The organism is Deltaproteobacteria bacterium (assembly GCA_020848905.1).
Lineage (GTDB): Bacteria > Myxococcota_A > Polyangia.
On record JADLHG010000055.1, the window covers coordinates 1 to 42782 of the forward strand.

The 42782-nt window shown below is 71.6% G+C and carries 36 protein-coding genes and 4 pseudogenes; 23 read left to right on the top strand and 17 right to left on the bottom strand.

Annotated elements, in window-relative coordinates; translation table 11 throughout:
• The 3 genes from IT371_23355 to IT371_23365 form a co-directional block, all read left to right on the top strand.
• On the top strand, window positions 1–656 hold a 656-nt coding region (locus IT371_23355), incomplete at its 5' end, for a hypothetical protein (GenBank protein MCC6750618.1).
• A 110-nt stretch (window positions 657–766) separates the two neighbouring features.
• The gene (locus IT371_23360) at window positions 767–2233 is read left to right on the top strand and encodes a HAMP domain-containing protein (protein ID MCC6750619.1); all 1467 of its coding nucleotides are present in this window, start codon (window positions 767–769) and stop codon (window positions 2231–2233) included.
• Window positions 2230–3612, top strand: coding sequence for a sigma-54-dependent Fis family transcriptional regulator (locus IT371_23365; GenBank protein ID MCC6750620.1), 1383 nt, complete (start codon window positions 2230–2232; stop codon window positions 3610–3612). The genes IT371_23360 and IT371_23365 overlap by 4 nt, the downstream gene beginning before the upstream one ends.
• 52 nt (window positions 3613–3664) lie before the next feature.
• On the opposite strand, the gene IT371_23370 is transcribed toward IT371_23365, so the two are convergent.
• Complete coding sequence (locus tag IT371_23370) at window positions 3665–4117, bottom strand: hypothetical protein (GenBank protein MCC6750621.1); 453 nt, start codon at window positions 4115–4117, stop codon at window positions 3665–3667.
• Window positions 4118–4273: 156 nt separating this feature from the next.
• Between IT371_23370 and IT371_23375 the strand changes: the two genes are divergently transcribed.
• From IT371_23375 to hypF, 7 genes are read left to right on the top strand one after another with little or no spacing between them, the layout of a single operon-like run.
• Window positions 4274–5416 (top strand): 4Fe-4S dicluster domain-containing protein, encoded by a 1143-nt coding sequence (locus tag IT371_23375; GenBank protein ID MCC6750622.1) that lies wholly within the window; start codon window positions 4274–4276, stop codon window positions 5414–5416.
• Between the two features lie 4 nt (window positions 5417–5420).
• Window positions 5421–5876, top strand: coding sequence for a cyclic nucleotide-binding domain-containing protein (locus IT371_23380; GenBank protein MCC6750623.1), 456 nt, complete (start codon window positions 5421–5423; stop codon window positions 5874–5876).
• The gene (locus IT371_23385) at window positions 5873–6745 is read left to right on the top strand and encodes an FAD/NAD(P)-binding protein (protein MCC6750624.1); all 873 of its coding nucleotides are present in this window, start codon (window positions 5873–5875) and stop codon (window positions 6743–6745) included. The genes IT371_23380 and IT371_23385 overlap by 4 nt, the downstream gene beginning before the upstream one ends.
• Window positions 6742–7545, top strand: coding sequence for an oxidoreductase (locus tag IT371_23390; GenBank protein ID MCC6750625.1), 804 nt, complete (start codon window positions 6742–6744; stop codon window positions 7543–7545). Before IT371_23385 ends, IT371_23390 begins: the two co-directional genes overlap by 4 nt.
• Entirely contained in the window at window positions 7538–8833 is a 1296-nt protein-coding gene (locus tag IT371_23395; protein ID MCC6750626.1) for a Ni/Fe hydrogenase subunit alpha, read from the top strand. Before IT371_23390 ends, IT371_23395 begins: the two co-directional genes overlap by 8 nt.
• On the top strand, window positions 8830–9336 hold the full coding sequence (locus tag IT371_23400; GenBank protein MCC6750627.1) for a hydrogenase maturation protease: 507 nt from the start codon (window positions 8830–8832) through the stop codon (window positions 9334–9336). Before IT371_23395 ends, IT371_23400 begins: the two co-directional genes overlap by 4 nt.
• Window positions 9333–11672, top strand: coding sequence for a carbamoyltransferase HypF (gene hypF, locus IT371_23405; protein MCC6750628.1), 2340 nt, complete (start codon window positions 9333–9335; stop codon window positions 11670–11672). The genes IT371_23400 and hypF overlap by 4 nt, the downstream gene beginning before the upstream one ends.
• Here the strand turns inward: hypF and IT371_23410 are convergent.
• Window positions 11636–12307: an HD domain-containing protein gene (locus IT371_23410; GenBank protein MCC6750629.1), complete on the bottom strand. Its 672-nt coding sequence runs from the start codon at window positions 12305–12307 to the stop codon at window positions 11636–11638. The two genes, hypF and IT371_23410, sit on opposite strands and share 37 nt — an antisense overlap.
• Window positions 12308–12661: 354 nt before the next feature.
• Between IT371_23410 and IT371_23415 the strand changes: the two are divergent.
• From IT371_23415 to IT371_23440, 6 genes and pseudogenes are all read left to right on the top strand, one after another.
• Window positions 12662–13030, top strand: a pseudogene (locus IT371_23415) (hypothetical protein).
• A pseudogene (locus IT371_23420) lies at window positions 13004–13273 on the top strand (hypothetical protein). Before IT371_23415 ends, IT371_23420 begins: the two co-directional pseudogenes overlap by 27 nt.
• Window positions 13274–13540: pseudogene (locus IT371_23425) on the top strand (hypothetical protein).
• A 39-nt stretch (window positions 13541–13579) separates the two neighbouring features.
• Window positions 13580–13753: pseudogene (locus IT371_23430) on the top strand (hypothetical protein).
• A 33-nt stretch (window positions 13754–13786) separates the two neighbouring features.
• Window positions 13787–14290 carry a hypothetical protein gene (locus IT371_23435; GenBank protein ID MCC6750630.1) on the top strand — a complete coding sequence of 168 codons (504 nt, stop codon included), beginning with the start codon at window positions 13787–13789 and terminating at the stop codon, window positions 14288–14290.
• Window positions 14291–14477: 187 nt separating this feature from the next.
• A complete protein-coding gene (locus IT371_23440; protein ID MCC6750631.1) occupies window positions 14478–15209 on the top strand; it encodes a M23 family metallopeptidase in 732 nt (243 codons plus the stop codon).
• Window positions 15210–15231: 22 nt separating this feature from the next.
• On the opposite strand, the gene IT371_23445 is transcribed toward IT371_23440, so the two are convergent.
• The gene (locus tag IT371_23445) at window positions 15232–16803 is read right to left on the bottom strand and encodes a fibronectin type III domain-containing protein (GenBank protein MCC6750632.1); all 1572 of its coding nucleotides are present in this window, start codon (window positions 16801–16803) and stop codon (window positions 15232–15234) included.
• Window positions 16804–16972: 169 nt separating this feature from the next.
• Between IT371_23445 and IT371_23450 the strand changes: the two genes are divergently transcribed.
• Window positions 16973–18196, top strand: a complete 1224-nt coding sequence (locus tag IT371_23450) for a CoA transferase (protein ID MCC6750633.1) — start codon at window positions 16973–16975, stop codon at window positions 18194–18196.
• Here the strand turns inward: IT371_23450 and IT371_23455 are convergent.
• The gene (locus tag IT371_23455) at window positions 18164–19009 is read right to left on the bottom strand and encodes an HD domain-containing protein (protein ID MCC6750634.1); all 846 of its coding nucleotides are present in this window, start codon (window positions 19007–19009) and stop codon (window positions 18164–18166) included. The two genes, IT371_23450 and IT371_23455, sit on opposite strands and share 33 nt — an antisense overlap.
• Before the next feature lie 225 nt (window positions 19010–19234).
• On the opposite strand from IT371_23455, the gene IT371_23460 reads away from it, so the two are divergent.
• Both IT371_23460 and IT371_23465 read left to right on the top strand, forming a co-directional pair.
• Window positions 19235–19978, top strand: a complete 744-nt coding sequence (locus IT371_23460) for a DUF4253 domain-containing protein (GenBank protein MCC6750635.1) — start codon at window positions 19235–19237, stop codon at window positions 19976–19978.
• Window positions 19979–19991: 13 nt separating this feature from the next.
• Entirely contained in the window at window positions 19992–20588 is a 597-nt protein-coding gene (locus IT371_23465; GenBank protein ID MCC6750636.1) for a TIGR00730 family Rossman fold protein, read from the top strand.
• A 16-nt stretch (window positions 20589–20604) separates the two neighbouring features.
• Here the strand turns inward: IT371_23465 and IT371_23470 are convergent, their stop codons facing one another.
• A complete protein-coding gene (locus tag IT371_23470; protein MCC6750637.1) occupies window positions 20605–21837 on the bottom strand; it encodes a hypothetical protein in 1233 nt (410 codons plus the stop codon).
• Window positions 21838–21953: 116 nt separating this feature from the next.
• Between IT371_23470 and IT371_23475 the strand changes: the two genes are divergently transcribed.
• Window positions 21954–23588, top strand: coding sequence for a DUF2961 domain-containing protein (locus tag IT371_23475; protein ID MCC6750638.1), 1635 nt, complete (start codon window positions 21954–21956; stop codon window positions 23586–23588).
• A gap of 46 nt (window positions 23589–23634) precedes the next feature.
• On the opposite strand, the gene IT371_23480 is transcribed toward IT371_23475, so the two are convergent.
• Window positions 23635–25005, bottom strand: a complete 1371-nt coding sequence (locus IT371_23480) for a TrpB-like pyridoxal phosphate-dependent enzyme (protein ID MCC6750639.1) — start codon at window positions 25003–25005, stop codon at window positions 23635–23637.
• Window positions 25006–25147: 142 nt separating this feature from the next.
• On the opposite strand from IT371_23480, the gene IT371_23485 reads away from it, so the two are divergent.
• Window positions 25148–25984 (top strand): hypothetical protein, encoded by an 837-nt coding sequence (locus tag IT371_23485; protein ID MCC6750640.1) that lies wholly within the window; start codon window positions 25148–25150, stop codon window positions 25982–25984.
• Between the two features lies 1 nt (window position 25985).
• Here IT371_23485 and IT371_23490 read toward each other — a convergent pair whose 3' ends face one another.
• The gene (locus IT371_23490) at window positions 25986–27686 is read right to left on the bottom strand and encodes a hypothetical protein (protein MCC6750641.1); all 1701 of its coding nucleotides are present in this window, start codon (window positions 27684–27686) and stop codon (window positions 25986–25988) included.
• 164 nt (window positions 27687–27850) lie between these two features.
• Here IT371_23490 and IT371_23495 point away from each other — a divergent pair, with 164 nt between their 5' ends.
• Entirely contained in the window at window positions 27851–28408 is a 558-nt protein-coding gene (locus IT371_23495; GenBank protein MCC6750642.1) for a DUF523 domain-containing protein, read from the top strand.
• A 41-nt stretch (window positions 28409–28449) separates the two neighbouring features.
• Here the strand turns inward: IT371_23495 and IT371_23500 are convergent, their stop codons facing one another.
• The 7 genes from IT371_23500 to IT371_23530 all read right to left on the bottom strand — a co-directional run bounded on the left by IT371_23500 (window position 28450) and on the right by IT371_23530 (window position 37049).
• Window positions 28450–29136, bottom strand: a complete 687-nt coding sequence (locus IT371_23500; GenBank protein ID MCC6750643.1) for a hypothetical protein — start codon at window positions 29134–29136, stop codon at window positions 28450–28452.
• A 72-nt stretch (window positions 29137–29208) separates the two neighbouring features.
• Window positions 29209–30744, bottom strand: a complete 1536-nt coding sequence (locus tag IT371_23505) for a hypothetical protein (protein ID MCC6750644.1) — start codon at window positions 30742–30744, stop codon at window positions 29209–29211.
• 11 nt (window positions 30745–30755) lie between these two features.
• Window positions 30756–31550, bottom strand: a complete 795-nt coding sequence (locus tag IT371_23510; protein MCC6750645.1) for a hypothetical protein — start codon at window positions 31548–31550, stop codon at window positions 30756–30758.
• A gap of 15 nt (window positions 31551–31565) precedes the next feature.
• Complete coding sequence (locus IT371_23515; GenBank protein MCC6750646.1) at window positions 31566–32279, bottom strand: hypothetical protein; 714 nt, start codon at window positions 32277–32279, stop codon at window positions 31566–31568.
• The gene (locus tag IT371_23520; protein ID MCC6750647.1) at window positions 32272–33231 is read right to left on the bottom strand and encodes a serine/threonine protein kinase; all 960 of its coding nucleotides are present in this window, start codon (window positions 33229–33231) and stop codon (window positions 32272–32274) included. The genes IT371_23515 and IT371_23520 overlap by 8 nt, the downstream gene beginning before the upstream one ends.
• Window positions 33232–33234: 3 nt before the next feature.
• Window positions 33235–35745 (bottom strand): serine/threonine protein kinase, encoded by a 2511-nt coding sequence (locus tag IT371_23525; GenBank protein MCC6750648.1) that lies wholly within the window; start codon window positions 35743–35745, stop codon window positions 33235–33237.
• A complete protein-coding gene (locus IT371_23530) occupies window positions 35742–37049 on the bottom strand; it encodes a sigma 54-interacting transcriptional regulator (protein ID MCC6750649.1) in 1308 nt (435 codons plus the stop codon). Before IT371_23530 ends, IT371_23525 begins: the two co-directional genes overlap by 4 nt.
• A 155-nt stretch (window positions 37050–37204) precedes the next feature.
• Between IT371_23530 and IT371_23535 the strand changes: the two genes are divergently transcribed.
• On the top strand, window positions 37205–38608 hold the full coding sequence (locus tag IT371_23535) for a diguanylate cyclase (protein MCC6750650.1): 1404 nt from the start codon (window positions 37205–37207) through the stop codon (window positions 38606–38608).
• On the opposite strand, the gene IT371_23540 is transcribed toward IT371_23535, so the two are convergent.
• The 3 genes from IT371_23540 to IT371_23550 all read right to left on the bottom strand — a co-directional run.
• Window positions 38595–40031, bottom strand: coding sequence for an adenylate/guanylate cyclase domain-containing protein (locus IT371_23540; protein MCC6750651.1), 1437 nt, complete (start codon window positions 40029–40031; stop codon window positions 38595–38597). The genes IT371_23535 and IT371_23540 overlap by 14 nt on opposite strands.
• Window positions 40024–40260 (bottom strand): hypothetical protein, encoded by a 237-nt coding sequence (locus IT371_23545; GenBank protein MCC6750652.1) that lies wholly within the window; start codon window positions 40258–40260, stop codon window positions 40024–40026. Before IT371_23545 ends, IT371_23540 begins: the two co-directional genes overlap by 8 nt.
• A gap of 1329 nt (window positions 40261–41589) precedes the next feature.
• Window positions 41590–42782 (bottom strand): zinc ribbon domain-containing protein (locus IT371_23550; GenBank protein MCC6750653.1); only part of this gene is annotated, 1193 nt, incomplete at its 5' end.

The following is a 42782-nucleotide window of genomic DNA, read 5'->3' on the forward strand; positions in this document are numbered from 1 at the left end:
CGCTGCAGCCGATGGGCCGGGACGCGGTCCGCGTCACGATTCCCTACCAATATTTCAAGTACGCGGCGCTGGGTCAGGAGTCCCGCACGCGGCCGCTCAGCTTCATCGTGCCCGTCGGAGTGGCGGAGAAGCTGGCCAAGGCAGCCACCAGCGGGCTCAAGCTCTTCACCGCGCACGACCTGTGGATGGGTCCGCAGCTCCGCATCGTGGCCGGCCGCGGCAAGAGCGCGGTGGTCGTGGACCGCACCTCCACGGGCGGCGAGAACGGCCAGGCCGGCTACGGCGTGGTTCGAGTCCAGCTCGGCCTCGGCCAGAGCGCGAAGGCCTTCTTCGTCGGGCGCACCCGCGACGGCAAGAACCTGGGCCGCGGCACCTTCACCTACGGCAGCGGGGACTGGCTGCTCACGCACGGGGTCGCGTCCATCATCGACCCCGTCAGCCTCGCCGTGAACACCGGCGCCGCACTGAACGGCCGCGACCTGCAGTGGTATCAGAAGGTGACCACGCGCAAGCTCACCACCAACCGCGCCAAGGCGCTCGAAGCGGGGGGCCTCGAGGGCACGCCCGGGCACTTCATCCACGGCGGTACCGTCCTGACCAACGCCGCGGCCGAGCTGAAGGTCGCCGCGCCGCTCGCCGCTCGCTTCGGGCTCTAGTCCGCACTCTCCCCGGGGGCCCCTCTCCCGGCGTACAATGCGCGGCGGAACCGAGCCGTGCATCCTTAGATAGATAGGCAGACGGCGCCTCCAACGGTCGCCCGGCGTCCATGAAGCTGGCCCGCAAGCTCACCCTGGCCCTCGTCCTCGGCATGTGCGCCGTGCTCGCCGTGCACAGCTACCTCCGCGTGCAGCGCGAGGTGGACTACTTCCAGGAGGACATGAAGCGCGACCACCTCGCGATCGGCCACGCCTTCGGCGCCGCCGTGGCGGAGGCCTGGCGCAACAGCGGCGAGGACCGGGCCCTCGAGATCGTCGAGTACGCGGGCAAGCAAGAGATCCGCGTCAAGGTGCGCTGGGTCCGTCTCGACGCGCCGGCCGGGGACCCGCAGCAACCCGCGCTCCCCCGGGCCCAGGTGCAGCGGCTCTCGCGAGGGATGGACCTGCAGCTCGTGCAGGACACGAGCCCCGACCCCTCGATGCTCTACACGTACATCCCCGTGGTCCCGTACGGCATGCCCGTCGGCGCCCTCGAGCTCACCGAGTCGCTCGAGAAGGTCTACGGGTACGTCCGCACGACGATCTGGACCACGCTGCTCACCACGCTCATCGTGGCGGCCGTCTGCGGCCTCATGGCCTGGGGTCTCGGGCTCTGGCTCGTCGGGCGCCCGATGAACGCGCTCATCGGCAAGGCCCGTCGCGTCGGCGCCGGCGACCTCTCGGGCCCGCTCGAGCTCCGCCAGCGCGACGAGCTGGCCGAGCTGGCCGGCGAGATGAACGCCATGTGCGACCAGCTCGCCGGAGCGCAGGAGCGCCTCGCCGATGAGACCGCCTCGCGCATCGTGGCCCTCGACCAGCTCCGCCACGCCGACCGGCTGAACGCGGTGGGCAAGCTCGCCTCCGGCATCGCCCACGAGCTCGGCACGCCGCTCAACGTCGTCGCCGGCCGCGCGAAGATGATCGCCACGAAGGAGGTCGTCGGGGACGAGGCGCTCGACAACGCGAAGATCATCGTCGAGCAGTCCGAACGCATGGCCGGCATCATCCGCCAGCTCCTCGACTTCGCCCGGCGCCGCGGGCCCCAGCGCGTCCTCGAGGACCTGCGTCCCGTCGTGGACCAGACCCTCTCGCTCGTGACCCCGCTCGCGCAGAAGCAGCGCGTGGAGCTCGAGGTGAAGTGCCACGGCACCGCCACCGTCGTGAAGGCCGACCTCGGCCAGCTCCAGCAGGCCCTCACGAACCTGGTCGTGAACGGCATCCAGGCCATGCCGCAGGGGGGAAAGCTCTCGGTGGACGTGCAGAGCGCGCGCGTCCGCCCCCCCGACAGCCTCGGCGGCCCAGACCGCGACTGCGTCTGCGTCTCCGTGCGCGACGAGGGAGCCGGCATCCCGCCCAACGTGCTGCAGCACATCTTCGACCCCTTCTTCACCACCAAGGGGGTCGGGCAGGGGACCGGGCTCGGCCTCTCGGTCTCCGAGGGGATCATCCGCGAGCACGGCGGCTGGATCGGCGTGGAGAGCGAAATGGGCAAGGGGAGCTGCTTCACCATCTACCTTCCTGCCGGAGATCACGCATGACGGCCCACCCGCGAGTCCTCATCGTCGACGACGAACGCGCCATGTGCGACCTGCTCGCCTCCGGCCTCTCGCGTCGCGGCTTCGCCGCCACCGCCTGCTCCGGCGCCGACGAGGGCTTCGCGACCCTCGAGCAGTCCGAGTTCGACGTCGTGCTCACGGACCTCAACCTGCGCGGCGGCACGAGCGGCATCGAGCTCTGCGAGCGCATCGTCGCGAACCGGCCCGACGTGCCCGTGGTGGTGCTCACCGCCTTCGGCAGCCTCGAGACCGCGGTGGCCGCGATTCGCGCCGGGGCCTACGACTTCATCACCAAGCCGGTCGAGATCGACGCCCTGGTGATCACGCTCCAGCGCGCGGTGCAGCACCGTTCGCTCCGCGCGGAGGTGAAGCGGCTGCGCAAGGTCGTGGACCAGTCCCAGAGCTTCGAACGGATCCTGGGCCAGAGCCCGGCCATGAAGCGCGTCTTCGACCTGCTCGACCGCGTGGCCGACTCGGAGGCCTCGGTGCTCGTCACCGGCGAGACGGGGACGGGCAAGGAGCTCGTGGCCTCCGCGCTGCACCAGCGCAGCCGCCGACGCCAGGGACCGTTCGTGGCGATCAACTGCGCCGCGATGCCCGAGACGCTCCTCGAGAGCCAGCTCTTCGGCCACGCGAAGGGCGCCTTCACCGACGCGCGCCAGGCGCAAGTAGGGCTCTTCGTTCAGGCCAGCGGGGGAACGCTCTTTCTCGACGAGATCGGGGACATGCCGGTGGGGCTGCAACCGAAGATCCTGCGCGCGCTGCAGGAGCGCACGGTGCGGCCGCTCGGCGGCGAGGCGGAGATCCCCTTCGACGCGCGCATCGTCGCCGCGACGAACCGCGACCTCGAGACGGCCGTGGCCGACGGACGCTTTCGGGAGGACCTCTACTTCCGCATCAACGTGATCCACGTCGAGCTGCCGCCGCTTCGCGCGCGCGGGAGCGACGTCCTGGTCCTGGCGCAGCACTTCGTCGAGCACTTCGCGGCGGTGGCCGACAAGCCCGTCGTCGGTCTCTCGAGCGCCGCGGCGGAGAAGCTCCTCGCCTACGCGTGGCCCGGCAACGTGCGCGAGCTGCAGAACTGCGTCGAGCGGGCGGTCGCGCTCGCGCGGTACGACCAGGTCGCGGTGGAAGACCTGCCGGAGAAGATCCGGAGCTACCGCCGCTCGCACGTGATCGTGGCCAGCGAGGACCCGTCGGAGCTCGTACCGATGGAGGAGGTCGAGCGCCGCTACATCCTGCGCGTGCTCGACAGCGTGGGCGGCAACAAGACCCTCGCCGCGCAGGTCCTGGGCTTCGACCGCAAGACCCTCTACCGCAAGCTTGAGCGCTACGAGGCGATGGCCGCGCGAGGGAAGTAAGTCGACCTCGACCGGCGACGCCGACCCTCGGGGTCGGGGTCACCGCACGCGGTTACTCCGCGCCCATCCCCGAGTCGTCCATCCCCATGTCGTCCATCATCCCGCCGTCCATCCCCGGCATCCCGCCGCCATCCGTGCCCCCCGGCACGCACGTCCCCCTCGCGGCAAGCTGCTGCGAGCAGGCCATCCCCACCGACATCGGGTCGATCTTGTTGTCGGCACCGCACTTCTCGTTCTTGCGAAGGCACTCGATCGCCGCCTGGACGAACGAACCGCAGCGCGTGGCCATGGTGTTCTTGCAGTCGGCCACCTCGTCCGCGGTGGGCGCATCCTGGGCCGAACACTTGCTCTTGAGCTGGTCGCAGACCGCGGGGCTGCCCGTTCCGCCGCCGTCCACCTTGGCCGTGGCGCCATCCTTGCCGCTGCCCCCGCCTCCGTCCGTCTTGGCCGTGGACTTGTTGCCGCAGCCGACGAAAACGAGCGCCAGGGCTCCTGCCAGTGCCATCCCTCGTAAGCCGGTGTAGTTCATCGTTCGAGGTGCCTCCCATGCTTTAGGTAAGTCCCCAAGCCTACCATGGCCTCTCGTCGGGCCAAGAAACGGCCTGGGGCCCACCCACGTGCGACGCTTGACCGGCTCGCCGCACGGCACGACACTGACCCGATGTCGGTTCGTCCTCAGGGGGCGCCGACCGTCGACTCGGTAATCCTGTCCGTCGACGGCCTCGGCCAGCTGCTCTCGCGGCTCCGGACAGAGGGACGCACGCTCGTGGGACCCACGGTGCGCGACGGGGCGATCGTGCAGGCCGAGCTCGAGGGGCTCGCCGACCTGCCCGCCGGTCTGACCGAGGTGCAAGAGCCCGGACGCTACCGGCTCGAGCGACGTGGCGACGTCGCGCTCTTCGGCTTCTCCACGGCGGTGCACTCTTTCAAACAGCTCTTCTTCGCCCCGCGACAGCGCCTCTTCAGCGCGCGCCGCACGGAGGAGGGCTTCGCGGTCACCCCCGAGCCGGCGGAGACCAGACCGCTCGCCCTGATCGGCGCGCGCGCCTGCGACCTGGCGGCGATCGCGGTCCAGGACCGGGTCTTCGCCGAGGGCCCCCACGCCGACCCCCACTACGTCGCCCGCCGCGCCGACGTCTTCGTCGTCGCGCTCTCGTGCGGCGTGGCCGGCGGCACCTGCTTCTGCGTCTCGATGGGCACGGGCCCCCGCGCCACCCGCGGCTTCGACCTCGCACTCACCGAGCTCCTCGAGGGAGAGCATCGCTTCCTCGTTCAGGCGGGCACCGAGCGCGGCGCGGCGCACCTCGCGCATCTGCCGACGCGGCCCGCCTCGGCCGACGACCTGGGCCAGGCCGAGGCCCTGCTCACGCGCACGGCGGCGCAGATGGGGCGCACGCTCGAGACGGATGGCCTCAAGGAGCTGCTCTACCGTCACGCCGAATCGCCCCGCTGGGAGAGCGTAGCGAGGCGCTGCCTGAGCTGCGCGAACTGCACTCTGGCCTGCCCGACCTGCTTCTGCGGCACCGTCGAAGAGGTCTCCGACCTGACCGGCCAGACGGCCGAGCGGGTGCGCCGCTGGGACTCGTGCTTTACCTTCGAACACTCGCACGTGCACGGGGGCCCGGTGCGGCAGGCCGCGGCCTCCCGCTACCGCCAATGGATGACCCATAAGCTCGCGAGCTGGATCGATCAGTTCGGGACTTCGGGCTGCGTCGGCTGCGGCCGTTGCATCACCTGGTGCCCCGTGGGCATCGACATCACCGAGGAGGCGGCGGCCTTCCGCGCCGCCGAAGGAGGGAGGTGACCGCATGGCCACGACGACTGCCGAGCTGATCAAACACCCGTTCCTGCACGGCCTGACCGAGGCGCAGGTGGAGAGCCTGAAGGCGCAAGCCCAGCGTTTCGAGCCGGGGGCCTTCCTCACGCGCGAGGGCGAGGAGGCCCGGACCCTCTACTTGCTCGTGCACGGCCGCGTCTCGCTCGAGCTGCACGTGCCGGGACGGGGCGTCACGCAGGTGGAGACGATCGGCGCCGGCGACATCATCGGGCTCTCGTGGAACTTTCCCCCTTACCGCTGGCACCTCGACGCCCGCGCGAGCGAGCCGGTGGAGGCCTTCGCCATCGACGCCCCGCACCTTCGCGGCCGCATCGAGGACGACCCGGAGATCTTCCGCGTGCTGACGATCCGCCTGATGCACCTGATGTACGAGCGCATCGAACGGCTGCGCATGCACCGCCTCGACGTCTACGGGGCCGGACGATGAACGCCCTGCGACCGGGCCCGGCGGCGCCCGACGCGGCGAGCGCGCTCCACCCCATGCTCCCCGAGCCGATGCGCATCACGAAGGTCACCGCCGAGACCCGCGACACCTTCACGCTGCGGCTGGACCCCGGAGCGCAGGGAGATGGATTTCCCTTCGCCCCGGGCCAGTTCAACATGCTCTATCACTTCGGCGCGGGCGAGGTGGCGATCTCGATCAGCGGCGACCCGGGCGCCCCCGAGGAGCTCGTGCACACCATCCGCGCCGTCGGCTCGGTCACGGGGCTGATGGCCGGGCTCAAGGCGGGCGATGTCGTCGGCGTGCGCGGCCCCTACGGTACGCCGTGGCCCATGGAGGCGATGCGCGGCCACGACGTGATGATCCTCGCCGGCGGCCTCGGCCTCGCCCCGCTCCGGCCGGCGATCTACCACCTGCTCCGGCATCGCGCGGACTACGGCCAGGTGGCGCTCCTCGTCGGCGCGCGGAGCCCCGAGGACCTCCCCTTTCGCAAGGAGCTCGAGCGCTGGCAGCGCCGCAAGGAGCTGCAGACCCTCGTCACCGTCGACCACGCGGGACCGGGCTGGACCGGCCCGGTGGGCGTCGTCCCGAGCCTCATCGCCCGCGCCCGCGTGGCCCCCGAGAGGGCCGTCGCGCTCGTCTGCGGACCCGAGGTCATGATGAAGTTCAGCGTGCGCGATCTCGAACGGCAGGGGATGACCGACGATCGCATCTTCGTCTCGATGGAGCGCAACATGAAGTGCGCCGTCGCGCAGTGCGGTCATTGCCAGTACGGCCCGCACTTCCTCTGCAAGGATGGGCCGGTGCTCCCCTTCGCACGCGTGCGCAGCATCTTCTCGGTGCGGGAGATCTGACGGTGCGGCGCGGTACGCGAAGGCCCACCCTCGCGGTCTGGAAGTTCGCCTCGTGCGACGGCTGCCAGCTCTCGCTGCTGGACCTCGAGGACGAACTCCTGGCGCTCGCCGGCGTCGTCGAGCTGGCGTACTTCCCCGAGGCCACGAGCACGGCGCTCAAGGGCCCCTACGACCTGTCGCTCGTGGAGGGCTCGATCACCACCGCGCACGACCTGGAACGCCTTCACGAGGTGCGGCGGCTCTCGCGCAAGCTCGTGACCATCGGCGCGTGCGCCACGGCGGGGGGAGTGCAAGCCCTCCGCAACGTCGCCGACGTGGCCGCGTACCGGAGCGTCGTCTACGCCCGGCCCGAGTACATCGCGACGCTCGCGACCTCCACGGCCATCGCCACCCACGTCCCGGTGGACTTCGAGCTGCGCGGCTGTCCGGTGAACAAGCGCCAGCTCCTCGACGTCGTCGCGGCCTTCGCGAGGGGGCGCACGCCCAGCATCCCCGCTCACGCGGTGTGCGTGGAGTGCAAGCTGCGCGGCAATGTGTGCGTGATGGTGACCGGCACCCCCTGCCTCGGGCCCGTGACCCACGCCGGCTGCGGGGCGCTCTGTCCGAGCTACTCGCGCGGCTGCTACGGCTGTTTCGGCCCCATGGAGGCCCCGAACGCGGCGGCGCTCACCGCGGGGCTCATGGGCCTGGGCTGCACCGCGCTCGACGTCACGCGCCTCTTCCGGACCTTCAACGCGGACGCGCCGGCCTTCAAGGAGGCCGCCGCGGCGGCCGAGCGCGAGGGAGAGCGCCGTGGCTGAGCGGACCCGCACGATCAAGGTCGACTACCTGCCGCGCGTCGAGGGCGAGGGGTCGCTCTTCATCCGGCTGCGCCAGGGGAAGGAGCCGGAGGTCCGCCTCTCCATCTTCGAGCCGCCGCGCTTCTTCGAGGCCTTTCTGCGCGGCCGCGGCTACAGCGAGGCCCCCGACCTGACGGCCCGCATCTGCGGCATCTGCCCCGTGGCGTACCTGATGAGCGCCTGCCACGCGATGGAGGACGCGCTCGGGATCCGCGTCGAGGGGCAGCTCCGGGCTCTGCGGCGGCTCCTCTACTGCGGCGAATGGATCGAGAGCCACACGCTGCACACCTTCATGCTGCACGCCCCCGACTTCCTCGGCTATCCCGACGCCCTGACCATGGCCAAGTTCCACGGACCGAAGGTGGAGCTCGGTCTGCGCCTCAAGCGGGCGGGCAACGCCATCGTCGAGCTGCTCGGCGGGCGCGAGATCCACCCCATCAACGTGCGCGTCGGCGGCTTCTACCGCGTCCCGACGCGCGCCGAGCTCGACTCGCTGCTGCCGGAGCTCCGCTGGGGCAAGGAGGCCGCCGCCGAGGCCGCGCGGTGGATGGCGACCCTCTCCTTCCCCGAGCTCGAGCGGGACTACGAGTTCGTCGCGCTCCGCCATCCGGACGAGTACCCCTTCTGCGAGGGACGCATTAGCTCGTCGAAGGGGATCGATGTTCCCGTCCGCGAGTTCGGCGAGCACTTCGCCGAGGAGCACGTCACGCACACCCACGCGCTGCACGCGCGCGTGAAGGAGCGGGGGGCGTACCTCTGCGGGCCCCTCGCGCGCTTCAACCTGAACTTCGACCGCCTCTATCCGGAGGTCCAGGCGCTCGCACGCGAGGTCGGTCTCTCCGTGCCGTGCCTGAACCCGTTCAAGATGCTCCTCGTGCGGATGGTCGAGGTGGCGCAGGCCTTCACCGACGCGCTCCGGATCGTCGAGGCCTACGCGCCGCCGAAGGAGGCCTTCGTACCCGCCACGCCGCGCGCGGGCGAGGGCCACGGCGGGACGGAGGCGCCGCGCGGGATGCTCTACCATCGCTATCGCCTCGATGACAGCGGCACCATTCTCGAGGCGCAGATCGTGCCGCCCACCTCGCAGAACCAGGCCTCGATCGAGGAGGACCTGCGGCAGATGGCCGGCGAGCTCGTCGCGCTGCCGCTCGCGGACGCGACGCACCGGGCCGAGCAGGCGGTGCGCAACCACGACCCGTGCATCTCGTGCGCCACGCACTTTCTGACGCTGAAGGTCGACGAGGAATGAAGCCGCACCCTGCGCCCGGCGCGGCGGAACTCGCGGCGCGGCGCACGCGCGTCATCGCCCTGGGCCAACGCTTCGCCGGCGACGACGGCGTCGGACTCGTCGTGCTCGAGGCGCTGCGCGAGGCGCTGCGTGGGGCGCGCCTCCCCGAGGGTGTGGAGCTCGTCGAGGCGCCGGACGCGAGCCGTCTGGTCGAGCTGGTGCGGTTCGACGGGGAGGTCGTGATCGTGGACGCGCTCCTGGCCGACCCCCCGGGGCGAGTCCTGCTCCTCGACGAGCCGGCGCTCGCCCGTCTTGGACCGGGACGGCTCTCGAGCCACGGGCTCGGCGTGGCGCAGGCGATAGGCCTCGCCCGCGCGCTCGCCCCCGCGCTCATCGCGCGGCGCCTTCAGCTGGTCGGCGTCACCATCGCCCCCCCACGGCGCGGGGAGAGTAGCCTCTCCGACGAGGTGGCCCGCGCCCTCCCCGAGGCTGTCGCGCGGGTCCGCACCCTCATCGGGGCATGATCCGCATCGGGCTCGCGCTCCGCGGTGTGGTGCAGGGGGTGGGCTTTCGCCCCTTCGTCTTTCGCCTCGCTGAGCGAGAGGGGCTGACCGGCCTCGTGCAGAACCTGGGGAGCGAGGTACGGATCGAGGTGCAGGGACTCGCGCCTCGCGTGGCGCGCTTCGAGCACGCGCTCGGGAGCGAGCTCCCCGCGGCGGCCCGCATCGTATCGGTCGCGCGGACTGCGCTCCCGCTGTGCGATGAACCGGGTTTCGCGATCCGCCCGAGCGAGCGCGCGCCGCACGTGCGTCCGGCCCTGCCGACGGACCTCGCGACCTGCCCCGCCTGTCGCGCGGAGGTGCTCTCGCCCGCCGAGAGGCGGCACGGTTACCCCTTCGCGAGCTGCACGGCCTGCGGCCCTCGGTACACCATCGTCGAGGCCCTCCCCTACGATCGCGCCTCGACCAGCATGCGCGGCTTTTCGCTCTGCGCCGCCTGTCGGCGCGAGTTCGACGACCCGCGGGATCGGCGCTTTCACGCTCAGCCGATCGCCTGCCCGATCTGCGGGCCCGCGCTCCGGCTGCTCGATTCGCGCGGGGTAGAGCTCGTGCGGGGTGCTCCCGCGCTCACGGCCGCGGTGCGACTCCTCGGGCGGGGCGAGATTCTGGCCGCCAAGAGCCTCGGCGGCTATCAGCTGCTCGTGGACGCCACCGACCCCGGGGCCGTCGCGCGGCTCCGCGCGGGCAAGGGACGCGACGATAAGCCCTTCGCCGTGATGTTCTCGGCGCCGGAGGCCATGACACCCTGGTGCGACCTCTCGGCCGACGAGCGGGCGGCGCTCTCGTCTCCCGCGGCGCCGATCCTCCTCGCACGGCGTCGAGAGCTTCCCGACCCATTGCCTCGGACGGCCGGTGGCCTGGCTCTGGAGGCGCTGGCCCCGGGAAACCGCGACCTCGGGGTGATGCTCCCGTCCACGCCGCTCTACCTCCTTCTGCTCGAAGAGCTCGGGCGGCCGGTGGTCTGCACGAGCGGCAATTTGGCCGAGGAGCCGATGTGCACCGACGAGCCGGAGGCGCTCGCTCGCCTCGGAAAGCTCGCCGACGCCTTTCTGGTCCACGACCGTCCGATCGTGCGCCCCGTGGACGACTCGGTCGTGCGCGTGACCGGCGCCGGTCCGCAGCTCGTGCGGCGCGCCCGCGGCTACGCCCCGCTCCCTCTGCCTCTCGCGCGGGCGGGACGCGAGGCGTGCGTCCTGGCCCTCGGGGCGGAGCTGAAGAGCACCGTGGCGCTCCTCCTCGGGGAGGAGGCCGTGGTGAGCCAGCACCTCGGCGACCTGCGCTCCGCTGGCGGGGCGCGGCTCCTCGCGCGCACGGTGGACGACCTGCTCGGCTTCTTCGCCGCGCGCCCCGAGCTCCTCGTCTGCGACCTCCACCCGGACTACGCCTCGAGCCGCCTGGCCGAGAAGCTCGCGACCGCGCACGGCGTGCCGCTCCTCCGCGCGCAGCACCACCACGCCCACGTCGCGGCCGTGATGGCCGAGCACGCGCTCGAAGGACCGGTGCTCGGGCTGGCCTGGGACGGAGCGGGCCTCGGCTCCGACGGCACCCTGTGGGGGGGAGAGGCCCTGGTCGTGGAGCGCGCGGGCTTTTCGCGCGTCGCGCACCTCGAGCCCTTTCCGCTCCCCGGTGGCGAGCGTGCCTTTCGCGAGCCGTGGCGCGCGGCGCTGGGGCTGCTCTTCGCACACGCCCCCGAGCTGGCCTCGTCGTTCGCGGCCGAGGTCCTCCCGGCTCCCGAGGCTGCGCTGCTCCTCGAGACGCTCCGGAGCGGGGTCGCCTCTCCCCGCACGAGCAGCGTCGGGCGGCTCTTCGACGCGGTGGCCGCGCTCGCCGGTCTTCGCACGGGCCCGAGCTACGAAGGTCAGGCCGCGCTGCTCCTCGAGCAGGCAGCCCGCGAGGTGGGCCCGGTCGAGCCTTACCCGCTCCCCCTCGGAGACGGGCCACCCATGGTGGCCTCGCTCGGTCCGTTCGTCGACGCGCTCCTCGCCGAGCGGCGCCGCCACGCTGCCCCCTCGGTGCTCGCCGCGCGCCTGCACGAGACGCTGGCCGCCCTCGCCGAGGCCATCGCCGCCCGCGTCGGGCTCGAGCCGGTGGTCCTCGCGGGGGGCTGCTTCCTGAACGAGCGACTCACCGCGCGCACGCGCGAACGGCTGCTCGCGCGAGGACACCAGGTCTACCTGTCACGCGATTTCCCCCCCGGGGACGGCGCCATCTCGCTCGGTCAGGCGCGCCTCGGGGACTGGTCGCTCGACGGAGCGCGGGCCGTCTACGTCGAAACCTCGCGCACGAGCTCGTCGAGGTAGGCGCGCAGCGCGGTGTGGCGGCGCGCGGCCTCCTTGCGGGCCGACGGGTAGTGCATCCCCTCGGCGAGCTTGAGGAGCTTGAGCTGGAAGTGGTCCGCGGCCTGTCGCAGGTCGTCGAGCGGACGATCGAGCAGCGCCCCCGGGTCCGTCGGATGATAGAGGCGCACGGCCTTCCCGGCCGAGGCCATGCGCTGGGCCGTGGCGAAGACCCGCGCCACGCCCACCGCGCCGATCGCATCCAGGCGATCCGCGTCCTGCAGCACGGTGCCGAGCTCCGAGGTGGCCGCCCGACCGCGCGACCAGCTGCAGGTGCGCACGGCCTCGACCACCGCCGCGACCTCGCGGTCGCTGTAGCCGACGAGCCGCAGGAGCGCCCGCGCCTCCTCGGCGGACCGCTCCGACGCGTACGGTCGATCCTTCTCGTGCTTCGGCACGTCCACGAGGTCGTGCACCAGCGCCGCGGCCCCGGCCAGATCGGGGTCCACGCCCGCCTCAGGGGCGAGGCGCGTGGCCCACTGGTGGACCCGCAAAAGGTGATAGACATCGTGCGCCACGTCGTCACGCGGTGAACGGGGCGCCACGAGTTCCCACAACCGGCGATGACGTTCGTGGCTCTGCGGTAATGGCTCGGGCATCGGACGGGCTCCACCAGACGTTGGCGAGGCGGAGCATTCCCCCAAGTCGGCCCGCGTTGCAAGGGGTGCCTCAGTTTTCCATGGGCCCCGGGATCCGGGCGTCACGTTTCCCGCCGGGGGTGCCCCGAGACCCCGGTCTAACCCGGCACACAGATTTCAGGCCCCGCGTCCGGCCATCTGGCATGCTGGTTGCTCTCTCTATAATGATCGACCGTGACGCACTCCGTGGAGGTCTCGATGCGCACCCGTGATCGACGTCGGCTCCTGATCGCCCTGCCGCTGGCCCTCGGCCTCTCGGCCTGCGGTCGCGCCCCTCTCCCCGCGCTCTGCGAGGATCCGAGCCCCGTCTGCGGCGTGGACGGGCAGACCTACTACTCGCGCTGCGAGGCCGAGCTCGCCGGGGTGACCCTGGCGCACAAGGGCGCCTGCCCCTCGAACGGCCCGGACGGCGGCGTCACCGACGGGAGCTCGTCGGACGCCGACGCCGGGCCCCTGCCCGACGGTCGCACAGGCTGCCGCAGCAGCGCGGACTGCGACCCCTCGAACAACGAGTACTGTCGGTTCGAGGTCAACTGCGGCAAGACCGGCGGCGGCATCTGCGTGCAGCGGGCCCGCGCCTGTCCCGCGATCTACTCCCCCGTCTGCGGCTGCGACGGCAAGACCTACGGCAACGACTGTGAGGCCCGCGGCGCCGGCATGAACGTGTCCCGCAAGGGAGCCTGCGAAGATCCGCCGCCGCCCCCGCCGCCCCCGCCGCCCCCGCCGCCCCCGCCGCCCCCGCCGCCCCCCGGCTGCTGGTCGAACAAGGAATGCGGCGCCACGGCCGGCCAGTTCTGCCTGCTCGACGCGAGCTGCGGCGCGATGAACCCGGGCAAGTGCGTCGCACGTCCGAAGGGCTGCGCCGCGATCTACGACCCGGTCTGCGGCTGCGACGGCAAGGACTACGGCAACGAGTGCGCCGCGCAGATGAGCGGGGTCTCCGTCCGCTCGAGAGGCCGCTGCAACCAGCCGTCGGTCTGCAAGAGCAGCATGGAGTGCGGCCCGAACCAGTTCTGCGCCCAGGATTCGAGCTGCGGCATGAACGGTCCCGGCAAGTGCGCACCCCGGCCGCAGGGCTGTCCCGAGTACTACGCCCCCGTCTGCGGCTGCGACGGCAGGACCTACGGCAACGACTGCGAGGCCAACAGCGCCGGCACCTCGGTGGCGCGCAAGGGGGCGTGCAACACCCCTTCGAGCTGCAAGAGTAACGCGGACTGCGGCTACGGCGCGCCGATGTACTGCAACCTGGATGGTCACTGCGGCAAGATGGGGCCCGGCACCTGCGCGCCTCGCACCGGGAACTGCCCCAAGATCCTCGCCCAGGTCTGCGGCTGCGACGGCAAGACCTACGACAACGACTGCCTCGCGCACGCCGCCGGCACCTCCATCGCGCAGAAGGGCCCCTGCGGCCCGCCGCCCTGCAAGGACAACGTGGAGTGCATGCACCTCAAGAACGGGTACTGCCACTCCGACTTCGGCTGCGGCGCGCAGGGCGGAGGAGTGTGCAAGACCCGCCCCTCGAGCTGCACGGGGGAGTACCTGCCGGTCTGCGGCTGCGACAACGTCACGTACAGCAATCCCTGCGGCGCCAACGCGAACGGGGTCTCGGTGGCCAGCCGCGGGGCGTGCTCGCCGACGACCACCAGCTGCGACCAGCTCAGCGCCGCGTACCAGGTGGCCGTGAAGCAGGGCAAGAGCTGCAACGCCGCCCTTTCGAGCCCGCAGTGCACCGTGATGGTTCCGGACAGCCTGCAGTGCGGCTGCATGACCATGGTGGACTCGCGCAACACGCTCGCCGTGCAGGCCATCACCTACGTGCAGCAGCTCTGGAAGCAGCAGGGGTGCCTCTCGGTCCCCTGCACCAAGCCCTGCCGGCCGGTTCAGGCGGGGATCTGCGTGGCCGGGTCGTCGGGAACCGCGGGGACCTGCCAGGACCGGCCGTAGCGCCCGTTTGCGCAGCCACCGGAGGCAAGATCCTCCGAGCACCAGGTAACCGGCGGCGCAACCGATTCTCCGCATTTCGTGGCCGACGCGGTGGTCAGCAGGCGGGGTCTTCAAGCCCCGGGATCGTGAAACAATGGTGGATTCTTGCGCCCTCGGGCGCGGCACGCCAGTTGCTCTCACCTCATGCATGAGGCTAGCGGTACCCTCGCGGCGCCCCGGGCGGTCCTGGCTCGTCGTGGGCCTGCTTTGCGGAGGCCTCGCCTCGGCCCCGGGCTGCTCCGGCACCCTGCGCGGAGGCCTGCTGGGCGAGGAAGGTGCCTCCGACGGAGGGCCGGGGTCCATCGGCGTCGCGGACGGACGGACCACCGGGCGCGCTGACCTGAGAGCACCGGCCGACCTCGCGGCCCGCGACGGCTCCCCACGCCGCAACCCCTCCGACGCCGCGCCGGCCAAGCGGCGGCTCACGGTGACGGAGATCGTGGGCGGCGCCTACTCCGTCGTGCAGCCCTACGGCTACACGACCTTCAACGGCGGCTACGAGTACTGCCAGGGGTACGGGCACTGGGACGCGAGCCGCATCGTGCACTGCGGGAGCGACATCACCCTGGCGCGTGGAACCAAGCTCTACGCGATGGAGGACGCGACGGTCACCGAGTCGGGCGGCACGGGCTACTTCGCCGACAGCCAGAACGCCGCCGCAGGCGAGCTCAGGATGCGCCTCTCCGACGGGACGGAGGTCATCTACGGGCACTGCTCCAGGATCCTCGTGACCACGGGCGCGCGCGTGACGCTCGGCCAGGAGGTCGCCGAGAGCGGCACCCAGAACGGACCGCACCTGCACCTCGAGGTCCGCCGGCCCGACAAGACCTGCACGTACAAGGCCTGTACCGTAGACCCGATCACCTTCTTCGGACCCTGAGGGCGGGCTAGGGCTAGCTGGTTCAGGGCGCGAGGAGCTGCCAGCTCTCGTAGTAGTGCACCGCCACGCCGGCCATCGCCACGTTGCCGACGTAGGCCTGTCGTGTCGCGCCGAGCGCCGCGTTCATCGCCCCCTCGCCCTCCTCGCAGAAGGTGAGCTGGTCGCCCAGGTTGCACTGCGTCTCCACCCCCACCACGGCCTGCTTGCAGACCGCCTCGGCGTACCCCAGCTCGCTCGCGGCGAGGTCGATAAGCCCCCCGCCGCCCGTGGCGAAGTCGCGGTAGTCCATGATGACCACCCGGTCCACGAGGTCGAGCACCCACTTGTGGAGCGGGCGCGTCGCGCCAGCGCGCGTGACCTGCACCGTGTCGTACCAGAAGGGAACGTCCACCGCGAGCGCGAGGCCGCTGCCCGCCACGGCCTGGGCAAGCCCCTCGAGCAGGTCCAGGTACTGGTTGGCGATGCCGTTGCGGTCGGTATTCCACTCGGGGAGGAGGTACGGCTCGACGTCGAAGTGCACGGCGGTGGGCTTCGCGCCCGACAGCGACTGCACGTAGCTCACCGACGCCCGCGCGAGCGCCAGAGCCTGCTCGTGGCTGGCGGCCCGCGCCCAGCTCGGCGCGCCGAAGAGGAGTTCGACCTTAAGGTTCTGGGCCGCGGCGCTCTGGACTAGGTCCGTCAGCGTGGCCGGCTGCGCCGCGACGAGGGCCTCGCTCTCCACGTAGATCGCACTCACGGACCTGCCCGCGGCGAAGGCCAGCAGCCCCGGCTTGGTCGCCTGGTCGTAGCTCCAGACCCAGAGACCGCGACCGTCGGCGTCCGCGGGAGCCCCGCAGGTCGTCGTCGTCGTCGAGGCCGCGTTCGACGCCGGGCCCGCGCCGCAGGCGTTGTAGGGGCGCACGCGATAGGTGACCGCCGTGCCCTGCGCGAGTCCGGCGTCCGTGTAGGTCGTGACGTCCGCCCCCACGCTGGCCACCTCGACGAACGTCGCCCCGTCGGCGCTGCGCTCGATCTTGAAGCCCGACTCGCTCGCCGAGTCGTCGCTCCAGCTCAGATCGGCCTGCGTAGCGTAGGTCCGCTGGATCGCCAGCGTCGGCGCCGCGAGGGCCGGCAGCGTGGTCGTCGGGCTCGCGGTCTGCGCATACGCCGAATAGAGCGTCGGAGAGCCCTTGACGTAGGCTCGCACGCGGTAGAAGTAGGCCGCTCCCGCCGTCAGGCCCCTGCTCGTATAGCGCGTCACGTTCGCCCCCACGGACGCGATCTGAGTAAAGCTCACGCCGTCGACGCTGCGCTCGACGCGAAAGCCCGTCTCGTCGTTCGCGTTGTCAGTCCAGGTGAGCTCGATCGCGCACTGCGAGCGGGCCGACGCCGCGAGGTCCGTGGGAGCCGCGGGGGGCGCGCTCACCCGGTAGGTCACCCGCCCCGTCGACTCCTCGTCGAAGGCGCTCTCCACGCCCCCGCACCCTCCGACGAGCGCCACGACCGCCACGCTCGCCCAACCAGCACCCGCCTTCCACAGCCCACGCGCCCGTCGCAGCTTCATCTCGGGTGTGATGCCTCCCTGCAGCGTCTGCCGTAGCTCCGAGGTATGCATCCCTCGCACCAGCCGCGCGGCGGAGAGGGCGTGCCACCTTTCGGTCGGTTACCGTCCGCAACGCCCGAAATACGACAGGAACACCCCCCGGAGCTGGGGTGTCGAGACTCCAGGCTCCTCGGCCACGACGCCTCTTGCCCCCGCCCCGCGCCTCGCTGATGCTCCCGCCATGCAACCCCTCGCCACCCCCGGCCCGCTCTCCGGCGTGCGCGTGCTCGACCTGACGCGCGCCATGTCCGGCCCCTACTGCACCCTCCTGCTCGGCGACCTCGGCGCCGACGTGGTGAAGGTCGAACGCCCCGGCGCCGGCGACGACACGCGCGCCTGGGGGCCGCCCTTCCTCGCCGCGCGCGACGGCACGCGGCAGTCGGCCTACTTCCTCTCGGTCAACCGCAACAAGCGCTCGGTGGCGCTCGACCTGAAACAGCCCGACGGCCGCGCCGTGATCGAGCGGCTGCTCGCGCGCGCCGACGTGCTCGTCGAGAACTTCTCCCCGGGGACCATGGCGCGACTCGGGCTCGCCCCCGAGGCGCTCCTCGCCGCGCACCCGCGGCTCGTCGTCTGCTCGATCTCGGGCTTCGGCCAGAGCGGCCCGGGCAGCCACCGCACGGCCTACGATCTGATCCTGCAGGGGATGGGCGGGCTGATGAGCGTCACCGGCCCCGAAGACGATCCGACCCGCCTCGGCGTCCCCATCGCCGATATGGCGAGTGGGATGTTCGCGGCGCACGCCGTGCTCGCCGCGCTCTTTCACCGGGAGCGCACCGGCGCGGGGCAGCTCGTCGACGCGTCGATGCTCGGCAGCCAGGTGGCTCTGCTCACCTACCAGGCCGCGGCCTACTTCGCGACCGGTCGCGCCCCGACGACCACGGGGAACGCGCACAGCATGATCGCCCCCTACCAGACCTTCGCCACGCGCGACGGTCACGTGAACGTGGCGGTGGGCAACGACGAGCAGTGGCGCCGATTCACCGACGCGCTCGGCCTCGCGCACCTGCGAGAGGACCCACGCTTCACCCACAACGAAGGCCGCGTGGTCCACGTGCGCGAGCTGGCGCGTCTCATCGAGGAGCGCTTCGTCGCGCTCGGCACGGCCGAGATCGTGACCACCCTCGACCGCGCGCAGGTGCCGTGCGGGCCGATCTATCGCGTGGACGAGGTCTTCGACGATCCGCAGGCGCGGCACCAGGAGCTGCGCCGCGAGGTCGAGCACCCGACGCTGGGCACGATCGCGAGCACGGGCTTTCCGTTTCGGCTCTCCGCCAGCCCGGCTGCGATCCGTCGCCCGCCGCCGCTGCTCGGCGAGCACACGGTCGAGGTGCTGCGCGAGCTCGGCTACTCTGAGGCCGAGGCCGCCGCGCTACAAACCCGGATGGCCGAGGCGCAAGCGTGAGTGCGAGCCGCCCTGGCCGTGCGACGAGCTCGCCACGCGGCGACGATGCTGCACCAGCTCCCCGCTTCCCCCGCGCCGCTTCCCTCCGAGCGCGTGCGAGATCTTGCGGGGCGTCGGCGTGATGCGCGGCGAGCCGCCCCCGAGGCGCCGCATCATTGACCGATGCCCCTCGAGGAGCGCGACCGCCGCCTCGACGACGTCGGGCGCGAAGTGCGTCCCCGACCCCTCCCGCAGCGCGGCCACGATGCGCGCCCTATCCCACGGCTCCTTGTAAGGGCGGCGCTCGGCCACGGCGGCAACGAAGTCCGCCACCGCGACGATCTGCGCCTCGCGCGTCATCGGCGTGCCAGGCTCGCGCGCGGGATAGCCCCCACCGTCGACCCACTGATGGTGTCCACGAACGCCTTGCGCCAGGTAGTGACGAAGCGTCGTGCGATGGCCGCCCCCGCGCTCCAGCAGCTGCGCCCCGAGGTCGGGATGCTGCTTCATCACCGCCCATTCCTCGTCGGTGAGCGGCCCGGCCTTCTCGAGAATGGACCAAGGCACGCGCCCCTTGCCGAGGTCGTGCAGACGCGCCACCTGCCGGACGAGCCTCTGCTCGCGCGCGGTGAGCTCGAGCCGCCGGGCCAGCATCGCGGCCACCCACTCGACGGCGTCGCTGTGTCGCGCCGTCTGGCGGTGGCGATGCGAAAGAGAGGAAAACAGGTTTTGCGTCCAGTCCGCGCGCGCGGACGTCGGACGCGCGACGGCGCACGCGGCGAGGAGCGCGAAGGCCAGGCACTGTCTCAAGAGGTGCGAGCTCGTTCGATCCATGCGTGCCGGGGGCCCTAACGAGCAAGATGCACGCCAGGCGTTTCGTGAGATCTCCTAATGATTACGACCCTCGGACCGTCGCCGCTGGCCGCTGGCCTAGCCGCTCGGTGGCGCCCCGGACCCTGCTCCGCGCCCACACGGTCGACCCGCCCCGATACCGAGACCGCGCGCCCGACGCTCGAGAAGGTAGCCTTGCGCCCCGCCGGTGGGATACTTATACGCACTATGGAGCGCCTACGACGTAAGCTCGCGCAGCACGGCATCGACGGCTCGACGGTTTCCCCGTTCCTCGAGCTCGACGACGGCAACATCCATCGCCTCGTCGCCCCGGCCGAGGAGGCGTTTCGCCTCTGGGGTCAGCTCCGGGAGCTCGTCCCCCGCACCGGGCTCTGGCCGGTAGTGGTGGGAGACGAGCAGAGCGTGCGCCTGATGGTGAATCAGGTGACGAGCGACGATTTCCCTCCCGCGGCCCAGCTCATCGAGGACGGCCTGGCCATCGACACCGGCCTCTGGTTCACGGCGATGGAGGAGGAGAACCCGGACTTCTTCGAGCGGGACCTCTCCGGCTGGCAGGAGCCGGGCCCCCTGCGCCCGACCTTCGAATCCCTGATGGCGAGCGAGGAGGGCGAGCGCCGCGACCTGTCGGTGGCGCTGATCCCGAGCCCCGTGAGCTGGCACGCGCCCGGACACCTGCGAATCGGCGGCTGGGACACCTGCCCCATCGCAGAGGTCCACGTCGCGCTGCTGAAGCGATGGCACGAGCGCTACGGCGCCGACGCGATGGCCATCTCGTACGACACGATCGAGCTGCACGTCGCCCGCCCGCCGAAAGATCGCGCCGAGTGCGAGGCCCTCGCCTGGGAGCACTACGTCTACTGCCCGCCGCTGGTCCTGCAGACCGAGGGCGGCCTGGGAGGCCTCGCCGCCTCGCTCCTCGGTTCGCGTCGCTGGCTCTTCTCCTGGGACTGAGCGCGAGGCGAGCGTGGCCGCGAGCACCCTCAAGCGCATCTGCGTCTTCTGCGGCTCGAGCGCCGGGGCCCGCCCCGCGTACGCCGACGCCGCGCGCGCCCTGGGCGGCGAGCTGGCCCGACGGGGCCTCGAGCTCGTCTACGGGGGCGGCAACGTCGGCCTGATGGGGATCGTCGCCGACGCGACGCTGGCGGCCGGAGGGCGCGTGACGGGCGTCATCCCCCGGGCCCTCGTCAGCCGCGAGCTCGCCCACACCGGGCTCACCGCCCAGCACGTCGTCTCGAGCATGCACGAGCGCAAGCAGCTCATGCACGACCTCTCCGACGCGTTCATCGCGCTCCCCGGCGGGCTCGGCACCTTCGAGGAGCTGTTCGAGACGCTCACCTGGAGCCAGCTCGGGATCCACCGCAAGCCCTGCGGCCTCCTCAACGTGGAGGGGTTCTACGACCCGCTCCTCGCGCTCCTCGACCACGCCACCGCCGAGAAGCTCGTGCGCGCCGAGCACCGCGCGACGCTGGTACACGACACGACCCCGGACGGCCTGCTCCTCGCCTTCGCGCGCTACCGCGCCCCGCAGCTCCCGAAGTGGCTCACGCCGCAGCAAACCTGACCCCAGGGCCCACTTCTCAGAAGCAGTTCACGGTCCCCACCTCGGCGAGCACGCGCGTCCCGCTGCCGAAGTTGTAGTGCAGGAAGTACAGCCCGTCGGGCGTCGAGACGGCGTGCGGACGCCAGCCGCGAACCTCGGGGTCCCGCGGCTGCGCGAGGAGCGGCGCCCCCTGCGCGTCGAGGAACTGCCAGTAGAGGCGGGGCTCGCTCGCCGCGCTGCGCTCGTCCCAGAGGACCCAGGTCAGCGCGCCGTGGGCCACCGCGCGCGGATGGAAGGAGTCGCCTGCGGTCCGCGTGAGCTGAACCTGGTTCGTCACCTTCCCCTCGCCGTCGGTCCGCGCGCAGAAGACCTCGTGGTTCGTCTCGGTCACCTTCTGCTCGTAGCAGAGGACGAACCCGCCACCGGCCTGCGGGGCGACCGACGGGAAGGCCCCCTTCGTTCCGGCAGCGGAGACGCGGAGGTCGTTCCCCTGTCGCTGTCCCCGCTCGTCGAAGAGCGCGGCGTAGACGGCCGGGGTCCCCTCGCGCATGTCGGTCCACGACAGCAGGAGGCGCCGGCCATCCCAGGCCACCCTGGCGAGGGTGGAGTTGATCCCCGACTGCGGCACCTTCGTCGGTCCGGAGAGGATCTTTCCGTCGGACCCCACGCGCAGAAGGTGCACCTCGTCGCGCCCCTCCTCGACGCCGTTCAGCACGAGCGCGTGGACCGCGCCGACGCGCGCCCCGTCGAAGCTGCTCGTGAGGGGGGTATGCACCGTCGCGGGCTGGCCCTTGAAGACCCCCTGGTCGTCGAGCTGGACGCGCTTGAGACTCGTCCCCTCGCTGTAGAAGAGGACCGCGCCGCCGGCCACCGGCAGGAGGAGCGGGTCACGCCCCCGAGCCAGCTCCTTCGCGCCGCGCGGCTTGCCGAGGAAGTCCACCCAGGCCCAGTAGAGGCGCGGATCGGACTTCGCTTCGGACTCCCAAACGAGGCTCACCCCCTTGCCGCTGGCGAGAGGCACGATCCCCGCCTCGTCCGCCTCCAGCGTGGACTGGCCGAGCGGCATCAGGCCGCGCAGCGTGGTGCTCGTGCAGGTCACCGCCGGCAGCGCGTCGGCCCGAGCCTCCCTCGCCCCGCCATCCCCCGTCGCGCCGTCGCGCGCACCCCCGTCCGCCGGCACCGCGGTGAACCCAGAACAGCGCAGCAGGCACGAGCCGAGCGCCGCGAGCCAGAGTCGTGAGCCGGCCGAGAGCCGGGGTCCGGGCCTCATGCGGGACTCATCCCACAAAGCCGGCCGCCTGACCAGTGCCCCTCACACGGCACCCGACGAGGCGCGCGTTTACAGCGTCCCGCGCGCGGGCTAGCTTTGCCCGGAAAGGGACAATCATGCGCGTGCGATCGCTTCGCCCGGTCGTTCTGGGTCTTCCGCTCTGCCTCGCCGCCTGCAGCGCCGTAGGAGGCGAGAGCGCCGACGAGGCCCTCCGCACCCTCTCGCGCTGGGAGGAGCTGCCGCGCCTCGAAGAGCGGCGCTACCGCGTCTTCACCAGCACCGACACGCTCAAGCAGGCGAAGTACCCTCTCGCCGACCCCGGGAACAAGGACTTCAACAACTTCCTCGCCGTCTGCGGGGGCCGGCCCATCCCGCTCCTCACCGAGCAGCTCGAACCCGCGCGCTGCGGCGACGGCATCCCCGGCTACCTCATCGCCGCCGCCGACGACGGACCCGGCTTCGTCTCGCGCATGGTCTTCGCGATGTCGAACCCCGTGCAGCCGCCGATGATGCCCGCGCCGGGGGTTCCCCTCGCGGGCCTCGACCAGGAACAGATCAAGATCTACGTCGACGACCTCAGGCGCCCGGTCTACCAGGGCAAGCTGAAGGACTGGGCCGAGGGGCGCGACCAGACCTTCACCGAGCCCTTCGCGGGCTGGCGCTCGGGGCTCCTCGTGAGCTACCTGCCGATCGCGTACCGCTCCAAGCTCCGCATCGTCCTCGACGGGCTCAGCGCGCAGAAGGTGCACTACTACCAGGTCGCGACGCAGTCCGCGGGCGAGGTGACCCCCTTCGATCCGGCCACCGTCGACGGCCCGATCCTGGCCGAGGCGCGCGCCCTGCTCGGTCGCACCGGCAAGGGCGAGCCGGGGACCACCTCGCCCCTCGCACTCGACGGGGCGGCGGTCCGCGCCGACCCAGGGAAGACGACGCTCGTGCTCCGCCAAACCGGGCCGGGCACGATCCGGCGACTCGAGCTGACCGTGGACGCGGCCGCGTCGCTCGAGGCGCTGCGGAAGCTGCGCCTGGTCGCGCACTGGGACGACCGCCCCCAGGCCGCGATCGACGTGCCGCTCCTCGCCCTCTTCGCGAGCGAGGAGAAACTCGTCCCCTTCGCCGCCCTTCCTCTCGCGGTCACCCGGGACGGCGCGCGCCATCGACTCTCCTTCTACCTCCCGATGCCCTTTCGCAGCCGCGCCCAGCTCGCGCTGCGCAACGAGGGGACCGAGCCGGTCAGCCTCGTGGCCAGCGTGGGTGTCGTGGCCGAGCTCCCCACCTCGCGCTGGGGCTACCTGCACGCGCAGCACCGCGAGCAGCTGCCCCCGCTGACCGACAAGGACCGCCACGGCATCGCCGAGGTGACCGGTCGCGGCAAGTACGTCGGGACGGTGATGACCTTCGTGGGCCAGGCCGATCCGAGCAACCCCTTCCCGCAGGTCCTGAACTGCCTCGAGGGGGACGAGCTCGGCGAGGTGGACGGCGAGCCGCGGTGGCAGGGGACCGGCACCGAGGACTACTTCAACGGCGGCTGGTACTACTGGAACGGGCCATACAGCTACGCCTTCAGCAGCCTCGGTCTCTTCGAGCGGAACACCGACCAGGACCGCGGCGTGGTGAACCCGACGCGCTGGCACATCCTGACCGACGCGATCCAGTTCGCGCGCTCCTTCCGGCTGCGCCTGGAGTACGGGGCGAACCGACCGGCGTCGGTCAGGCGCTACGCGTCGGTGGGGCTGTACTATCTGGAGTGAGCGGGGACAGTGAGCGGGGGTGCGACGCGCGAGAGGACCGCGCGGTCTACATGGCGGGGACGTTCGGCAGGTGAGCCATCGCGGCGCTCACGTCCTCCGCCGAGTACTCGTGATCCTGGAGCTTCCCGGCGTGGTAGGCCTCGTAGGCCGTCATGTCGAAGTGCCCGTGCCCCGAGAGGCAGAAGGCGATCACCTTGCGCTCGCCGGTCTGCTTGCAGCGCAGCGCCTCGTCGATCGTCACCCGCACCGCGTGTGCCGACTCCGGAGCCGGGATGATCCCCTCGGCCCGCGAGAAGGCCACCGCCGCATCGAACGTGGCGAGCTGCTTCACCGCACGCGCCTCGATGTCGCCGTGGTCCACGAGCGCGCTCACGCTCGGCGCCATGCCGTGGTAGCGCAGCCCCCCCGCGTGGATCCCGGGCGGCACGAAGGTGTGCCCGAGCGTGTGCATCTTCACGATGGGAGCCATCGCCGCGGTGTCGCCGTAGTCGAACGCGTAGCGTCCCTTGGTCAGGGTCGGACACGACGCCGGCTCGACGGCGATGACCTTGGTCTTCTTCCCCTCGGTCAGGTTCTTGTGGATGAAGGGGTAGGTGAAGCCGGCGAAGTTCGAGCCGCCGCCCGCGCAACCGATCACCATGTCCGGGTACTCGCCGGCCAGCTCCATCTGCTGCAGCGACTCGATCCCGATCACCGTCTGGTGCATCAGCACGTGACCGAGCACCGAGCCCAGGCTGTACTTCTTGTGACCGCCGCTCGAGGCCGCCACCTCGACCGCCTCGGAGATGGCGATGCCGAGCGATCCCGGCGAGTCGGGGTTCTCGGCCATCACCTTCAGACCGTACTGCGTACGCTCGGTGGGGCTCGCGTAAACGCGCGCGCCGAAGTTCTCCATGATCATTCGGCGGTACGGCTTCTGATGGTACGAGACCTTGACCATGTAGATCTCGAGGTCGAGCCCGAAGAAATTGCAGGCCATGGAGAGCGCGCTCCCCCACTGCCCGGCTCCCGTCTCGGTGGTGAGCGCCTTCGTCCCCGCCTCCTTGTTGTAGAAGGCCTGGGGGACGGCCGTGTTCGGCTTGTGCGACCCGACGGGGCTCGTCCCTTCGTACTTGTAGTAGATGTGCGCCGGCGTATCGAGCGCCTTCTCCAGCCGATGCGCGCGGTACATGGGGGTCGGGCGCCAGAGGCGGTAGACGTCGCGTACCGGCTCGGGGATCTCGACCCAGCGCTCGGTGCTCACCTCCTGCATGATGATGTTCATGGGGAAGAGCACCGACAGAAAGTCGGGCGTCACGGGCTGCATCGTCCCCGGGTGCAAGACCGGCTGTGGCGGCACCGGCAGGTCCGCGTTGATGTTGTACCAGGCCTTCGGCAGCTTGCTTTCGTCGAGAAGAAACTTGTGCGCGTCGCTCAAGCCGATCCCCTTTCGCGTGGTGTGCGCGGAGCGTCGCACGAAGCTTCGGTGCGTCGCAACGCCGGCGCTCGCTCTGGCCTTCAGATCTGACGTGCGTCAACTCTGCCGCACCGTGCTATAAGCCGCCCCCGAGAGGTACCCCATGTTCAAATCCCCCATGATCGCGGCCCCCGTACTCCTCGTCGGCCTGTTCTGCGGCTGCGTGGACGCCAAGTCCTTCGTCTCGCAACCCGACGCCGCTCCCGCCGTCGACGCCGCGCCGGACGCGCTCACCTCGTGGCCGGACATGGTCGTCCCGACCGGCGACCTCCCCACCTACGTCGGCGCGCGGGCCATGTTCGCGCACAGCGGCAAGGAGCTCTTCTCGATCGACCCCGCGACGCTCGCCCTCTCCAAGGTCGGCCCCTTCGGCGCGGGGATCCCCGACATGAACGACCTCGCGGTCACCCCGGCGGGCGAGCTCTACGGCGTGTCGGTGAACGAGCTCTTTCGCATCGACGCCACGACGGCCAAAGCCAGCCGCGTCACCGCAGTGCCCGGCACGGCCAACGTGGCCCTCACCTTCGAGGCCGCGGGGACCCTGCTCGCCGCCGACAAGAGCGGGGCGCTGCGGCGCATCGACCCCCAGAACGGCAACGTGACCCCCATCGGTTCCTTCGGCCCCGGCTTCGAGGCCAGCGGCGACCTCGTGGCGATCAAGGACGGCACGCTCTACGGCGTGAGCGACGCCGGCGCGGACAAGACGAACAACATCCTCATCACCGTCGACCCGCAGACGGGCAAGGCCACCCGCATCGGGCAAATTGGCTTCGACCACGTCTGGGGGCTGGCCTACTGGAAGGGCACGATCTACGGCCTGACGAAGAGCGGCGCGCTCCTCAGCATCGACCCGAAGACGGGGAAGGGGCAGCGCGTCCAGAACTATCCGTACGAGTTCTGGGGGGCGGCGGTGACGCCGCTCGCGCCCATCGACAAGTAGGTCACGGGGCCGTGAACGGGTCGTCGTCGAGCTGCACCACCGGCGCGCTGTACGTGGTGCCGTCCCGCAGCGCGAGGCGTCCGAGGGCGAAGATCGCCTGGCTGGACGAGAGCTCCACCCACCCCGACCCCTGACCTCCGGCGAGGTCGGGGATAGCGTTCCAGTCCGCATCGCCGTACGCGTTCCACCAGCCGCGTGCCGGAATGGTCTTGCCGAAGCTCGCGGCCGCGGTGCCGTCGTTTCGCCGCACGCGCACGGTCAGCGTCGCGGCGGCGGAGCCTGGGTTCACGACCACCGGCGAGAACCACTGGGTCGCGTTCCCGAGGCCCGAGGGCACGTTCTTGAGGTAGAGCGGCGCCTCGAGGACGGTTCCGGTGTCGGCCGTCAGCGGCTGATCGTCGAGCAGCGTCACCGGCCCGTTGTAGACCCCTCCCTGGCGCAGCGAGAGCCGGTTGTGCCCGAACACGGCCTGGCTGGCCACGAGCTCGACCCAGCCGATCCCCGCGCCGGTCGCGGTGTCCGGGATCGCGAGCCAGTCCGCGTCGCCGTACGCGTTCCACCAGCCCCGCGCGGGAACGGTCTTGGTGAAGCTCGCGAGCTGCCCCGAGCCGTCGGTCTTCCAGATGCGGACCGTCACCGTCGCCGCGGAGGCGTTCGGATTGATCACCACAGGGCTCGTCCACTGGGTCACGCCCGCGATGTTCGACCCCCAGTTCTTCAGGTAGAAGGCGCCGTAGGTGGTGGTGGCGGTGCGCGTGGCGAGGGGTGCGTCCTCGACCAGCACCGCCGTCCCGTTGTAGACCGCGCCTTGCCGGAGGGCGACCCGGTTGAGGCCGAACACGGGTCGCGTCGCGCTCAGCTCCACCCAGCCGATCCCCGCCCCCGTCGCCGTGTCCGGGATTGCGAGCCAGTCGGCGTCGCCGTACGCGTTCCACGAGCCCCGCGCGGGGAGGGTCTTGGTGAAGGTCGCGAGCTGCCCCGAGCCATCGGTCTTCCAGACCCGCACGGTGAGGGTGGCCGCCGCGGCGTTCGGGTTCGTCACCGTCACGCTGCTCCACTGCGTCACGCCGGCCACGTTCGAGCCCCAATTCTTCAGATAGAAGGAGCCGTAGAGGTTCGTCGCCGTGGCGGAGCTGAGCGGCACCTGATCGAAGAGCACGAGGGGTGCGTTGTAGGTCGTGCCGCTGCGCAGGAAGAGCCGCTGCGTCCCCACGATCGGCTGCGTGGCCGAGAGCTCGACCCACCCCGCCGCGGAGCCCGCGGAAGTGTCGGGGACCGCGAGCCAGTCGGCATCCCCGAAGGCGCTCCAGACGCCCTTCGCGACGAGGGCCTTGGTGAAGGTGTGGAGCAGGTTTCCGTCGGCGCGGTAGACGCGCACGGTCAGCGTGGTGGCCTGGGCGCCGTGATTCGCCACCACCACGGTGGTCCACTGCGACACCCCGGCGATCGTCGAGCCCACGTTCCGCAGGTAGTGGGGCGCGCGCAGCGTGTAGACCGGCGGCGCCACCGTGTCGGAGATCCGGCCGTCCGGGCGACGCGCGTCAGGCGTCCGGCCATCGCGACGGGGTCCATCGGCCACGCCCCCGTCGCGGAGCGGGCCGTCCACCAGCGGACCGTCCCCGCCGGCACCGTCCGCGCCGACTCCGTCGGTCGGCGCACCGTCCCGGGTACTCGTGTCCCGGTAGCCGAACCCGTCGCCCACCCCCCAATCCTCGATTCCACCGTCCGTGAGAAACGCCCCGTTCCTGCCCGCACAGCCCCCGACGCCTCCCAGCAGACCGGCGCACAGCAAAACTCTCCACCTCGCAGTTCGCATCGGTCGTCGTTTCGCCTCGCGTCTCCTCTCATGGTATCCGTCTACTATCGATGGGCCAAGCGGCTGACGAACTCCCCCTGCGCCTCGGCGTCTCGGCGTGCCTGCTCGGCGAGCGCGTGCGCTACGACGGAGAGCACAAGCGCGACGCCTTCCTGTGCGACGAGCTCGGCCCGCGCGTCGAATGGGTCTCCGTCTGCCCCGAGGTCGAGCTCGGCCTCGGCGTCCCCCGGGAGACGGTCCGCCTGGAGCAGCGCGCGGGTGAGGTGCGGCTCGTGGCACCCGGGAGCGGGCGCGACCTGACCGCGGCGATGACCCTCTACGCCGCACGGCGGCTCGACGAGCTCGCGGGTCTCCGGCTGTCGGGCTTCGTCCTGAAGCGGGATTCCCCGAGCTGCGGGCTCCTCCGCGTGAGAGTCCACGGCCCCGAGGGAGAGGCTGCCCGCCGCACCGGCCGGGGTCTCTTCGCTGCGGCCCTGCGCCAGCGTCTGCCCGACCTCCCCATCGAAGAGGAGGGGCGCCTCGCCGAGCCGCACCTCCGCGCCGCCTTCCTGGAGCGCGTCTTCGCCCACCACCGGCTCCAGCAAGACCGTCTTCGCGACGGGGAGTGATCTCGCCGCGCCGCCGAGGACTACGCGCACGAGCTCAGGGGTCAGTACACGCACTTCCCCGCGGTGCAGGTAGCGCTCGTGATCTTGCACTCGCAGGAGTCGAGCTGGTCGCAGTTCTCCCAGCCCGAGGTGCAGGGCTTGCAGGTGCGGTCCGTCGACGAGCAGTACTTGAAGGTGCTCTTGCAGTCGCCGGCCTTCTTCGGGTCGCAGGTGCCCGCGGTGCACGCCTTGCCGTCGCACGAGGTGGCGCACTCGCACCCGTTGGTCGAGAAGACGCCGTCGCAGTTCAGCCATACCCCCGTGCACCGGCAGCTTCCCGCGCTGCAGTAGGCGTTCGCACCACAGGGGTTGTTGCACTTGCCGCAGTGCCCGGCGTGCACCTGCACGTCCACGCACGAGGTGCCGCAGGCCTGCTTCGGCGCCTTGCAGCCCGCCTCCGGCAAACTCGACGCGCTGTCCGGCGGAGGGGTCGTGCCCCTGTCCCGCGTCGCGCCGTCCCCGCTGGCAGACGGGCCATCGTCGAAGCGCTGGCCGTCGCTCCAGGAGAAGGCGTCGATGACGGTCCCCGAGGCGTCGCGCGCGGTGCGGGTGGCGCAGAGCTTTTTGACCGGGTCGCAGACCAGCGGCGCCTCGCAGGGGACGCTGATGCTGCACGACTCGCCGAGTTTCGCGTCGCCGCCCTTGCAGGCGGAAAGCAGCAGGACCAGTAATAGAGCGGTTCCTCGCAAATCGTCTCCGCGGCGTCTCACACGTGCCTCCCGGCTTGGGGTCGAGCCACCATGATACGCCCGGAGCCAGGCTCAGCGGTAGTGCAGCACCGTACCGTCCAGGCCCACGGCCCACACGTCGGTGCTCGAGCTGCCGTGCACCGCGAGGAGGCCCTTCGACGTGGGCGTGGAGACCTTCCGCCAGCTCGTGCCGTCGTAATGCACGGCCACACCCTCCGCGCCGACGGCCCAGATGTCGCTCGCGTCGGTGCCCCAGATCGCGTTCAGGTGCTTGGCCACGGGCGCGGCCTGGCTCGAGTAGGTGCCGTTCTTGTAGCGGACAAGGAGCCCGCTCGCCCCGACCATCCACACGTCGCTGCTCGAGCTCCCCCAGACCCCGTAGAGGTACGCGCTCGCCGTGTGCGACTTGGCGAAGCTCCCTCCGGCGTAGCCGCTCGAATTCAGCACCACGTTCCCCTGGGTGCCGCTGGTCCCGCCCACCGCCCAGACGAAGCCCTGGTCGGCCCACACCCCGTAGAGCTGCCCCACGCCGGGGAGCGGCGAGGCCTTCCAGGAGCTGCCGTCGTAGCCCACGACGCGACCGCCCGAACCGACCGCGAAGACGTGGGACGGGCCGCTGCCGTGCACGTGGTAGAGCGAATCGGTGGTCGGCGAGTTCGCGGTGCTCCAGCTCACGCCGTCGAAGAGCTCGATCGTCCCGCCCGCTCCAACAGTCCAGAGCTGGCTGCCGCGGTCGCCCCAGATGCTCGAGAGCGACTTCGGATGCGCCTCGACGATGAACGAGCCCCCCGGATAAGCCGGCCCTCCGTTCGTGGATCGGAGAATCACCCCCTCCGAGCTGACGATGAGGATGTCGGTCCGCGAGCCTCCCCACACTCCGTCGAGCCGCTTGGTCGTCCCCGAGGCGACAGCAGTCCAGGAACCCGTCGGCGGCGGGGGCGGGGGAGGAGGCGTCACCACGCACTGCCCGCTCGCCGTACAGCTCCCTGCCTCGCAGGCGCCGCAGGAGAGGCCGCAGACCGGGTCCGGACCGCAGACGCGCTCACCGCACTGCGGAACCGCGCAGCTCGGTGTCGTCGGCCGGCACTTCGCGTCCGTCCCCTGGCAGCGCTGACCGCCCTCACACGCCCGCGTGCTCCCCCACGCGCCGCAGCCCCGCGCGTCGGGCTCGCACAGCTCCACGCCCGCTTCGTTGCAGCGGCGCTCTCCCACGGAGCACCCTTCGGGACAGGACGCGCTGTTGAGCTGCACGCCGAGGGACGCGAGCCGGCCGCTCTCGAGCTCCACGCTGGCCTGTCCGCGCCCCATCCCGGTCCCCTGCCGCAAACCCTCCACCGTGACGTCAACCCACCGCCCGGCCCACGCGTCGGGGAGCAGGAGCTCCACCTTCACGCCGCTCGCGAGCGTTCTGGCCGCCTCCGGTACGAACCGCGGCCCCGCCCCCTCCTCTCCGCGAGGCGCGGGACGGATGCGGAGCTGGTCGACCGACAGCTCGGGACCGAAGGTCACCGCGAGGAGAATCCCGGTACCGGAAGCCGTCTCGCCGCCGCAACCGAGCGCGGAGAGCGCGGGCCCCACGAGAACGCAACAGACGAGGAATCGCGACATCGGATCGCTCCCTACGGCTTGGAACGCATCAGCACCTTGGGCTGCGCCTGGTGCTCGGGAACCCACACCTCCACCACGTTCTGCTTGCGGTCGTAGCGCAGCCGCAGGCGGGGACGCTTCGGCGCCACCCGTCGCGGCGCCGCGGGTAGTCGCGGGGCCTCCGCGTGCAGCCGCAGGCTCGCCACCTGGTCGTCGAGCGCCTGCACGCGCTCCCGCAACCGGACGAGCTCCGCGCCGGCCGCCACGGACTTCGCCTCTCTCGTCGGGCTCGCCTCGCCCCGCTGCGGCGCGACCTGAGGCGCCAGGGGGGTCACGGCCGCCTTCGCCACCTCTTTCGACGCGGTCCGGGCTCGCAGGAGCCACGCGCCCGACACGACTGAGGTGGCCAGCAGCGCCCCGCCGAGAGCGAGCCCCCAGCGCAGCCTTCCTGGCCGGCTCTGGAGCGGTGCCGGTTCCCCGCGAGGCTCCCCTTCCGCTCCGTCGGAAGCCAGCTCCAGCACCGAGCTGCTCGTCACCCTCCCACGGGGCTCCGCAGCGACCGGTACCTCCGCGGCTGGCGGCGCGCCGACCGGGAGCTGCAACACCGTCTCCGCGGCGAAGATCCCCTCCGTGACCGCGCCGAGCGCCGGATCGAGGACCACCTTCTGCTCGCCGATTTTAGCCTTCCCGTTCCAAAACTGCGTGGCGGCCGCCGGGCTCTCCTCGGCCGGCGGCGCGGCGCCGGGAGGCATAATAGTACCTCCGCTCCATAACTGCGTGGTCCCCGCAGCCCGCTGCGCGTTCTCTCGCTCTCGACTCGTCGGCATCTGTCCCTCCGCGCGCTAGCGCCCCCTGAAGTCCAGCGTGAAGTCCGCGCCGCTCGGCTGCGCTCCGCCCCCGCTCCCGCCCGCCGTCCCGGCCACGACCGCCGCCGTCACCGTACCCGCGAGGACCGCCGCGCCGATCCCGACCCAGAAGGGCCATCGGCGATAGAACGGCCGCGCCCGGCGCGCCTCCGCCTCCGGCGGAACGACCTGCGCCCCGAGCTCGAGCCGCGCCGCCCCCACGAACTGCGGCGACTGCGTCGACGGCGGCGACTGCGGCGACTGCGGCTGATCGAAGCGCCCCGTCGCAGGCCCCGGCTCCGAGGGCGCACCGACCGGCGCCGCGGGCAGCCGCACCGCCCCCACGTCGAGACACGGCCCCAGCTCGAGCTGGGAGCAGAGCGCGCGCACCGCCTGCGCATGCCTCTCCCCTCCGTGGCGCGCGAGATATCTGCGATACAGCCGATACGCCTGCGGTCCGTCGCCCACCTGCCGCGCACACTCCGCCATGTTGTAGAGAAAACCGCCCTTGCCGCTCAGGCGGTAGCCCCGGTCGAACTCCGTCAGCGCGCGCCGGTAGCGTCCCTGCCGCACCAGCCGTTGCCCTTCCTCCCAGGCCGCGAGCGCCTGCGCCGCGGGCTCGGCTGCCTTCGCACGGCTCATCCCCGTGCCGCACGTGAGGAACACCCCCAGCGCCACCCACCGCGCTGCGCAGCGTCGGCGATCAGGCATGGGTCCCCTCCAGCCTCGCGCCTCGCGTCGCCCGTCCCAGCTCCTCCTCGAACGGCTCTGCCTCGAGCCCGCGACAGGCGGCGGCCACCACGCGCGCGGAGGGGGGCCGCGCCTCCGGGCGCTTGGCCAGCAGCCACAGGCAGAGCTCGCTGAGCGGCTCGGGGACCCGTGCCACGCGCGCCGGCGGCGTCGGCGCCTGCGTCCAATGCAGCTGCATGAGCTCCATCGGCGACCGGGCCTCGAAGGGGCGGCGCCCCACCACCAGCTCGTAGACCATCACGCCGAGCGCGTAGAGGTCGCTCCGGCGATCCACCGGCAGCCCGGCCGCCTGCTCGGGAGACATGTACGGCGCGGAGCCCCAGACCATCCCGCTCTCGGTGAGCCGCGCCACGTCGAGCACGAGCGCGTGTCCGAGGTCGAGCAGCTTCACCCCGTCGGCGCGCGTGGGCGTGGCTCCGACGAGCATCACGTTCTCCGGCTTGAGGTCGCGGTGCACGAGCCCCGCCCCGTGGACCGCCTCGAGCCCGTCGGCCATCGCCGCAGCGAGGCGCAGCGCCTGGCGCCAGGGGAGCGGCCCCTCCGTGAGGCGCGCGCGAAGCGACCTTCCTTTGACGAGCTCGGTGACGAGGTAGGGCTCTCCCCGCTCCGTCTCGCCGGCGTCGAGCAGCCGCGCCACCGACGCGTGCTGCACGCGACCCAGGCTCTCGGCCTCCTGGCGCCCGCGACGGAGCGGCGCCGTGGCCTCGTAGAGCTTCAGCGCCCCCTCGAGCTCGCCGCGTGCTGCTCGGTACACGGTGGCCAGACGCCCCTCGGACAGCGTCTCCACCAGCCGCCAGGGCCCCACCTCGCGCCCGAGCCGCGGATCCCCGCCCTCGGCGAGCGGCGCTCCATCCAGAGGACAGCGCGCGGGAGTCCCGCGAAAGCTCGAGCCACACTGAGGACAACGGCGCATCCTTCACTCCTCGAACGGGTTGACGAGCTTCGCCTTCGATCGCGCGGGGACGTGGAACGGATCGTCCCAGCGCTCCCCGCGCGCGCTCCCGCGGCCCTCCTTGGCCCCCCGGCGTGGACGCGCCCGGCCGGCGCCCTTCGACCCTTCCACGGGAGGGGAATATGATCTTTGCGTACTAGAAGGCTCGCTCTCATTGAGCCGAACCAGGAGCGGCCCCTGCTGCGCCGGATCGAGCGCCGTACGCGTCGTGACGAAACCTGGCTTGCGCAGCTCGACCTCGATGGCGCCGAGGCCTCGCGGCAGGCGCAGTCGCATCGGGGTCTTTCCCACCGGCTCTCCCTCGAGCAGCACGGTGGCCCCCGCCGGGATGGAGGTGACCTCGACGAGCGCCGGCTCGGACTGTCGGGGCCGGCTCACGAGGGCCCGCACGGGCTCCGTGCTCCTGGGCTGCCGCGCAGAACTCCCTCCGGAGAGGCTCCAGGCGAGAACGACTCCGACGAGAGCCAGCCCGCCCCCGATCGCCGCCAGCACCCACCACCGGCGCGTGAGCTGCGCCACCCGCGCCGGAAGCGGCGTGAGCAGGGTCGGAGCCTCTGAGAGCTCCACGAGCGAGCGCGGCAGAGCGCCGACGAGGTCCAGCACCGCGCGAGGGCCCCCGCCCCCCACCTCCGCACCCGCGAGAAGGGACGCGAGCTCCTCGGGGCTAGGCCGCCCCGAGGCCGCGCGGTCCAGCATCCGTCCCAGCGCCTGCGCGACCGCCGGGGGGAGCCCAGCCACCTGGCCCGGCAGGCTCGGAGCCACGCGCGTGAGCTTCGCCGTCAGCACGTCGGAGGTGCTCCCCACGAAGGGAGGGCGCCCCGCGAGGACCTCGAAGAGGAGCGCCCCGAGGGCGTAGACGTCGGCCGCGGGCCCGATCTCCTCGCCCGCGATCTGCTCGGGGGCCGCGTAGAGCGGCGTGCCGATGCCGATGCCGAGCTCGGTCTGGTGCGCCGCGCTCCCGCTGTGGGCGAGGAGCTTGGCGATGCCGAAGTCCAGCACCTTCACCACGAGGCGCCCGTCCACGCCGCCGAGGTGCACGTTGTCAGGCTTCAGGTCCCGATGCACGATTCCCGCGGCGTGCGCGGCCGAGAGGGCGCGCAGCACCTGCAGCGTGATCGTCCGCGCGGCCTCCCAGGGCAGAGGTCCCTGTCGGCGCAGGCGCTGCCCCAGGCTCTCCCCCTCGAGGAGCTCCATCACGGCGTAGTCGCGTCCGTCGGGGAGCTTGCCGAAGTCGAAGATCTTCACGATGTGCGGGCTGTCGATGCGATTGACCGCCTGTGCCTCGACGACGAAGCGCCGCACGGCCTCGGCGTTCTGGCACATCTGCGGGTGCAGCACCTTGACCGCCACGCGCGAACCGATCACGGGGTGCTCGCCGAGCCAGACGGCGCCGAGGCCCCCGCTCCCCAGGCGGCGCACGAGCCGGTAACTGCCGGCGCGCGTCCCGGCCAGGTCGGCGCCCACCTCCCCCACTACGGCTCCCGCCGCCGCGAGTCGCTCCTCCACGTCCTGGGCCGAGACGGGCCTCCGTGCCGGGTCGGCCGAGAGGCAGCGTGCGACGAGCTCTCCGAGAGGCCTCGGCAGGCGGGCGAGCTGCGGCAACGCCACGCTGACCGGATCGCCCGAGAGCTTCTCGGCGATGAGCTGGGCCGGGGTCTGCGCCTGGAACGGGAGGTCACCGGTGAGGAGCTCGCAGGCGATGACCCCGAGGGCGTAGAGGTCCACGCGGTGGTCCTGCACGAGCTCGCCGCGGAGCTGCTCCGGCGGCATGTACGGGGTGGTGCCCACGGGAATCCCGGTCGAGGTCACGCGGTCCTCGCCCCCGGCCAGGCGCGAGATGCCGAAGTCGAGCAGCTTCACCACGTCGCGCCGTCCCGACGGCTCGGTGAGGAGCACGTTCCGCGGGGTGAGGTCGCGGTGCACGACCCCCGCCTGATGGGCACACGCGAGCGCGCGGCAGAGCTGCTGCAAGATGGGGATCGCCCGTTCGGCGGGCATGGGGCCCTGCTCGTCGAGGAGCCGGAAGAGCGTGGTCCCCGAGAGGAGCTCCATCACCAGATAGAGGAGGCCGCGCTCGTCTCGACCGAAGTCGGTGATGTTCACGATGTGATCGTGGGAGAGCTGGCTGCAGAGCTGCGCCTCGCGGAGAAAACGCGCCACCTGATCGGCGTCGCGCGTGAAATCGGCCCGCAGGATCTTCACCGCCACGCCCTTGCCGAGCAGCGTGTGCCGGGCGGCGAAGACCATCCCCATGCCCCCCTTGCCGAGGAGCTGGGTCAGCTCGTAGCGGCCCCCCACGACCGCCCCCGCGGCGCAGAGCGCGCCGTCCGCGGGGCAGAAGAGCTGGCCGTCGGGCCACGGACTCCCGCACGACGGACACCGCGCCGGCGGCAGCGGCGGAGGCGGCACAGGCGCGCGAAGGTGGGTGCGTTCGGCTTCGGCCAAGAGAGCTCGCTCCAGCGGCGGCGAGTTCATGCACGCCCCGTACCAGGGCGCAGGCAGCCGGGCGCCACGCCGCTCTTGTCCAGACAGCGATAGACGAAGGAGCGCGACACGCCGAGCTCCTGGCTGGTCTTGCGCACGTTGCCGCCGTTCTCGCGCAAGGCCGCCAGGACCCACTCCTCCTTGGAGCTCGCGCGACGCCCCACGCTCGCCACGCCCCCGGCGAGGAGCTGCACCGGGAGCTGCGCCAGCTCGACGGTATTTCCCTCTGCCACCACGGCCAGCATGCGCAGGACGTTGTCGAGCTCGCGCACGTTCAGCGGCCAGCCGTAGCAGGCGAGCGCCTCCGCAGCCTCGGTGGACAGCTCGACGCGAGCACCGGCGCGACCGAGGAGGAAGCGCGAGAGCAGCGGCAGGTCCTCCACCCGTTCGCGGAGCGGCGGGAGCCGAACCTCGGCCTCCGAGAGGCGCGCGGCCAGGTCGGCCCGAAAGCGACCGGCCTCGATGTCCCTCGGCAGGTCGTGGTTCGTGGCACAGAGGATGCGGCAATCCACGCGCTCGGCGTGCACCGCCCCCACGCGACGGAGCTCGCCGGTCTCCACGGTGCGCAGGAGCTTGGCCTGGCTGGCCGGCGGCAGCTCGCTCACCTCGTCGAGAAAGAGGGTGCCACCCGACGCCGCGTGAAAGAGCCCGGGCTTGTCGCGCGCCGCGCCGGTGAAGGCGCCCCGCAGGTGACCGAAGAGCTCCGACTCCACGAGCGCCTCGGGGAGTGCGGCGCAGTTCACGGCGATGAAGGGCCCCTGGCGCCCGCTGAAGCGGTGCAGCTCTCGGGCGACGAGCTCCTTGCCGGTCCCGCTCTCACCGGTGATGAGGACCGCCAGGTCTGCTGGCCCGAGCAGGCGCACGAGCCGCCGCACTCCCGTCAGGCTCGGACCGCCGACGAGCGCGCTGTCCGCGGCGAGGATCCTCGCGCTCGACGCGTCCTGGCCGCGAGAGACCAGCCGGAGCACGAGCTCCCCGATGCGCAGGATGTCTCCGAGCTCGAGGGGGGCGGAGCGCCCGCGGTCCACCGCGCGGCGGTTCACGTAGCAGCGGTTCTTGCTACCGAGGTCCCAGAGCTGCAGGCCCCGCTCGGTGCGCTCGATGCGAGCGTGCTCCCGCGAGACCGAGGCGTGGTCCAGCACGACCGTGCAGCTCGGCCCGCGCCCGATCAGCGCCGGAAGCTGCAAGAGGGAGTGCTCGCCGTGGACGGGGTGAAGCTGGGCCAGCTCCAGCGCCTGAGGCTCCGGCCGCGGCTGAGCGGCTACGCGCAGGCTCGTCTCGATCGCCTCGTTCATCGGTTGCCTTCCTCGCTCCGCGGAGTGGTCGCGACATGTAACGACATGGATCTGCACATACGGCCCTTTGGGACCGACCTTCCCGGCCGGCGCGCCCTGGCGGTCCGGCCGCGGTTGGCGGACCATCGTGGTAGGCTCCGGACAGGAGAAGCGCGATGGCCACGACTCCCCCATTGACGCGTCGGCTGCTCCCCACCAGCGCTGCCTTGCGGCGCGCGGGGCTCTACGCCCCGGGCGAGGACCCGGCCCTGAGCCGTTTCGCGCGCGTCGCCGTGCGCGTGACCCGGGCCCACGCGGCGGCGATCACCCTGCTCGACGACGAGCAGGTCTACGTGAAGGGGCACGCGGGCCTCGCCGCGGACGTCCCCGTCTACGAACCCTTCCCCCACGGCCAGAGCCCCTGCGCCGACGTGGTGGCCACCGCCTCACCGCAGCTCATCTGCGCCCTCGAACCCGGAGCCGAGCCCCCCGTCCACGGCCTGCTCGGGCGCCTCGGCATGGCCTCGTACGCCGGAGTCCCGATCCCGCTCCGGCACCATGGCGTCTCGGGCGCCCTCAGCGTGCTCCACCGCGAGCCCCGCAGCTGGACCGAGGACGAGATCTCGCTCCTCACGGAGCTCGCCGCCTCGGTGGGGAGCGACCTGGAGCTACGCGTCGAGCGCGCGGCGCTGGACGCCGCCACGGTCCGCATGAGCACGATGATCGACAGCCTTCCGGCCGCCGTCCTCGTCGAGGACGACTCCCGTCACATCCATCAGGTCAACGCGCGGTTCTGCGCGCTCTTCTCCGTGCCTCTGGCGCCCGAGGCCCTGGTCGGCCTCGACTGCGCCGGCGCGGCGGAGCAGTCCAAGGGACTGTTCGTGGACCCCGAGGCCTTCGTACAGCGCATCGAACAGCTCCTGCGCGCCCGCCTCGCCGTGCACGACGACCTGTTGCAGATGGTCGACGGCCGGTGGCTCGAGCGGGACTACCTGCCGATCTACGTGGGGGGGGCGTACAGCGGGCACATGTGGATGTACCGCGACGTGACCGAGCGCGAGCGTTCCAAGGAGCTGCTGCGCCAGCAGAGCCTGATCGACGAGCTCACCGGCCTCTACAACCGTCGAGGCTTTCTCACCCTGGCGGAACAGCAGCATCGGCTCGCCGAACGCCAGCGCCGTCCGCTGCAGCTGCTCTTCGCCGACCAGGACGACCTGAAGCAGGTGAACGACCGCCACGGCCACGCGGCCGGCGACCGCGCCCTCCGCGAGATCGCGCGCGCCCTCCGATCGAGCCTGCGCGGCTCGGACATCGTGGCCCGCATCGGCGGCGACGAGTTCGCGGCCCTCCTCGTGGAGTCCACCGACGGGCGTCGCGCGGTCGAGCGCTTCGAGGAGTTGCTCGACAAGCTCAACGCCGCCGCGGCGCTCCCCTTCCGCCTGGCCGTGAGCGTGGGCCTCGCCGCCTACGACCCCTCGAACCCCGAGACCATCGAGGCCCTCCTCGGCCGCGCCGACGTATTGATGTACGAACGCAAGCGCAGCCGACGCCCCGGGACCGGCCCCTTCACCCGCCCCTGACTCCGCCCCCCTTCTCGGTGGCGCGCGTCCCGGCGTCCGTCGCCAGCCCCTCGACGCGGTAGAGAGGGACGGCCTCGCCGAGCGCCTCGAGCATCAGCGGCTGCGCGGGCCGCGTCTGCACTCTGCCGCGCACCTTGTTGAAGGTGGCCTCGGCCAGCAGCAGCTCGCCCGGCCTCGCCAGGCGCTCCGTCTCGCTCGCTACCTCCACCACCGCCCCGAGCACCGTATAGGACACGCGCCGCGCCGAACCGAGGTTGCCCGCCACGGCCCGGCCCGTGGCGACCCCCGCGCGAAGGCGCAGCGCGTGGGCTCCGCTCGCCGCCTGCCGCCGGGCCTCGGCCTCGACGGCCGCCCGTGCCGCGAGGACCGCTCGCACCGCCTGGAGCTCGCCGTCCGGAGCCGGCTCGGGGACCCCCCAGACGGCCTTCACGCGGCCTCCGTCCACGCGGTAGATCACGCCGTCGTGGCGGCTCACCGCCTCGATGACCGGGGCGAGATACTCGTTCAGCAGGGCCAGGAGCGGCCGCGGGGGGAGCTCGAAGCTCAGTTGATCCACGCCGACGAGCGAGAGGAACGCGACCGTCACCGGCCCCTCCTCGGGGGTCAGCTCGAGCGGATCGTCCACCTCGGTCAGGCGCTTCATCACCGCCGGAGCGAGATACGGCGCGAGGGACTGCTGCTGGTGCCCCGCCTCGCGGAGCGCCCGCATCATCTGATTGAAGGACTGGGCGAGCGAGGCGAGCTCGTCGCTCGAGCGGACCTGCACCGTCTGCTGCAGATCCCCGTTCGCCACCGCCTCCATGGCCCCGGCCAGCCGCCGGATCGGCGACGCCAGCCGGCGCGCGAGGACCACGGAGCCGAGGGCCCCGAGGAGGAGCCCCACGCCGAGGATCACGACCCCGACCTGCGTCTGCGCGCTGATCTGCTGGTCGATACGGCGCAGGTTGAAGCCGAGCCGCACCTGTCCCCCGGGGACCGGCAGCGCGTACTCCTTGATGCGCTGCCGCCGGTCCACCTTTCCCGCCGCCAGGGCCTCGAGGACCTGCTTGCGCCCCTGCTGCACGAGCTCGGCGTACGTGGGGTCGAGCGCGGAGAAGACCCGCGGGTTGAGCGACCCCTGCTGCAGGGCGCCCGCCTTGTCCAGCTCGACGGCGTAGACCAGTCCGGTATCGACGCGGTCCGAGCTCTCGACGAAGCTCACGATCGGCTCGAAGCTCAGCCGGCCGTCGGCGCGGCGCAGCCCGGCGAGCACCTGCGACAGCTCGCGGTCTCGCGCCACGAGCTCCTCCTCGCGCGCCTGCCCGTACCGGAAGACCAGGACATAGGTGGTAGCCCCGGCCACAACCAGGACGAGGAGCGCGCTCAGCAGCGCGAACTTGACGGAGAGGGAAAAGCGCAAGATGGCCCCTCGGCCCTCACGCACCGTTGTCGTCGACCGCGGCCCGTGGACCGTCGGGCCGGGCCTCGATGACCATCAGATCCACCCCCGCCTCGACGCTCTGCCCCTCCGGCGCGCCGAGCTGCTTCACCGTCCCGTCCACCACGCTACGAAGCTCGTTCTCCATCTTCATCGCCTCCACCACCACGAGCCCCTGACCGACCGTCACCTCCTCCCCCGCCCGGACGAGGTACTTCACGATCTTGCCCGGCATCGGCGCCGGCAGCGGAACCAGGCCGTGCGCGTGTCGCCGCGCGAGCCCCCCCTCGACGGCTCGGCGCGCCAGCTCCCGTTCGTCGAGCAGCGTGACCGTCGTCGCACCGTCGGGGGCGTGCACCACCAGGCTCCCCTTCGAGCCCCGCTCGATCACCAGGTCGTGCACGGCGTCTCCGACGCGGAGCTGGTAGCCCGTCGCGCCCACCGGCTGCGCCTCGACGACGAGCTCCGTCTCCCCGATGCGAACGGTGAAGGTCCGCTCATCGGCGGACTCGACCGTCACGGTGCGGTCTTCGCCGTTCACCACTGCTGTGTAGTCGGTCTTCATCGGGGCGGGAGTATAAGCACCGGATTCGTCGCTTGTCAGCAGCCGTGGCTGGCGCGAGCCGAGACGGGACCGCGGACTGTCGGTCAAGGGTGCCCGGGGGAATGGTGACACTGGCCAGGGGCGGTGGCCGAAGTCGTGCAGCCGGGGGATGGGCCGACGCGCGAGAGGTGGTGGGGGGGAGCGCGAGCACCGGCGAACGCATGCGGGGGACGAGCGAGAACGCGAGCGGCAGTGGGCGCACGCGGAGGGAGGGGGCGGATCGGTGCGACGGGGCAAATTGCTGGCGACGGGAGGCGGGCGAGAGCGCGGGCGGCGGTGGGCGCATGCGGGGGGTCGTGGTGGATCGGTGCGGCGGGGAGGGGTTTATGCTGTTTGTGGTTTTGTTCGTGCAAGGAGATCGCTTGACGTCAGACCAGCACTATGCTAGTATTAGCCTTATTCATGTTGGACAACAAACGCAAGACCTCCTCGGTCGGTGGCCGTATCTCTGGCGCGCGTTCGCCGGCGGGTTCTGCGAAGCAGCTCCCACTTCCTATGCGGGAGGCGACGGGCTGGGGCGGAAAGCGCGAGGGCGCGGGGCGGAAGAAACAGCCGGGCAGCGGCCTCCCCCATCGGATGCGGCCGCTGCTCGCGAGCCGCTTCCCGGTGCACGTGACGATGAAGGTCGTGTCAGACCTGCCCAACCTACGGGCCAAGCCGCAGCTCCGACTGATCGAGGGCGCATTTCGGGCGGCGCTCGGCCGCCACGGGCTCAATCTCGCCCACTACTCGATCCAGAAGAACCACCTGCACCTCGTGACGGAGGCCAAGGACCGGGACGTGCTCATGCGAGGGCTGCGTGCGCTGGCGATCCGGCTGGCGCACGCACTGAACCGCACGGTGGGCCGCAAGGGGCAGGTCTTTCGGGACCGCTACCACCAGCACATCCTGAAGACCCCGAACGAGGTGAAGGCTGCCCTCGCGTACGTGCTGAAGAACGCTTCACACTGCACCTCCTCGCTATTTGGGCGGAATCGTAAGGGTCAGCTGCTCGGAAGAATGCACGACTCGGTCCTCGTGGCTCGGACGAGGCTTTTTCAGGATGCGCTCGCGCACCTCCGGACGGAGCAGTTCGTCTCGCCGGAGAATCCGAGGGCCCCTGGGTAGCGGCCGCTGTGCTGTGACCACCCCACGGTTGATGGCGCGGAGCAGGGTGACGTCCGAGACGCCGACGAGCTTGGCGGCATGGTTGAGCGTCAGCCACCCCTCGGCTTCGCATCGCTCGGCAGAGAAGGCCGGGATGTCACGCGCGTGCCGTAGGGATGCGACCAGAGATCGCGACCACCGATTACCTTGCGTCGTGACCAGACCGGCCTTGCCCAGCCAGTGAGCGGTGCACTCGTCGTCGCCTATGAGCGAGAGCATGCGAATGGCCTCCACGACGTCAGCCGGCGTGCGGTTGCGGTTGTAGCCCCGGCGGCGTTTGGTGGCGCGGATCTCGGTGTGCACGCCGCCTTTCCAGTGAATGACCAGCGCGATCTCGGAGCTGTCCTCGTCGAGGTCGACGACGATCTCCTCGATGAGCGTTCGCATGACGCGCTTTTTGAGCCGCACGTCGGTTGCTGCGTTGTTCCACAGCCGAGGGAGGTCGGCGCCCAAGGACTGGAACGTCTCGACCGTCGGAATATCAGCTGCTGCTCGTGACCCCGCAACGGCTTCCTCCAGACGAGCTTCGAGGTCCCGCACCGCTTCGAGCGTGTCGTTCCAGCGACGCTCGAGCTCATCGGCGACCAGCCGGTTGGCGGGATCGACCGCGTCGAACTGCCGGGCGGCGCGCTCGGCCGCGTAGCGCGCCGCCTTGAGCTGCAGACGCAGCGCCTCGAGGGCACCATCGTGCGCCTGCTTTTCATCGGCCGCCGCACGCAAGGCCGCCTCCGCTGCCGCCGGCTGCACGACTTCGAGCACAAGTGCGGCGACACGATCGTCGACCTCACGACCGGCGAAATTGATACACGCCGGATCCGCAAACGCATCGGTTCGCCGGCTGCACGTGTAGCGTACGAGCCTGAGGCCCTGTCCGCTGTAGCTGACCATCAGCTTCTGGCCGCAACGCCGACAGCGGAGCAATCCAGCGAGCAGGGCGCTGCCCTTCTTGGCCGCTCCGGGTTTGGTGGTTCGAAGGCGTTGCGTGTTTTTGGCGAGCATCTGTTGCA

Excerpts from the sequence above, each read along its gene's own strand:
- IT371_23545 (MCC6750652.1), bottom strand. The coding sequence starts at position 40,260 with ATGCCGGGCAAGATCGTGAAGTACCTCGTCCGGGCGGGGGAGGAGGTG.
- IT371_23530 (MCC6750649.1), bottom strand. The coding sequence starts at position 37,049 with ATGAACGAGGCGATCGAGACGAGCCTGCGCGTAGCCGCTCAGCCGCGG.
- IT371_23485 (MCC6750640.1), top strand. The coding sequence starts at position 25,148 with ATGTTCAAATCCCCCATGATCGCGGCCCCCGTACTCCTCGTCGGCCTG.
- IT371_23460 (MCC6750635.1), top strand. The coding sequence starts at position 19,235 with ATGGAGCGCCTACGACGTAAGCTCGCGCAGCACGGCATCGACGGCTCG.
- IT371_23410 (MCC6750629.1), bottom strand. The coding sequence starts at position 12,307 with ATGCCCGAGCCATTACCGCAGAGCCACGAACGTCATCGCCGGTTGTGG.
- IT371_23370 (MCC6750621.1), bottom strand. The coding sequence starts at position 4,117 with ATGGCACTGGCAGGAGCCCTGGCGCTCGTTTTCGTCGGCTGCGGCAAC.
- IT371_23360 (MCC6750619.1), top strand. The coding sequence starts at position 767 with ATGAAGCTGGCCCGCAAGCTCACCCTGGCCCTCGTCCTCGGCATGTGC.
- IT371_23450 (MCC6750633.1), top strand. The coding sequence starts at position 16,973 with ATGCAACCCCTCGCCACCCCCGGCCCGCTCTCCGGCGTGCGCGTGCTC.
- IT371_23440 (MCC6750631.1), top strand. The coding sequence starts at position 14,478 with ATGAGGCTAGCGGTACCCTCGCGGCGCCCCGGGCGGTCCTGGCTCGTC.
- IT371_23400 (MCC6750627.1), top strand. The coding sequence starts at position 8,830 with ATGAAGCCGCACCCTGCGCCCGGCGCGGCGGAACTCGCGGCGCGGCGC.
- IT371_23525 (MCC6750648.1), bottom strand. The coding sequence starts at position 35,745 with ATGAACTCGCCGCCGCTGGAGCGAGCTCTCTTGGCCGAAGCCGAACGC.
- IT371_23380 (MCC6750623.1), top strand. The coding sequence starts at position 5,421 with ATGGCCACGACGACTGCCGAGCTGATCAAACACCCGTTCCTGCACGGC.
- IT371_23445 (MCC6750632.1), bottom strand. The coding sequence starts at position 16,803 with ATGCATACCTCGGAGCTACGGCAGACGCTGCAGGGAGGCATCACACCC.
- IT371_23385 (MCC6750624.1), top strand. The coding sequence starts at position 5,873 with ATGAACGCCCTGCGACCGGGCCCGGCGGCGCCCGACGCGGCGAGCGCG.
- IT371_23520 (MCC6750647.1), bottom strand. The coding sequence starts at position 33,231 with ATGCGCCGTTGTCCTCAGTGTGGCTCGAGCTTTCGCGGGACTCCCGCG.
- IT371_23455 (MCC6750634.1), bottom strand. The coding sequence starts at position 19,009 with ATGGATCGAACGAGCTCGCACCTCTTGAGACAGTGCCTGGCCTTCGCG.
- IT371_23475 (MCC6750638.1), top strand. The coding sequence starts at position 21,954 with ATGCGCGTGCGATCGCTTCGCCCGGTCGTTCTGGGTCTTCCGCTCTGC.
- IT371_23505 (MCC6750644.1), bottom strand. The coding sequence starts at position 30,744 with ATGTCGCGATTCCTCGTCTGTTGCGTTCTCGTGGGGCCCGCGCTCTCC.
- IT371_23365 (MCC6750620.1), top strand. The coding sequence starts at position 2,230 with ATGACGGCCCACCCGCGAGTCCTCATCGTCGACGACGAACGCGCCATG.
- IT371_23375 (MCC6750622.1), top strand. The coding sequence starts at position 4,274 with ATGTCGGTTCGTCCTCAGGGGGCGCCGACCGTCGACTCGGTAATCCTG.
- hypF (MCC6750628.1), top strand. The coding sequence starts at position 9,333 with ATGATCCGCATCGGGCTCGCGCTCCGCGGTGTGGTGCAGGGGGTGGGC.
- IT371_23495 (MCC6750642.1), top strand. The coding sequence starts at position 27,851 with ATGGGCCAAGCGGCTGACGAACTCCCCCTGCGCCTCGGCGTCTCGGCG.
- IT371_23435 (MCC6750630.1), top strand. The coding sequence starts at position 13,787 with ATGCACCTCAAGAACGGGTACTGCCACTCCGACTTCGGCTGCGGCGCG.
- IT371_23515 (MCC6750646.1), bottom strand. The coding sequence starts at position 32,279 with ATGCCTGATCGCCGACGCTGCGCAGCGCGGTGGGTGGCGCTGGGGGTG.
- IT371_23510 (MCC6750645.1), bottom strand. The coding sequence starts at position 31,550 with ATGCCGACGAGTCGAGAGCGAGAGAACGCGCAGCGGGCTGCGGGGACC.
- IT371_23470 (MCC6750637.1), bottom strand. The coding sequence starts at position 21,837 with ATGAGGCCCGGACCCCGGCTCTCGGCCGGCTCACGACTCTGGCTCGCG.
- IT371_23535 (MCC6750650.1), top strand. The coding sequence starts at position 37,205 with ATGGCCACGACTCCCCCATTGACGCGTCGGCTGCTCCCCACCAGCGCT.